Source organism: Aliterella atlantica CENA595 (assembly GCF_000952155.1).
In the GTDB taxonomy this organism is placed as follows: domain Bacteria; phylum Cyanobacteriota; class Cyanobacteriia; order Cyanobacteriales; family Chroococcidiopsidaceae; genus Aliterella; species Aliterella atlantica.
The window spans coordinates 1-54,525 of record NZ_JYON01000035.1; the positions used below are offsets into that span (position 1 = coordinate 1).

Genomic DNA, 54,525 nt, shown 5'->3' on the forward strand with positions numbered 1-54,525 from the left:
TACCTTGAGATGTTCGGAAATCCTTAATCTCCTGAAGGGATTGAATTAGGCTTGCCTCCATTTCTGTTCTCCAACTCTTTGGTCTCCATCATTCTAATATTTTTTTGAAAAATGAATTATCCCTGGGCTTAGGTATCAGTGCTATTTCCTGCTGGGAAGTTGCGAAATTGGTTGAACGCGGGCGCTTAGTTTTACCTAACCTTGTAGATGAGTGGCTAGATCGCGCTCTTGCTTATCCTGGTATGCGTCTTCTGGAGTTAACTCCCCGAATTTGTGTAGAGTCTACCCAACTACCTGGCAATTTCCATCGAGATCCGGCTGACCAAATTATTGTGGCAACGGCAATAGTTTATAATTGCCCACTTGTAACGATGGATAACAAAATTTTGAGCTATCAATATGTTCAGACGCTTCCTTAGCATTGCTTAACAAGTCGCTACACTGGGATGTAGCACCATTTGCTCTTATCCGTTATCTAATCGCTGGGCGAGGATAAATTCGGCGATCGCTAAATCTACTGGAGTGGTAATTTTGAGATTAGTCTCTTCACCCTCGACAATTTTCACTGGCAAGCCGCATTTCTCAAATAAAGCTGCATCGTCTGTCACTTCCCAACCTTGGCGCAAACCTTCGTCATGGCAGTTTTTCAATATCTTCACGTCAAAGGCTTGAGGCGTTTGTGCTGCCCATAGTTGGCTTCTATCGGGTGTATCTTGAATTAGTAAGTCTTTGTCCACTACTTTGATCGTATCTTTTACAGGTACAGCAGCAATTAACCCAGGGCAATGCATAATTGCTTCGGCACACCTATTTAGTAATTCTGGCGTAGCCAGACACCTTGCGCCGTCGTGAATTAATACTCGTTCTGCGGTATCTGGTAGCCTCTGTAAGCCGTTGTAAACTGACTCTTGGCGAGTTGAGCCGCCGTAAATTATTTGTACCTTCTTGGTTAGCGATAACGCCGCTAAAAGTTCTTGCAGGTAAGCTTCATCTGTAGGTTGAGCAATAATCCCAATCCAATTTATTTGACTTGCCGCTTCAGCAGCCAATAATGTCCAAGCAATTAGCGGTTTTGAGCGTAAGGTTAATAATAGTTTATTGCGATCGCTGCCCATCCGCCGCCCCATACCTGCAGCAGGTATCAATAAGTGCATTTTCCTCTTAATTTATGGTTAACAAAGCAAAAGTGTATGCTTTGGATGTTTCCAATAAGTATATGTTCTCCTAGAATGGGGAGCGTGTACGGATAAACAAATAATATGCGAGTAGTAGCCCTAGTTCCTGGCGGGATTGGCGAACAAATCTTATTTTTCCCCACCCTAGACGATCTAAAACGGTTGTATCCTAATGCTCAAATAGATGTCGCGGTAGAACCCCGCGCTAAAGCTGCTTACCGAGTATGTAAGTCTGTGGGAGATATTCTGCCTTTCGATTTTAAAGATCGTAACAGCTTGGCAGATTGGGGCAACTTTATCGGTGCATTGCGCGATCGCGAGTACGATGTTGCTATCTACCTCGGACAGCAAAAAGCGATCGCTTTACTGCTATGGCTAACTGGCATCCCTACCCGTGTAGGCTATAAAGATGCAGGCGCAATTTTTCTCACGGCTACTGTACCCCTAAAAACTGGGCAGTATGCAGCTTATATGTATCACGATTTACTTAAAGGCTTAGACAGCAATTTGCCGTGTCCTGAAATAACTATTAATGTACCTGCTTCAGATATTGCCTGGTCAGAAAACGAACAAAAACGTTTGGGTATTAATGAAAGCGGTTACATATTAATTCACGGCGGTTCTAGTCAGATTACCGAACCGAGAGGCTTTGAGAAGATTTATCCGCTCGAAAAGTGGCGGCAGATCGTGCAAAATATCCAACAGCGGCAGCCAAATTTACCTGTTGTAATTGTCAAAGAAGCAGAAGACGAGCAATTTGCCGATTCCTTATCAGAATCATGCCCAGGTATTAAGGTAACTTCTCCCAAAGATCCAGGCAAACTTGCAGCAACGATCGCAGCAGCAAATTTACTCATCTGCACCGATAGCCCAGCATTGCAGCTAGCAGTAGCAGTAAAAACTTATACTATTGCTCTATTCGGACTTACAGATCCAGACAAATTGCTGCCTAAGAGCGATCGCTTTTTTGCCCTACGATCCCCAAGTAAGAACATTGCTGATATTTCGCCGCAAACTGTTTTAGATCGAGTTTGGGGCTAAATACAGTGACCAGTGACCAGTAACCAGTGACCAGTTAGTAGTTAAATATTCTAAGAGGGTCTGATTTCTCAGGTTATCTAGGGAGCGATGCTTCAATTTGGAGTATCTAAGTTACTAGCTAATAATGCCATAAGTTCTGGAGCAGAAAAGTTAGGTATAACTAACTCTGCTCCAAATTGGTATAAATTATCGGGTTCTTGAGTAGAAGCAATCCCAACTGTAAAAATGCCTGCGCTTACAGCCGAACGAATTCCAGAAGGTGAATCTTCAAAAGCAATAGCTGCTGCTTTTGGTACTTCTAATTGAGCTAGGGCTACTTGGTAAGGAGTTGGATCGGGTTTGGCAACAGCGACATCTTCTCCTAACACTACTACAGAAAATGCGGTTTCTAAACCTAGTACCTTCAGCATAAACTGCGTATTTAAGCGCGGTGCGTTAGTTACTAAGGCTAATTTGAGCGATCGCGCGTTTGCCCACTCTAAAATGCTATTAAGCCCCTCTAATGGTTGAATTGTTGTCGCAGCTTGGCGATAACGTGCTTCTTTCTCCTCGATAAATTCTTGGGCTTGTGCAGGTGTAAGTTGAGGGAGTAAATCTTTAACAATATCTGGGTTTAGCCTTCCGGTAATCCGTTTTTTGTAAAATTCTTCGTCGATGTCTAGATTGTATGGGGTTAATATTTCCCGCCACGCCTGGAAATGAATCGGATCGTTGTTAACCAACGTGCCGTCTAGATCGAATAATAGCGCCTGAATCATAAATTTTCCTATAAATACGACAAACGGCAATTTTGTAGAGATGTTGCTGTGCAACGTCTCTACGGATATACCGCCAAACCGATAATGCCAATAATTTACAACATGGCAAATAACGCATCTTCTAATTCATAGCCCAACATTTGCGCCATTGATTTGAGCCGCGATTGACTAGCTATGCTGTATTGCGGTAGCCAATCGCTTAAGACAAATAGCTTGTGCATCAAAAAGATTTCTAACGCTTCTGGGTTGAATTGAATGCCTTCTTTAGAGCTAAATTGGTGCGGTACGAGCATAGCAGTGTATCGTGCTAATTCTCCAGCTTTCCAATCGAGCAAAAATGGCAGCCAGGGATAACGAGAATCTAGACGAATAAACCACATTCTGACTTCAGGAATTTCTGGCAATTCGCGCGGATCGCCTGGTTCTTGGGGATAGTCTATATTAAAGCTTAATTGCTGCTCGTAGGTAGCGATCGCTCCATCTTGGAGCATATTATCAACGATTCTAGAAACAGGTGCTAGATCTAAGTTATTGATAGATTCTGCATTTAAGGCGATCGCGATCGTCATAATTTTAATGTTCTAATCGATTTTTGCACCAAGTGTATCTAGTTCCAGGCGATCGCTTAAAGTTGCACCTCTAAGGTTAGCACCTCTAAAGTTAACATCTGTGAGATTTGCTTTATATAAATTAGCGCCTCTAAGATTAGCATTGCTAAGGTTAGCTCCTGCTAGATTTGCTTTACTCAAATTCGTCCATCTTAAGTCTGCTGCTATTAGTTGCGCGTTGCTAAGGTTTGCCCCCAACATATAAGCTTTGCTCAAGTGCGCCTCTTCTAAGTTGGCTTGAACTAATTGTGTTTTGTAAAGGTAAGCGCCATTTAGTTCAGCACCAAAGAGGTTAGCATAACTAAAATCGGCATAACAGAGATGAGCTTGAGTTAAATTGGCTTCTCTTAAGTTAACTTGTATGAGCTTGGCGGCGCTTAAATCAGCAGCTTTGAGAATTGCGGTACTCAAATCTGCCCCCATCAAGTTAGCATTTTCCAGATCGGCATCGATTAAATTAACTTCTCTCAAATCAGCGCCAATTAAATTAGCATCTTTTAGTATTGCCCCCTGGAGGTTAGCACCTCTAAGATTGGCTAGGCTGAGATTAGCAGAGCATAGATTGGCTGCAATTAAAAGAGCTAAAGTGAGATCGGCGGTACTTAAATTGGCTGATTCCAGATTAACTGCGATCGCTAAAACATCACTGAGATTTGCTCCACGCAAGTTAACTTTACTGAGATTTCTGCCTCTAAGGTTTGCCGATTGCAAGTTAGCAGCACTTAAATCTATTTCTAGATTAGGATGACTGTTTCTCCATTCAATCCATTTGATTGCACCTGACTTAAGTAGGGCAAGATGATCTGTGTTTGCCATAAATTATTAAAGTTCGCCTCTGCTTCCCCTGCTTCCCATCTCAGTAATTGCCATATTTCTACTCTGTACGCGCTTGGGGATTTTCCCGCCCAGAAATGTTTTCGATGGCGGCGATCGCAGCTTTAGAACCTGCTAATATATCTCTTTCTTGCCCGCCTAAATACAGTCTGCCAAAACTACCAACAGCACTCACATCAAGAATATTAATTAAAGCGGCTTTCTCAGCTTCATTGGCAGCCAAAGCAGCATAGGCGGCGGGCTGAACTTCTAACACGTAAAGCGTTTGCCCTGCTAAAATCATTTGCCCCCTACGAGTGCGGTTAATCATTTGCGAGTGATGGGGATCGAGATTGCGGATAATTTGACTAGAAATAATGCGCGGCTTGAGACAGTCTCTTTCTTTCGCTCCTAGCGCATCTAAAATTGCTCTACCTGCTGCCCGCGTCTCGCTTTGGCGGCTAGAATGAACTTCTAACAAACCATAAAGACGTTCGACAACTTGTACCCCAGGTTGTACCGCAGTAGACTTTACAGCAATATCAGTAATGCGGTTAATTTCAATTCCTGGTGAAATTTCAACCCACAGCGATGTATCTCCTGGTAAAGGCAAAAACCCCAACGCCACCGTTCCCATATAAGCCGCGTGTTGAGGCTGTAAGCTGTCTAGAAATACGTAACTGCGTAGTTCTATTCCCAATTTTTTTCTCCGTAACTAAGGCAACAATGCCGCACCACCTATGCAGTTTACCGCGCTACTAGGGACTTTGAGAGTGTTCTAGAGTTTGTTATATTAAAGAACTACTAGCGCTAGTTAAGCTTGCAGTATTTTGAGGAGAAAGGGCTTTGCTACCAATGAGGTTATTGGCTTCTTTAGCTAGCCATCTCAATCCAAGTCGTAGTTTGAGAACTCGCTTAGGACTTGCGATCGCTGGTACTGCCATAATTCTCTCTGTTGTTGCTAGTCTCATTGTCGGACATACAGCTAGCGAACAAGTCAAAGTTAATGTCGGTCAGTCTTTGACAGAATTAGCTTACCAAATGACTGATAAACTCGATCGCGGAATGTTCGAGCGCTACCGCGATTTGCAAATTATTAGTACGCTCAATGCTATTCGTTCGCCCGATACGCCAATTTTAGAACAGCGCAATCTTCTAGAAAAACTGCAAAGCACTTATCCTGACTATGCTTGGATTGGATTTACGGACACGCGCGGCGTTGTTCGTGCTAGCACTAGAAAATTGCTGGAAGGCAAAAATGTCAAAGCACGTCCTTGGTTTGTAGCTGGAAAAAAAGCCGCTTATGTAGGAGACGTGCATGAAGCGGTGAAACTTGCGAAGTTATTACCAAATCCTACTGGCGAACCTTTGCGTTTTGTAGATGTAGCTGTACCAGTAAGGGATTTGCAAGGTAGTTTTAGGGGGGTGTTGGGCGCTCATCTTAGTTGGACGTGGGCTAAAGAGGTAGAAAATTCGCTTCTATATCCTCTGCAAGAGCGCAATTTACAAATGTTTGTGTTTCGGCAAAATGGCGAATTGCTACTATCACCGTCAGGATTAACTACACAGCTTACAGCACGCAACTTACTAGCATCTCTAAGTTCTTATCCGCAAAAAACAAATGGTTATGCAGTTGAGACTTGGAGCGATGCAAATACTTATCTAACTGGGTTTGCTCGTAGTCAAGGCTACCGCGATTATCCTGGATTGGGTTGGATAGTTTTAGTCAGACAAAAAACTGAAACTGCTTTTACGCCAGTGCAACGATTGCAAAAACAGATTTTTAGCTGGAATTTGATATTTGGGGGATTATTTGCGGCGATCGCTTATTTAGCTGCCGATCGCATTACTAAACCTATACTAGCAATTGCCTCATCTGCGGAAACTATTCGTCAAGGCGATACAGCACTCAAAATTCCTATTGTACGGGGTAAAGATGAAACAGCAAGGCTTTCTCAATCCCTACATCGTCTAGTTTCTACTTTGACTCAGCAAGAAGGCGCTCTCAAAAATAGCAATCAACAACTACAACAGAAATTATCTGAAATCCAACAAGTAGAAGAACGTTACCGTCAATTAGCAGAAGCTTTACCCCAATTTATTTGGACGCTTGATGCTAGCGGGCAGGTAGAATATATAAATCAACAATGGACAGCGTACACAGGACTGACCTTAGCCCAAACAGTTTTACACGCTTGGGATGTGGTACATCCAGATGACTTTCACTATATCCGTCAAGTTTGGTTAGAAGCATACGCCAACAGTATTAGTTTTGAGTCTCAATATCGTTATAGAGGCGTAGATAACACCTACCGTTGGTATCTCGTGCGTGGTTTACCTTTAAAAGACGAGCAAGGAAAAGTAGTTAAATGGCTGGGTACTGCTACAGATATTGACAAACAAAAACAGTGGGAAGTAGAACGCGATCGCTTGCTTCAACAAGAAAAAGCAGCCCGCGCTAATGCTGAATCGGCAAATCGTGTCAAAGATGAATTTCTTACTATCCTTTCCCACGAACTCCGCACGCCTTTAAATCCAATTTTGGGCTGGGTAAAACTGCTGCAAAAAGGCAAACTAGACGAGTTTAAAACGGCTGAGGCGTTGGTAACTATCGAGCGCAACGCTAAGTTACAACTAGAATTAATCGAAGATTTACTTAGTGTCTCGCAAATTTTGCAAGGCAAACTCAATCTAAAAATTACCTCAGTCGATTTGCAATCAATAGTATTAGCGGCTATAGAAACGGTACGTTTAGCCGCCGAAGCCAAGCAAATTGAAATAGTCAAAGATTTTGTAGTAGCAAGCAAAGTAACAGGCGATCCAGCCCATTTGCAGCAAGTATTTTGGAACCTAATATCTAACGCTATTAAGTTTACTCCCGAAAATGGGCGTGTAGAGGTACAAATTGTTGAAGTCGGCGACTATGCCCAAATTCACATTAGCGATACTGGCAAGGGTATTAATCCAGATTTTATCCCATATATATTTGACTACTTCCGCCAAGAAGATAGTACGATAACGAGGAAATACGGTGGTTTGGGACTGGGGCTGGCGATCGCTCGCAATCTTGTAGAATTACACGGCGGAACAATCTCAGCTACAAGTTTGGGTGACGGGAAAGGAGCAACTTTTACGGTCAAATTGTTAGTAGAAGGAAACTCTAATAATTCGCGCATTCGTGCATTCGCGCATTCGTAATTACAAGAGGAACTACAGGGGGAGCGAATGTTAGACTACATAGTAGAGAGTTACTGAGTATGATGCTGTGTTAACTCAAGAGCAGAAATTACTGTTAATTGGTCAAGTAACGGCGTTAAGTCACGTACCAATTAGAACTATTCGTTACTACGAAAGTCTGGGCTTAATTAAGGCTGGCGATCGCACAGAAGGCGGTTATAGGCAGTTTGATGAGAGTGTTTTGGCGCGGTTGGCGTTTATTAAGCGATCGCAGAGTCTAGGACTTAGTTTGCAAGAAATTGGCGAACTATTACAAGTTTACGATCGCGGCGAACTTCCGTGTCATGACGTGCAAGCCAAACTAGAACATAAAATCGTAGAAATTGACGCGCAAATTGAGCAATTATTAACGCTGCGTTCTGAATTAGGTGGCATACTTTCTGGTTGGGAGAATTTCTCTAGCTTGCAAGCAGGAACTATTTGCCCAGTTATACAGAAAAACTGACGATATATTGGCGCATTCCTTTAGATAGTTTCAAAGATGGCTCAAGCATGATAAATTTTGGGCGATCGCGCAATTAGTGCAGTTTATTTATGCCTTTTCCCAGATCGAGCGGTATTTTGCTTCACCCTACTTCCTTCCCTAGTCGCTTTGGAGTTGGTGACTTGGGCTTAGAAGCTTATAAATTTATTGATTTTTTAGCCAAAAGCAATCAACAATATTGGCAAGTATTACCTGTAGGACCAACAGGATATGGTAATTCTCCTTATATGTCCTACTCAGCAATGGCGGGAAATCCATTAATAATTAGCCCCGAACGCCTGCAAGAACAAGGATTGCTATCCGAAGGGGATTTTGGCAATTTAGCAGATTTTCCGGCTGATAGAGTTGATTTTGACAAAGTAATTCAGACAAAAATACCTCTACTAGAAAAAGCTTGCGAACACTTTAAAAATCAAGCATCGCCAATCCAACAAAAAGAGTTTCAAGGTTTTTGCGAAACTAAGGCATATTGGCTAGATGACTACGCTCTATTTATGGCGATTAAAGATGCCAAAGATGGCGCAGGCTGGCATACTTGGGAAGTAGAACTTGCCAAAAAGCAACCAGAAGCAATTGAGCATTGGCGCAGGCGGTTGAGCGATCGCATTTTCTACTACAAATACACGCAATTTGAATTTTTCCGGCAGTGGGCAGAATTAAAGCAATATGCCAATATGCGGGGCATTCAAATTATCGGCGATATTCCGATTTATGTCGCCCACGATAGCGCTGATGTTTGGGGAAATCCCGAAAACTTTTGCTTAGATGAAGAAACAGGCGAAGCTGCTTTAATGGCAGGAGTACCACCAGATTACTTTAGCGCCACAGGTCAACTCTGGGGTAATCCTGTATATAACTGGGAAAATTTGCAAGCATCAAACTTTAAGTGGTGGGTGCAGCGCTTCCAGGCAATGTTGGACTACGTAGATATCATCCGGATCGACCATTTCCGAGGCTTTGAGGCATATTGGGCAGTGCCGCAGGGTGAAACTACGGCAATGGGCGGAGAGTGGGTAGAAGCCCCTGGATCTGCGCTGTTCCGAGTGCTAAATGAAAAATTAGGTCAGCTACCCGTTTTAGCCGAAGACTTAGGCGTAATTACTCCAGAAGTTGAAGCCCTGCGGGACGAATTTGAGTTTCCAGGCATGAAAATCTTACAATTTGCTTTTGGTGGCGATGCTGGCAATCCTTATTTGCCATTTAACTTTACCCGCAATTGCGTTGTTTATACTGGCACTCACGACAACGACACAACTGTAGGTTGGTTCAACGAACTATCCGAACAAGAAAAGGAAACAGTCAGCAGTTATTTAGGTTGTATTAGTCCTGACGGCATCCATTGGGATTTAGTTCGATTAGCTTTAAGTTCCATTGGCAATCAAGCAATAATACCCGTCCAAGACTTACTAGGCTTAGGTACAGAAGCCCGCATGAACGTACCAAGTAAAGGCGATGGCAATTGGGAATGGCGGTATAAATACAACGATCTTACAGATGAATTAAGCGATCGCCTCAAAACCCTAACTCAACTATACGGGCGATCTCCCGTTTACAGTGACCAGTGACCAGTGACCAGTGACCAGTGACCAGTGACCAATGACCAGTTATTGGTACTAGATGTAGTAAGCAATGAATAGTAAAGTTTATGATAAGGCATATCTATTTGCTATTAGAATTGTGAATGCTTATAGGTATTTATGTAACGATAAAAAGGAGTTTGTGCTTTCCAAACAATTGTTAAGAAGCGGAACTTCAATAGGAGCAAATATTGCTGAAGCGAACGGAGCCATCTCTTCAGCAGACTTTCAAGCCAAAATGTCAATAGCTTATAAGGAATGCTTGGAGACAAAATACTGGCTATCTTTACTAAAGGATACAGGTTACTTTGAAGCAAAAGCCTTTGACAGCATTCATCAAAATGCAGAAGAACTCAGCAAGATGTTGTGGCAAATTCTCAAAACCAGCAGACAAAATAGCAGTCAATAACTGGTAACTGGTCACTGATTAAAGCCTCGGTGCGGCGAAAGTTAATTCTTGAACTTCACCGAGGTTGCCCATTTGTTTTGATTTTTCTTGATTGATTGTCACCAGTACGCCGCCAGCGTTACCTGCTAATACAGTCACTTCCTCTTTTGCTACCCAAGTGCGCTGCGTACCTTGAGGCAAAAGTCCTTGAAATTGCATTTTGCCATCTGCGACAACCCTAATCCAAGATTGGGATTTTAGCGTGATGCCAATTTTAATTTGACGCTCTTTTTCGGGTGCAGATTTAGGAGTAGCACTTACTGTTTCTGCTTTTTTTTGGGCTTTGGGTGCTGCTGGTTCTATTTTTGCTGATAATGGTTCTTCTAAAAGCCGATCGCTAATTGGTAAATTTGCCCGATCGCTTAATGTCTGCGATAAAGCATTAACTGAACCTGCAATTACTACTATGTAAAGCACGTAAAGATGAATCGGGCGTAGTTGCGCTGCGGGTAAAACAAACCTCCAGCCTGGTTTATTGCTTTTACTTGTGCGATCGCTACTACCTCCAGGAAAACTATTTGCTACTTCATTGCCATCTAAACCTAAAGCGTCAGCATACTGTTTGAGCAAGCGTTGAATGTAAACTGGTTCTGGCAGTTCGTCTAAGTTGCCTTTTTCAATTGCTTGTAACAATGGTTGGCGAATGAGCGTTTTTGCTGCGGCTTTTTCTAATGATAAAGCTTGTTCTACCCGCCTTTGACGCAGGCGATCGCCTATTTCTAATAGCTTTTCTGTTTGCTGTTCTCTAATTGGACGAGTTGACGCACTCTTTTTCCTACACCACTTCATTTTGGACTGCACTCCTGAACCGCACCAGGCTCCTCAACCGATGCTATACTCGCTTGGCTTTGCAAAAAGCAAATTTCAAAATCTTTAAGGTAACGATAGCAACCTTTGAGCAATCCCGCCTCTGCTAAGGGTTGCAATTGAATTGCGCCTATAGCTGTGCGGTGCAGGTTGACAACTGGATACCCTAATTGTTCTGTAACTCGTCTAATTTGTCGATTTCTACCCTCTTTTAAAATTACTTCTAAACAAGTCTGCGAATCTAGACGCTTAACTACTTTTACTTGTGCTTTGCGGGTACGTTTACCGTCTAAGATAATGCCATCACGCCATTGTTTTAGCACTGATGGAGGCGGATTGCCTTGCACCCAAACTTGATAAGTTTTAGGTATGCTGTGGCGGGGATGAGTAAGTTTATGTGTTAGTTCGCCATCGTTGGTAAGAATTAATGCCCCTGTAGAATCTACATCTAAGCGTCCTACTGGATGAATGCCTTGACCAATTTGTAAGTTTTTGGGTAATAAGTCGATAACTGTTTTTCTGCCTTGGGGATCGTTGCAAGTAGCAACTATACCTTTGGGTTTGTTTAAAAGTATATAAACTAATTGGGGACGAGCTACAGGTCGAATCAGTTTACCATCTACAGCGATCGCATCTTTTTCTACATCTGCTTTTTCCCCAAGTCCTACTACTACGCCATTACGCTGCACTCGCCCAGCCAGAATTAGTTCTTCTGCATGACGGCGCGAAGCTACCCCCCACTGGGATAGTATTTTTTGTATCCTTTCCTCCATACGATTTACTTTTTACCAATGGCAGCTAGCCTCAGTGTGCTTTATTTCTAGCTATATATGTACAAATATTACGAGAAAGTATAAGAATAATTTAAATCCTACTGATTTATTTATCGATCTTTGAATACTGAAAATACTAATACCCAAAAAACCAGTCGTTTAATCGGCAAAGTGCTATCGCCTGCGGTCAGGTTATGGTTAAAATCGCAAGTTCAGCAGATATCTCAGTTAGAGGTACAAATAGCTGGCAGCGATCGCCAAATTTTGACAGGCAATATCCCGCGTGTATCTATTTTAGCTAGTAAAGCTGTATATCAAGGGCTGCACTTAACGCAAATTCAGCTAGAAGCAAAAGAAATTCACATCAATTTAGGTCAAGTTATTAAAGGTAAGCCGTTACGCCTGTTAGATAAAGTGCCTGTAAGTGGTGACTTATATTTGACGCAAGCCGATCTTAATGCATCTTTAGCCTCGCCCTTATTAGCAGATGCTTTGACTGACTTATTTTTCCAGCTATTTAAAGGTAGTTTGGGTAAGCAAGTTAGCTGGCAAAAAGTAACGATTGACAGCAATTTACTGAGCTTAGAGGGATTAATGGGCGATCGCGCTATACCAATTGTATTTCAAGCTGGCTTGCAACTAGCTAGCGATCGTGAATTACAAATTTTGCAGCCAATGGTGAAGATGGAAACAGGGGAAACAATAAGTATAGATAGCTTTACTGTCGATCTAGGTGCAGAAGTTAATATCGCAAAGCTCAATCTAGATCCTGGTCAAATTCTCTGTTCTGGGCGGCTAAATGTTCTACCTTAACTTGGTAACAACGGTAAAAACAGCGTGACAAAATAATAAACCAAAGGAGCCGTAAAAACATAGCTATCAGCGCGGTCTAAAATCCCTCCATGACCAGGGATCAATTGTCCTGAGTCTTTAACACCAGCATCTCGTTTCATCATCGACTCAGTTAAGTCGCCTAGCAAGCTAGCAATACCAATAATTAACCCTAATGCTAAACCAGTCCAAGTCCATCCAGACCAGTCTAAATACCATGCGCCAGCCATAGCTACAGCAATGCTACCAGCTACGCCAAAAGCCGCTCCTTCCACAGTCTTTTTGGGGCTAATATGCGAAAGGCGAGTTTTACCGAAAAATTTACCAATCGTATAAGCGCCAATATCGGCTGCCCAAATGCAGAAGAAAGTTAGTAGAGTAACTTTTAAGCCTTGAGGCAAAGTATTTAAATCTAGCCAATTATCAGACCAATAGCCACCCAAAGGCAAATTACCAACAGCGTCAAGACTTCGCATCCTTACCCAATAACTTGGCAAATAACCGCCGTAAAATAAGCCCAAAATAGAAGTAGAAATATCGGCAATTGTCGCCAGCTTCGGCTGAAATAACAGGTAAAAACAGATGAAAGTACCTGCTACGGGCATAACAGCATCAGCTAAGGTAGAGGAAAAAGTAGCAATAATCAGTAAAGTTTGACTGACAACTAAAGTAGTTTTAGCAGCAGGGGCGATCCCTGTAGCCCTGACTAAATCAAAATATTCTAATTGACCTAAGTAAACGATCGCGCAAAACATTAAGGTGAAATACCACCCGCCCAATAAACTAGCTGTTAAAGCTAGGGCGATCGCAATAATTCCGCTAATAATCCGATTCCAAGGCATAAGTAAAAGTCAAAAGTCAAGAGTCAAAACACTTAGCTGCTACTCTAAGGTAGAGTAATTGCACTTATAGCTGAGTTTTTAGTAAAACTCGAAATTATCTACTTAGACTTTTGCTGTTGTTATTCGCTTCAGTCTAACTTCTCGCCGCTAAGAATGAAAACAGGATTTACAGCGGCGAAGGTTTGTTGAGTTCCCCTTGTTTCTAAACGGTTGACAGCAGATTGGACTACCTCTATATTTCGGGCTTGGAGTTGGGCAAAGCTTTGAGAAACAGTATAGAGGCTTTCTAAGTTGCTAGCTGTAGCCACAACTCTCCCATGTAAAGGTAAATACTGCCAAACTGCTTTTAAGATATCTGCAATCGGACGACCGCCTTCAATACAAACTCGATCTGGAGGTTTAGTCAAACTTTGCAGACATTGGGGGGCGCTAGCTTCTACAACTTCAACATTTTTGACCTCAAAGCGATCGCAATTGCTCCGAATGAGGCTAGCCACATCTTCATCTCGTTCTACAGCAATAATATTGCCTTGAGGACACAATAAGCCAACTTCTACCGGAATTGTTCCCGTACCTGCGCCAATATCCCACAATACTGAATCTGCTTTGAGGCGTAGTTGGGCAATTAGTAACAGCCTTGTTTCTCTTTTGGTCAGGGGAATTCCTGGTAAGCGATCGAATAACTCATCGGGAATCCCAGATGTGATATAGGGCCAAATTTGGCTAGGCATAAAGTTTAAGAATATATAGTAGCAGCTTGTTGGCAGCTAAATCCTAAAGCTATAAATAAATCAAAGGCGTAGTAAAACAGCAATGGCTAGTCAAATATTAGGTGATTTCTACCAAGTCGAGCAGCAATTAGCAAAAAAGGCTGGACGAAAAACTTTGCTCTGCCGAGATTTGCGATCGCAAGATTTAGTGGTTGTCAAGTTGGTATCATTTAGTAGCGATTTTGAATGGGACGATCTCAAATTATTTGAACGCGAGGCTGAAACTTTAAAATCCCTATCTCATAGCGCTATTCCGCAGTATTTGGATTATTTCGAGGTAGAAAGCGATCGCAGCAAAAGTTTTGCCCTAGTTCAAACGTACATCCCAGCCAAATCCTTGCAAGCGTATTTGCACACTGGGCGGACTTTTAGCGAAGCTGAAGTGCAAGAGTTAGCCAAAGCACTTTTAGAAATACTCATTTATCTACACGATCGCCATCCAGCAGTAATTCACCGCGACATCAAGCCTAGTAATGTATTATTGAGTGATAGGTCGGGCAATAGTATCGGTCAAGTTTACCTAGTCGATTTTGGCTCAGTACAAACGCTAGCTGCCAAAGAAGATGGGACAATTACAGTAGTTGGAACCTACGGATATATGCCACCAGAACAATTTGGCGGGCGGACAGTTCCAGCATCGGATATTTATAGCTTGGGCGCGACTTTGATTGGTTTACTTACAGGTACTCATCCCGCCGATTTGCCGCAAAAAGATGGTTGCATTCAGTTTGCAGCGCTAGTTAATGTTAGTCGTAATTTTGCTAGCTGGTTAGAGCGGACAATCCAACCAAGTCTAGATAAGCGTTTTACTTCTGCTCGAAAAGCACTGCAAGTCTTGGAGAATCCACCGCAGCTACAATTGCAAGTTGCAGGCAAACCTTTAGGTAGTAAAGTCGTACTCAAAAAAGATATAGATTCCCTAGAAATTATTATTCCTGCCAAGGGATTTAATTTAGGAATAGTAATGACGATAGGTTTTGCGATCGCCTGGAATTCATTTATCTTGTTCTGGACATTCGGTATGTTGTTAGTACCTCTTCCTGCAAACTTGCTATTTTTATTATTTGCCCTACCTTTTTGGCTTGTCGGTTTTAGCATGGTAAAAGAGATTCTGTGGAGCTTATTTGGACAAGTACACCTAAGTCTCAATCGCCAGCAAATTTCATTAATATACAATCTGTTAGGCTTCAAATACAGTCGTTTGCACCCAGCACGAACAGCAGATATTACCAAGCTAGAATACGTAAAAAAAGACTTCAAATATAACTCAGAGAGCGTTTTAGTAGCTATTAAACCTAGAATTATTATTTGGGTAGGCACATACAAGTATGAATTAGGAAATAGCTCTAATTCCGACCAATCTGGACTCGACAGTATTCTCACCAAACCAGAACTCGAATGGCTTGTCAATGAACTAAGTGATTGGTTAGGAATACCGATTATCAAGGAATCTTAGCAAAAGTATAGGTCAAATTATATTCGACCTATACTGACACCAGTGCAATAACACATCGTTTTCATCTGCGTTTATCTGCGTGCATCTGCGTTCGCTCTATTAAATTCTATGTAAATAGTTCAATATCAATAAAAAAGCCTCCTAACTAGGAGGCTATATAATTAGCAAAGAAAACTTGAAACAATTACACAGCTAACGCTCCTGCAACAGCCGAACAGAAGGCAGAAACGATCGCCGTTCCAGCTAACCACCAAGCTGCGGTAGCTGCGGCTTTCTTAGTCTCTTCAGCTTGCTTTTGGGCTTGACGCTTCACTTCATCCAAACGTCTTTGAGCTTCATGCTGGATGCGTTCTGCACGTTGCAATACACTATTACGCGCTCCCTCAATTTGGTCGATAATCCGATTAGCATCAGCTTCAGAAATATCCTCGCGGGAACTCATCACCGCAACCAAAGTATTGCGGTCAAACGAACCCAAGCGATCGCGAATTGCATCAAATCCTGCTTGCGGATCGTCAAACAACTGCCGAACATCGCGTTTGATGCCATCGTAGTTAAGTTCGGGGCGATCTAACGAATTTAGGTAGTTGCGGATTCTCGCAAAAATGCCGTCAACAACGTCTTGAATCCGGCGCTGAATTGCCCGTACTTGTTCGACAAATTGTTCGCGCACAGAAATAAGTCGATCGACAATCCGACTAGCTTCTTCCTCAGACATATCGCCCCGCGCTTGCAATACAGTAATCATTGTCTCGCGGTCAATATGCGCCAATCTGTCGCTCAAACTTTCTACCCCAGCACGCGGATCGTTGAGTAGCAATTGTAAGTCGCGCTTAATGCCTTCAGGGTTCAATTCATCTTTGCCAGTATTACGCAAGTAATCTTCTAAATTAGCTTGGAAATTCTGCACCCTAGCTTGAGTTCTCGAAGCTAAACGTCTGGGCGAACGGATGATATTGCGAATCGAGCCTTGTACTTGATCGATAACTTGATTTACTTGCTCTTCGCTCAAATCTCGGCGTTGACTGAGCAATTGCACCAGGGTATCTCGATCTACGTGCGACAAGCGTCTTCTTAATGCCAAAGCACCTTCTTGGGGATTTTCAAATAGTCGGGCAAAGTCGCGCTGAATGCCTTCTGGGTTTAATTCGTCTTTGCCAGTATTACGCAAGTAGTCGGCGATTGTTGTAGTTACAGAATCGTATTGCTCTTTGGCTTTACCTGCAACAATTTGGGGTGCGTGGCGCACGTTATTCCAAGCTGAGTCTACTTGATCTAGGACTTGGTTAATTTGTGCTTCGCTCAAGTCTTGACGTTGATTTAATAGCTGTACTAGCGTATCTCTGTCAAAACGCGACAATCTAGCGGCGATCGCACCTGCTCCGGCTTGCGGATCGTCAAGCAAAGTTCTTAAGTCAGATTTAATCGCTTCAGGATTGAGTTCATCTTTACCTGTGTTACGCAGATAAGATTCTAAGTTCAACCACAAAGATTCAGCTTGAATTCTCGCTTGCTCGGCAACATTGTGCGATTCTAGCAATACGCGATCGCGCTCTTGTTCTAGCAAGTTCAAAATTGTCTCGGCTTCTTCTGGCACGATATCGTTGCGCTGTAGCAATACTTGACGCATTGACTCTCGATCTAACGCTGCTAATCGAATGCTCAAGGTTTCGTGGTTTGCTTCGCTATCTTCCAATAGCGGCTTAAAGTTGCGCTCGATGCCTTCTTCTGTCAACTCTGACTTACTTGTAACTAGCAAGTAGCTTTCTACTGCGCGTTGCAAGTCTTGGGTTGCTTCTCTTTCTTCCTGCGCTCTAACTGTCGTTAGTACGTCATTGCGGATCAGTTCCAAGCGATCGGCAATACTAGCAATTTGGGATTGAGTAAGAATCCCTCTTTGCTGCAACAATTGCACGAAATCGTTGCGCGAAATTTGCTCTAACTGGCGGCGTACTGCTCCAGGATCGGCAGCCGGATCGTACAATACATCGCGGAATTCTTCAGCAATTTTGTCTTGACTCATTTGCCAAGAATAAGTATTGAGCAAGTAGTTTTCTACATCTGCTCTAACTGTGCTGTAAGGCAAGTTAGGAGTTTTGATTCCTGTTTGAGTCGCAATTTTGTCTGCTTGGTCGGTTACTTTATCTTTAGCTGAAGACAGCGAACCCAAAATCTTTTCTACATCCAAATCAGAAAGATCGGTGCGTCCCATCACCAATCCCATCAGAGTATTCATGCCTGTTTGCAAAGTCCGCTGAACTGGTCCTGGGCTAGCTTCAGCCGTTGCTCTTTGGTCGGCTTCTTTAGACGATCGCATCTCTTCCATCAGCCGATCTACTTTGGCATTGAGTTCGTCTGTTTTTGTTTGTCCTGGCGCGACTGATTTGAGATAATCCATCAACTCGCCCATGCGATCGCTTTGGGGTGCTTGGCGACCTACTACTTGCTGCCAAACGCTTTCTAGCTGATCGACGATCCGATTCATATCTTTTTTAGACAAGTCGGAGCGGCTGCTAACTAATTCGACAAATTTTTGTCTGTCAATATTCCGCAAATCTCCGCTAGCTGCAACTTCTCTTAGCTGCGGATCGTTGACTAACTTTTCAAATTCGCCGCGAATTTTGTTGATATCCAATTCTGGCGGACGCAACATTTGCAAGTAGTCTTCAACATTTTCCCGAATACTTGTCGGATCTACTGCCGAACCTAATTCGCGGCGTACGGCGGCGGCGGCGGCTTCTGCTGTAGCCACTACTTGGTTATTTACTGCTTTTGCACCTATTGCTGCGGCTGCAGTTCCCATCAATGCTTGTACGCCAGAAGTTGCTGTATTGATTAAAGAACCAATCAGCGAACCGACACTACTTGAGCCTACCCAAACCAAGAGCAAGAAATAAGTTGCCCAAATTACTAAACCAACGATCGCCCCAAGTCCTGAACTTTCAATCAAACTGAGTTTTACAGCCAAGAAACAAGCGATCGCCAAAGCAATACTGACGCTAATTAAAGTTGCAAGTCCCAAAGCCGTACCAATTTTACGAATAGTACCGCCCAAACTACTTGCTTCGTCATCATGAGAATTATCGCTATCCGAGTCTGAGCTACGCCCTAACAGAAAGGCTACACCAACGTTGGCTAATAGTAACTGTACGGCAAAGGCAAGTACAACTCCGGCGACTAAGGCAACAAAAAACTTTGGTCCTGAAAACAGAAGTGCTGCATCTTCTGGAGTATCAACTCCGTCTTGGACTGGAATTTGCGCTATCCAAAATAGCGTTTTATACAGTCCCAGCGCGATCCCAATATTGTCAAACATGGTATATCCTTCGTCAAAGCTTAACTCGGCATTGATTATAAAGATCGTGTGAGGAACTTAAGTGTATCTCTTACAATACTCAACTATGAGGTCAGAATGGCTGCCGACAACAGTTTATAACATCCCCCCCAGGTTTGAAATATATATCTGTAGCGGGATGAGAGAGGAGTTTTGAGTTATTCGGTAGAGACGTAGCACTGCTACGTCTCCCTACAGACATTCGTATATCATTAATTGTCGCGTCTTACATTTCGACAAGTAAATTTTTCCCTATCCAATGATAGAATTGTTTACAAAAAAACAGCGTTTAAATCATCCTTTAGACTTGGCTCTATTTTGTATCTACAGACAGAAAGCAGCAAATAAATTGCTCGATACAGTAGAGACATGGCACACAAATCTTCACAAATCAAAACTATGGAAAGCAAAACTACTACTACAAATATTCCACCAGTTGCAACTGCATTTAACGGCAAAGATCGCAACGCTTTTCTATTCGGCTGGAATCCTCAAGCTGAACTTTGGAACGGACGTTTGGCGATGATCGGTTTCTTGGCTTATTTACTTTGGGATTTGGCTGGTTACAGTGTAGTCCGCGATGTATTGCACTTAGTAGGCTAGATAATAGCTTGATAGAAAGTGCTGGGGCAATTAATAAGTCTCACATAGCAATCAAATTGCTGCACTCGCAGATAGATTAGGAATTAAGCGCGATCGCTTGTTTGCTAATTTAGCTGCGAGTTTGCGTTTCCAAGCCTGGTTGAGGTAACCTAAACCAGAATTGAGAACCACCGCCAGCGCGAGGACTGTAGCCAATTCTACCCCCCCAACGCTCTACAGTAATGCGGCAAAAGTATAGTCCTAATCCAGCTTTCCCGACTTTGTTTCTACCTTGAGAAAACTTTTTAAATAAATTCTTGGACATCGCTGGCGGTACGCCAGGACCTTCATCATTGACAGAGATTAAAGTAAAATCTCCTTCGTGCTGCAGATCGATAGTTACGGTAGAATTTACCGGACTGTGGCGATAAGCATTTTCTACTAAATTAGTCAAAACTCGATCTAAACGCGACTTCTCGCCGACAACTTTCCAATCTAGTTCCAGATTGATGTTTGGATCTAATCGCAAATCCATCTGGCTGGCGGTAAAAGTAGGCAATAATGTTTCTACTACTTCGCTAGCACAAGCAAGTGCATCGGGTGCTTGCTCTGGATCGAGTGTAAAAGCTTCTAGAGACTCTACTTCTGCCGAGAAAGCATTTAGAATGTCTCTAATCAGCATTTCCTGCTTAATAGCTTGCTTTTTCCCCATATCTAGGTATTCTATGCCTTTGGGGGTCAAGTTTTGAAAACTGAGTAGATCGAAACAACACTTAATTGCTGTTAGTTGTCCAGCTAAGTCGTGAACGATACAATGAATCAAAATCTCTTTTTTCTGAGATTCCTTCACTAATTTGTCGTAATTTAGATTACTTTCTCGGCATTTTTGTAATAAAAATTGCTTTTCTTGGTAAGCGTCTTCAACTAAAGAAATTAGTAGTAACTTAGTATTGTTGAGGCGAAATGCCGATGCTTCAAAATGATACTCGTTGCCTGACGGATCTGTTTCCGTCCACATATTTGATTTTAAAGGCTGAGTTTGACTGCTGTGCCAAAATTCTTCAGCATCAATAATAAAGTTATCCAAGAAGGGAAACTTTTCTCCTGGCAGCAAGTTATTTTGATTTGCTGCTGCTTCTGGGTAAAATTCGATCAACCAATCTGGTAAGGCTCCTACCATTCTAAAACAGCAGTCGCTAGTATATTCCATAACTGCTATATCTAGAGCAGCAAAAAGATTGGCTTCAATCGATTGCATCATGATCTTACCCTATAGGAATAAGTTGTTATTGGTGTGGTACTTCCTGGTTGTACGAGTGTTTTAGCCGAAAAATGTGTTTGTAAATCTTGAATGCGCTCGAATGTCGTTTCATCGATTAAAATTTCTTTAGGGCTAAATTGGTTTTCTAAGTGTACTAGCAAATCCACGCGATCGCCGATAGTACATAATGTTTTATTAAATTTGTTGCCAACTAAGCCTAAAGCGACTGTACCAGATGTAATCCCAACTGCAATTTCTAGCGCCAGTTCTGGCTGTCGCCTTTGATTTAACTCTTGGACAGATTCCAGCATCAGGAATGCAGCTTTAAGAGCTTGAACGGGAGCATAGCCACTAGAAGGCAAAACACCGAATAAGCTGATTACAGTATCGCCCTTTATTTTATCGATCATGCCAGCTTCATCAAGAATTTTTTGAACTATGGTAGATAGGTAAAGATTTAGTGTTTTAAATATTGTTGTGGGCAAATTAGACTTGCTATAAGCGGTAAATCCACAAATTTTTACCATCAAAATAGTAACGTCGCGCCACTCTCCGTCTTCGTCTATAGACAGCAACCCTTGAGCTAAGTATCCCTTTTCTTTGCCAAAGTACCGATCTAATACTTTAGCTTGCTCAGATCGGAGCAAGCTTAACTCGTTACCTTTTTGTTGTATCAAGTGGTGTTGCTTGCGCTCTAAGCTAGCATCGAGCAATACCACCCAGTCGCCTTCATCGCCAGCAAAGATGTGTACGTCAGCGCAAAATCCTTGCTTTCCAGACTCCATATCAGTGCAAGGCAAAAATATAGGTGCATTATCTAAAGGCAAAAGTCCGGCTAGAAAAATTAAGCGATCGCTAGCATATTCTCCCGACTGTAAATTGTCGATGCCGTAAGCTGATAATTTACCCCCCCACCCTAACAATCGCCCATCTTTAGCAACTAACAGGTAAGCTAGAGAACGTTCTTCAACAATCAAGTTACAGGCATAATCGAGAACGGGAGTGGGGATATTTTGCATTTGGCGCTATTTTGCTAACATTTGCTCAGACAAATTTAAAAATGCTTTTTCTACACCTAATCCAGTTTTGGCACTACTTTTAATTATTGTCCAGCCTTGTTCTATAAGTTCGTTTAAGGTTGTTTCTTCTATTTCCCAGTCTTCTGTAAGATCGAACTTATTTAAAACTAAGATAAATGGCACTTTGCCGATGGCTGTTTCTACTTTCTTTTGCAAGCACAAAGCTTTTTCTAAAGTATAGTTGCGCGTACCATCTACTACCAAAAGATAGCCAGATGCGCCTCGCAAATAAGACATTTGCACTTTTTGAAACTCATCCTCGCCGTGAATGTCCCATAAAATTAAGTTTAATTCTTGCTCGCCTACTTTGACTGATTTTTTATCAATCTTTACTCCTACAGTAGAGTGATATATATCTGAATATATACTTTTAACAAATCTTGCTACTAAGCTAGTTTTCCCAGTAGCAAATGCACCTATCATACAAATTTTTTTTTGAATCATCGGTCGGTTTTTTGATTAATGCTATCTGTTAAAAATACTTTGAAAGTAACGCTACGATTTATTTCTTCTCGTTCGCGATCGTCTGTCGTGGGTAGAGGTTGTTTTGCACCTACTCCTATAGCAGCGATTTCAAGATTATTCAACCCTTGAGATTTTAAGATATCTAAAACTGCATAAGCTCTTGTTTGGCTCAATAGCAAATTCTCCTTTTCAGAGCCGCTGTTGTTGGTATGTCCTATAACTTGGATATTTACATTTTTGTTATGTAAAGGTGCAGCATCGTATAATTTATTAATTTCTCGAACCAAGGTGTGGATAATTTGCTCTTGGTTAGAAGCAATTTGGGTATCTCCTTCATCAAATTTTATTATCTGATTTTCTATTTTTGCTTTACTCAATTGCAACTGCTCAAAGTCTATTTGAATTAAGTCTTCATCGTTGTACTGAGTAACACCAGGAATAGTCTTTGCTACTCTTTGAGTATTGACAATCCACTGACGGTTAGCTGAACCCTTAGCAGATAGAATAGCATTTTTGTCTACTTGCAGATTAACAGTTTTTGGCGGCTGGAGTAATTGATTTGCTCTTGCTTCAATCAAACTAGGTTCAAATGATAAATAAGGCTCCCAATGACTGACAACTGCTTTGGGGTTGAGTTTTTCGGCTTGTAAAATTATGTTGGGATCGGTAGCTAAAGGATCGCGCATTCCGATAAGCTGATATTTGCCACTGCGTTTTTCAAAATCAGTGACTACCATTCCAGGTTGCTCGTTTAATTTATCAATAAAAGTTGCCCAGCGCTGCTTTTCTCGCCAAGCAATAAAGCCCCAAATACCTAATATTAATAAGATAGAACCAAAAATTATTGGGAGCAGAAGAGAACTTTTTTCTTTTTTAATTGCGTATTGAGATTGCAAACATTCTTGCAGGTAGTCGATAGTAGGCTCAAATGGTTGATTGTCGCCTTGAAATTCGGCAAGTTGAGTGCGAAAGTCGCTGTGGATTTTGGCGATCGCATCTTGAAAGTTTAATCTCAAATCTGTAGGCGCATTCCCCCTAATTACTCCTGCTAAAATTGCCTCATTACCTTCTTCGATCCAAATGGTTAGTTCGCCAAAACTGAGAGTTTGCAAAGCATCGCCATGAGGGACGTTAAAAGAGTCTTGAACGAAATCTTGAATTGCCCTTAACATTGCCGAAACTAAGTCTGCATCTTGAGCGGCGACTGATTCAGCGACGATATGCTGCAATACCAATCCTGTTGTTTTGTGGATCAAAAATACTTGCTCGACGCGATAAAGCAAAGTCCGCAGCAAAACAACTTCTGCAAAAGATTTGCCAGTTTGTTTGGCTTCTAGCCGCCATTTGAAGCTTTGCAACGATAGGCTATGCTCTAAAGTTTGATTGAGAGATTGAACTAGAGTGCTAATTGCTAATTGAATAGATTTACGAATCGCTGGACCCATTACAGGGAAAATAGCATTAGCAATTATATTTACGTCTTTTTTTACCGAAATTTGCAGAGCTTCTTCAATCGTCGGTAACAGCGCGTTGGTAAGCCTTTCATGTCTTTGCAGCGACAGCAGAATAATTGCTTCTGGTAATACTCGGCTCAAATCTTCGGCGTAGACTTTAGGATCGTCTAGTCGTTGCTGCAATTTGCCTAACTGTGTTTTTTCAGTATTAAAGAGCAAATTACGCAGTTCGGCTAATGCTACTTCAGTAGCGGATTCGTCGCTGGTATTTGGCGGTAGTGAATCGGGTTTTTGAGTGCTATCTGTTGGTGCTGGCGCGTCGCTAGCGGGATTTTGTTCGTTATTAAGTATTAATTGGCGCAACTCGGAAAGTGCTTGCTTCTCCTCCTCTGGTGCTGCTTCCTCTGGTTGTAATAAGTCCCGTAACTGAGCGATCGCTTCATCTTCACTGTTTTCGCTTGGTTGGGTAGAATCGCAATTGAGTAACAAATTGCGTAGTTGAGCGATCGCTTCTGCATCTGTAGCATGATGGCGATCGTCATTTTGAGCATTGTCAGCAGGTAGGGAAGAATCCTTATTCATTGCTCAATTTCTAATTCCCGATTGAACTGCATAGCTAAGTTAATTGAGCGCTGGAATAATACTGTAGATGTAGGAAATTGTAAGCCCAGGCTAGTTTAGCACTGGGCTTTAGTAACAAAAAACAAGATTTATCCGAATTTATTGATTTTTGGGCATATCGAACTCGTTGTTTAAGCGCATTGCTACTTGTGTAAATAAAGCCGCTAACGTCGAGCGATCTGTTTTGTCGCTGCGTAGTTCTTGTACTTCGCGTTCAATTACTGCAAGTATAGATTCATACTTCTGGCGTATATCTTCGTCCAAATTTTTGGACTGATCGAGAATTTGCTGCCGTAGTTCGCGCTGTTTTTGGCTAGTTTGCTCGTCTAGCTGTCCGATTTTTTTCTCTAAAGATTTGGTTGCATCTTTCAATTCTTGAGCAATTTCTTTAGTTGTGTCATCTCTATGAACCTGCTCTGCTTTCAATCCCTCATTTAATGCTTCCACTTCTTGCATTATGTATGTCTCTAGGGAATCTAAGCGTTTTTTGATATCTTCTCGGAGGTTGCTACATTCTTTAATCAAACGGTCTTCTAGACGGTTAAATCTTTTTTCATAATCGCGCATTTGTCCGCCAAATAAGATATCGCGGACTTTATCCAAATTTCCCCCACCTGATAAATCTGCTCCAGCAAGTTGAGAACTGTTTAAACCTTGGAGTAAGTTTGCTTTTGATGGTTCTACAGAGATGTAGCTAACGCGCTCTTCTTCTGGATTATTCATGATTTTAACTTTCTTTTCAATTGGTACTTGGTCGTTATTTTGTTGTTCTACCACCACATAAGTGATGTATTCATCTTCCGAGTTATTCATGTTCTTATGTCTCTATTAAAGATTCTTACTTTTATCTTTAACCTTTTTATTTTCTGCTCGTAATGTATTATTACCGATAGTTTCCATAATAATTTTCTATTCTAGAGTTGCTCAAAAAGGTATAAATACGTTGTCAACTAGAATAGCCTATTCTAATTGTTTAGTTGTATTTTGCTAAAGCAAAAAACCTATATAAATATGACAAAAATTAGTAACAATAAATTAAGTTTCTACATATAATTTCTACTCGCTCTCTGAGTAAATTACGCAATTGAATTAAAAAAACGTATCAATAATTACTTATCGTTTTAATTCGTAAGTAATTGGCATCGCATAAATATAAGCGTGGCAAACAATATATTTACCACGCATCAGTATTATTACTAGATATTTACTTTTTCAGGCTACAGCTTCAGCTTTGGGGAGCAAAAGATATCGGGGCAAAACTGCCATGCAAGCTATAGGGGATATGGTGTTTGAGGTGCAAACGAGCGATCGCGCCTTGGTTCAAATCGCGGGCATCTAAGATGACAACATCCGAGCGATGGCGATCGGAATCATAAACTACAGTCAATAACCAGCCATCATCCTCAGATTCACCACCAGGACGGGCGACAAAAACTGGTTCTGACACATAGCCGCGCGGTGCAGCAGTCCAAAGTTGCCGTTCCTGAGATTCTAGATCGATTTTCAAAATTGCTTGCAAAGGCGCGTTACCCGTTGCACCATCAGCCGCAGCCATATATAGATGACGATAAGGACGACCGACTTTTTCGGCATGAACGCTAGGAAACTCGCAGCAACGGCTCTCGATTAACTCCCGCGTTACTGTTTGCGCGGCTAAGTTAAGGTGAAAGCGCCACAATTGTCCAGGCTTAAGAGCATCAAAATCAACTTGGCGAAAATCGCTATTTGCTTCTACTTCAGGGAACGATTCGTAACAAATCGAATCTACGCAAATTTCCTCCCCTTGCTCGAAAGCATTGGCATGATGGAAGACAAAACCAGAATGAGTTTCGAGTATTTGCACCTGTTTACCAGCATGACGGGGAATGACAATAATCCGTGTCGGTTGGTTGGGTTGAAACTTAATGCATTCGCCTGCACCGCGCAAACCTAAGACAAAAGGTATGGGGTTAAAAGCGATCGGGTTTTGGAAGAATATGCAGTAATTAGGCGTGATGGCAAAGTCATGAATGAAGCAAAAACCAGGGACGCTATGAGCGTGTTTTCTAATTACTTCTCCAGCTGGATTTAGCTCGAAAATAGTGATAGTTGAGGATAGTCCAGGCTTAATTGAGAAGTTGACTAAGCAAGGAGCGCCGTTGTCTTGGTTGCAGCTATGGTCGAAGCGAGGATGGGCGGCGAAGGCTTCTTTGTCTGCTAGCACTCCATTTAAGGAGTCTTTGCCTAATGTTTCTAAAGTGTGGGGGTCGAGGCGATGGGGATCGGCGGCTTCCCAGAGGGCTAGTAGCTTGTCGCCCCAGTAGATAACGTTGGTATTGGCGATATTTTTGAGGCGCAGGTCAAAAGCGTTTGCTAGCCAGCCACCAGGTTTTTGCGTGCCAAATACGCCGCGATAAAGGATTTTTCCGGCTTTTTGTTCTTCTAGAAATGCTTGGGTGCGGATGAAGCGATTGCGAAAGTAGGCTTTACCGTTGTTAAATGCGATCGCACTTATCATTCCGTCGCCGTCGAAGGGATGGTGAATGCGGTGTCCTTTGATGTCTAGTAAGCCTGGTCCGTTGCGAAATAATGTGCCGACAAGTTCGGGGGGTATTTGCCCTTCGATGTTATCGATCCAGTATTCTTCTTCTTGTTGTACTGATTCGTAGCCTTTTTGCCAGTCTTGGCGATCGTAGGATTTGGGGGGGACGGTAGATGCTCTTTCTTGGAGTTGGATGCTTTGCATTGGTGGAACGGATTTTTAGGTGGATGTTATACGAACTGCGTTATCGCAGCGAAGCCGTTAGACGCGATCGCAGAGTGTAGCGAAGCGTTTTAGTGCGTGAGGAGTTAGAAGAGTATAGAGGTTAGTCTGCTGGTTCTTTGGCTGGTTCTGGAATTAGGGTTGCGGGTACTAGGTTAGGCATCCATTGAGGTGCTGTTTCTTGGGGTTGGGATGCTTTTGGTTCTTCTTTGGCTGGTAGCCAGTTGAGGAAGGGTAGGGGTAGTAAGGTGGATAAGTTGGCGATTACTACTAGGAGCCAGAGGTTGCTAAAGTTGTTCTGGGTTATTCCTAGTAAGTGCATTAATGCTGCTCCTAGTTGGTAGGACAATATTGAGGCTAGGTTAGAGACGGACATTAATACTGCAAATAATGTTGCTTCCACTCCTGGAGGACATAGTCTTGCTGCTAGGACTAAAACTGGCATATAGGCGATTTGTCCCATAACTGTGAGAACTAAGCTGTCTCCAAGGCTAAACCAGCGATCGTCTATGCCTAATGCTCTGTTGGTGTGGGTGACAAGTAGTAGCATCGTCATGCCTAAGACTGCTGATAGTACGGTACTCCAACCGAAAATAACTCGGAAGGATACTGTTTTGAGGAAGCGTTGGAATATCCATACTCCTACTAATGAAGCAATACTTGTGACTAGGCGCACTCTACCTAAAAACTCTGGCTGAAATCCTAGTTCGTTGGTGGTAAAGAAGAAGAATGCTGCGTCTGCTGTTGGCGTGGCTTGCCAAATGAAGACGAAGGCTGCTGGTAGCCAGATCGATTTTTGCGTTATGGCTTGACGTAATTGCTTTAGTTGATCTTTGACTGTTAACCAGTTGTTACTTAATGCCGATTTGGAGTCGTCAAGTTTGCTGACTGGTAATTCAGAAATGTACCAGGCTACTACTGAGACGATTAAGGGGAAGGATGCTGTGATCCAAAAAACTGTATGGGTGCTGAAATGCTGCAGGAGTAAGCCGCTAAAGTAGGCTGTGATTAATCCTCCGACTGATGACGCGCCCCAACATAGCGATTGCAATGAACCTGCTTCTGCTTGCGATTCTGCTCTTGCTCTTTCTACTACCAAGGAGTCAACTATGACATCGCTGATAGCGACGGAAAGCGACCCTAGTGCGATCGCGCAAGTAGCTCCCCATGCTGTATGTACGACTGTCGCTAAAGTTATCCAGGAAGTTGCGCCAAGTATTCCTGACAAGATTAAGTAAGGTCGCCGCCGATAGCCAAATATAGGCAATCCATCGGATATAAAGCCAAAAACTGGTTTGATAATCCAAGGTAAGGCAACTATCCCAAATAATGCAGATACGTCCGCAGGACTTAAGCCCAACTCGTCTTTGAGGAAGAAGCTTACGGCTAGCCGCGCTAATCCCAAAATACCTTGAACAAAATATACAGTAAGAATTGCGATTAACTCGGTGCTTGGTTCTTGACCGAAGAAAATTTTTTCTTTTACTGAGTCTTTGACCTTGGACAAGCCAGAGGAGGATATCAGCATCGATTAACAAATTTTAACAATAATTGACTTTTATATCATATCCAACCCTGCTAAAAACGACTGCCAAAAGAGCGATATCTGTTGTAGAGTTTGCGTTTTACACTATTTTTAGCCAATTAAATACTTGGGCAGTGGTAAGGTTGAGCGGAATATCGTTAGGTACGGGGAGACGATCGCGATCGCGGCACAATACGGGCGACTGGTTAGGTCGAAAAACTAAAATAGAGCGATCGCCTGGATCTATCAACCAGCCAAGCTTACGACCATGCTGGAGGCAGTGAAGAATGTTTCCGATAACGCGGTTTGAGCTTTGTTCTGGCGATAAAATCTCAATAGTCCAGTCGGGAGCAATTCTTACATCATCTATTGGCTCGCCATTTTCATCAAATTCAATATTTCGCCACAATAAAATCGCAACATCAGGAACAATTGAACGTCCGCCAAAGGTACAACGCAACTCTGGAAGAGCATAAGCAATCTTTGCTTTCGCCGTTACATCGTTAACTGCATTACAAACTTGTAGTTGTAACAAGCTATGTTTGCTTTTGGGCATAGGTTTTTGTAAAATCTGACCTTCGATATATTCGCTAGCAGGTTTGGTTTCTGGTAGCTGCAAAAATTCCTCAAGCGTAAGGGATTGAGTTGTCGTATTCATAGCGGTTTGGTGGGAAGTTGCTTGCTTTTAGCCTTAACTTACAATCGCTTGACGGTTATAAAACACCTTTAGAGCTAGGAATTGCGCCATTACGGCGGGGATCGATTTCTGTTGCCATGCGGAGGCTACGAGCAAAGGCTTTAAATGTTGCTTCAATAATATGATGCGAGTTGATCCCATCTAGTTGACGAATATGCAAGGTCATTTGACTGTGGTTGACTATTGCCACAAAAAACTCGCGCACTAATTGGGTATCGTAAGTTCCTACTCTTTGCGTCGGAATTTGCAAGCCGTAGCTGAGGTGAGGTCGTCCGGAAAAGTCTAAGCAAACTTGAATTAAAGCTTCATCTAAAGGTGCGAGAAAGTTGCCAAAACGAACAATACCTTGGCGATCGCCCAAAGCCTTCCCTAAAGCTTGCCCTAGTGTAATGCCAACGTCTTCATTGGTATGGTGATCGTCTATTTCTAGGTCGCCTGTCGCTTGCACTTCTAAGTCAATTAGTCCATGAGAAGCGATTTGGTGCAACATATGGTCTAGAAAAGGAATGCCTGTTGCCGCCTGGCATTTGCCCGTACCATCTACATTGACGCTAACTTCGATATCGGTTTCTTTGGTTGTCCGGTGGATAGTAGCAGTGCGTGTAGGAATGCTGGCTAAGGATGATAGGATTTGGCGATCGCTTGTTTGCATGAAATTAATTTAAAAATATCTGCTATTCAATTTTGCCACCTTTGACGGGAATTTAGAGACGTAGCATTGCTACGTCTCTACACCACGCGATCGCCTCATAATTGAAATCTGCAATTACGAATTACGAATTACGAATTATCTTCACATTCCCATAATTTCGTAACCTGCATCTACATACAGAATTTGTCCTGTAATCCCACTAGCTAAATCGCTACACAAAAAGGCAGCAGCATTGCCTACTTCTAACTGCGTTACTGTCCGGCGTAAGGGAGCAATTTCTTCCACATGATGAATCATATCTAAAATGCCACCAACTGCGGAGGATGCTAATGTCCGAATGGGACCTGCAGAAATGGCGTTAACGCGAATATTTTGCCCGCCCATTTCTGACGCTAAATAACGGACGCTCATTTCCAAACCTGCTTTAGCAATGCCCATAACGTTGTAATTTGGTACTACGCGATCGCCTCCCAAATAAGTCAGAGTCACAATACTACCGCCATCTCTCATTAACGGTTTAGCTGCGCCGCTTAACTGGACTAACGAATAGGTACTAATTTCTAAAGCTTGGTTAAAACCAGGGCGTGAGGTGCTGCTGAAGTCGCCGCTGAGGTCGTCTTTGTTAGCAAAAGCAAGGCAATGAATGAGAATATCTAACTTGCCCCATTTATCCTTAATCGTGTCAAAAGTAGCTTGAATTTGCTCGTCGTTTTGCACGTTACAAGGTACAAATAAGCTGGGATTAAGGGGTTCTACAAGTTCTGCTACCTTCTTTTCCATCTTGCCGCGATCGTCTGGTAGATAGGTAATACCTAAATTAGCTCCAGCTTTGTGCAACTGCTGGGCAATACCCCAAGCGATCGAGCGATTGTTGGCAATACCAGTAACAAGGGCGTTTTTTCCAGTTAAATCTAGCATAACGAGATAATGGGGCGAGGGGAGCTTTAACAGTTATCAGTTATGCAGTTATCAGCAGCTACTAGGCAAGGTAGGGTTCTAATGTTTTACTCTCACTTGGTCACTGGTCACTGGTCACTGGTCACTGTATTTAGGAGCATACTTGAAGTTGTACATATTCTCAGCCCCTTGTATTTATCTCTTACTTGTGCTGGGTAAACTTTAAATAACTAAATTTTTGGCAGAAATCCGATCGTCATTTAAAATTTATGTAGCTGACGATACAAAAAAACAAGTTAAAGTCAGATTTAGTGATGTAAAGTACAAATCTGCTGACTTTTCTTTATAAGCTGTGGGACATCCGTTGGGGGAAAAAATATGGTCGTGATGCAAGATAGACCTTTAGCGACGGTTTTCCGTCAAATAGGAGCAGGTTCGTTTCCCCCAGTAGTTGAAGTGTTTGAACGGGGCAAAACGATATTTTTTCCTGGCGATCCAGCAGAACGAGTTTATTTTCTGCTTAAAGGCGCTGTCAAACTGTCTAGAGTTTACGAAGCTGGTGAAGAAATAACCGTAGCACTGCTAAGAGAAAACAGCGTTTTTGGGGTGCTGTCGCTGCTTACAGGGCAAAGGTCTGATAGATTCTATCATGCAGTAGCTTTTACGCCTGTAGAGTTGCTGTCAGCCCCAATAGAGCAAGTAGAGCAAGCCCTAAAAGATAACCCAGAATTGTCGATGTTAATGCTTAAAGGATTGTCATCGCGGATTTTGCAAACAGAAATGATGATTGAAACTTTAGCGCACCGCGATATGGGTTCGAGACTTGTAAGTTTTCTGTTAATTTTGTGCCGGGATTTTGGCGTACCCAGCACTGACGGCATCACTATCGATCTCAAACTATCCCATCAAGCGATCGCCGAAGCAATAGGATCTACCCGCGTAACTGTAACTCGCTTATTAGGCGACTTACGCCAAGAAAAAATGATTTCAATTCACAAGAAAAAAATCACACTCCATAACCCAGTAGCTTTAAGTCAGCAATTTACTTAAGACAAGGAGACAAGGGGACAAGGAGACAAGGAGGATAGTATGTAATTTTTTCTTATCTTCCCCTGCTCCCCCTGCTCCCCTGCTTTCCCATAAAGGAAACTACCAAAACCTATGCCATTGCAGTAGGCTGTATCTGAGTGGGTAGTGAGACGGTGTAGATGACCACTGGGATAATTTTAATTGCAGCAATATTAATTTTAGGGGGGGTAATTGCCACAGTAGGCGATCGCATTGGTACGCGCGTTGGTAAGGCTCGACTGAGTTTATTTAAGCTCCGCCCGCGCAAAACTGCTGTTTTAGTTACTATATTGACAGGAAGCATTATTTCTGCATCGACTTTAGCGATTTTGTTTGCTGCCGATGAAAGATTGCGTACAGGTGTATTTGAATTAGAGAGAATTCAAAGAGACTTAGATAATAGACGCAAGCAAGTTGAAACGACAACGCAACAACTAGAAGCAACAAGACAACAAAAAGAGCGAGCAGAAACAGAACTCCAGCAAGCTAGAGCCGAACAAAAAGAGCAACAAAGACAAGCACAAATTAGACAAGCTCAAGCTCAAAAACGTTTACAAGCTATCAATCGCTCTTTGCAAGCTGTTATTACTAAACAAACACAAACTCAGGCGCAACTTAGTCGCACTCAAATCAAACAAACGCAAACAAACGCTCAATTAAACCGTACTCAAGAGCGCTTGAGTGAAATTGCATCTCAGTTTGAAAAAGCGCAAAATTTATTGAAAACAGTTTCCCAGCAAGCAAAAACACTCAGAGCGGAAATTCAGAAACTACAAGACGAACGCCAACAACTGAGCGTAGAACTAGAAACAGTTAGAAGTCAGATTGCCCAACGCGATCGCTCAATTGCTAAACTTGACAGTGAGATCGAACAACGCGATCGCGAACTTATCCAGCGCGATAAAGTAATTGCTCAAAGAGCAACTCGACTTAAAGCCCTAGAAACCCAACAAAAATTTCTCGAACAGGAAGTCGCCAAGCTAGAAGGGTACTACGAAGATTTTCAAGTTTTGCGTCAAGGAAACGTTGCCTTAGAGCGCGGTAGAGTGCTTGCTGCTGGTGTAGTACGCATTCAGCAACCAAAAGCTGCACGTCAAGCAGTTGAGCAACTATTGCGAGAAGCAAATCGCAATGCGATCGAGCTAACTCAACCTGGGACAAATCCTGGCGATGAGTTAGTAGTACAAGTAGCTAAATCTAGCGTAGAGCAAGTAATATCTCAGATTGATGATGGTCGTGATTATGTAGTACGGATTGTTTCTGCGGGAAATTACCTTTTAGGGGAAAGAATTGTTCAAGCTTTTATTGATGTAACGCTCAATCAAGTAGTGTTTCCTACAGGAGACGTATTAGCAGCTATTCCTGCCGATCCTGCTACTATGTCGCCAGAAGAAATGCGTCAACGAGTAGAGTTACTACTAAATGCAGCAAGGTTTCGCGCTCGTCGTGCCGGAATAATAGGCGATACAATTTTGATTAGCGATGGTCGAGTTGAAACTTTACTGAGCTTTATCGAGCAACTGAGAGAGTATAACCAAGCAGTAGAGATTAAAGCTGTTGCTGCCCAAAATATATATACTGCTGGACCACCGCAAGTAGAATTAGTAGCAGTCAGAAACGGACAAGTTGTGTTTGGGACAAAAAGACTGGTGGGCGAACAACTGAGAGATGCAGTTAAGCCTATGCCTTCTTTGGGTGGACAAGGGGGATTAGGGGGATCGAAATAAGATGCAATCAACAATATTGGGGTTCGATCCTGGGCGCGATAAGTGTGGATTGGCGGTGATGGGGGAAGATCTACAACTGTACTATCATCAAACCGTACCAGCCCAAAGCGCGATCGCAAATATTCAATCTTTACTGCAAAAATTGCCAATTTCTGTAATTGTAATGGGCGATCGCACTACAGCCAAACAATGGCGATCGCAACTAGAATCAACGTGCAACAGCCTACCAATTGTCATGGTAGACGAGCATAACAGTACCTTAGAGGCACGCGATCGTTACTGGCAGATGTATCCACCCAAAGGGCTAGCAAAACTCGTTCCCCAAGGCTTAAGAGAGCCACCAGCGCCAATAGACGATATAGTTGCCATTCTCCTAATCGAGAGATACCTAAAAATAACAGTGACCAGTGACCAGTGACCAGTTAAATACTTCCCCTGCTCTCTTACTCCCCCTTGTCCCCTATAACTGCGCTCGGATGGTAAAGTCATAATCTCCGCCTGGCTCAAGTTGATAGTCTTTTTGCTCTAAAAAGCGACCGAGGGGTTCTTTAATTAACGCACGACCTTGAGAGGGTTTAACGGAAAGTTCGCCGCGACGAAAACACCATTGAAAATTCCACTCAAATTCCCCAGCCCTTACTTCCCCTTCAAGTAAGCCTTGTTGCCAAGATTGACGGGTAATCCTGACATAGGCAGTTGTTTCTGGCAAACGCTTACCACTCACAATTGATTACTACTGATACTAATTGCTACTTATTAACCAATCCTAATAGCTACTGCAGTTTATAGCCAAACCCAAAAGAGTAAATTAACTCTTATTTTGTTAAGGTAGAGCTTCTTAACCCGCAAAAATTCAGACCAGCGATAGAAATTGAACGATCCCCCTGTAGTCCCCCTTATCCCCTTGTAATTACGAATTACGAATTACGAATTACTAAAATTCCCCCTATCCGTCCTTGTCTACAAAGCACTCACTTCGGAGATTTAACCTTGAGCTACAATTTGCCTGAACCGACCTCTAATCATCATGATGTAGACTCTGAACTAGACAGCGCGATCTGGAGTTTTGACGACATTCAGGCACAGTTAAACTACAGACAAGCTCAAACAGCTTTGCGCGATTTGATTGCCAAACTCGATCTTACGCCCCAAGAACGCAAGGGATTAGAAACCGAAATTGCTCAGTTAGAAACAATGTTAGATAACTTAGAGCGGCAAGTAGTCCAAATTGCAGTATTTGGTATGGTAGGGCGCGGTAAATCTTCTCTGCTTAATGCTTTGTTAGGGCAAAAAGTGTTTGCCACAGGTCCTTTGCATGGCGTTACCCTTAGCTCGGAACGTGCTGCTTGGCGGATAGAAGAACAAGTTGTCGGCGATAGCGAATCGCGAACGGTGATGGTTACTCTACCTGGTGCTGGTAATTCTCAGGTGGAATTGATTGATACGCCTGGATTAGACGAAGTAGACGGCGAAACTCGTGCTTTGTTGGCGACAGAGATTGCTAGATCGGCAGATTTAATTTTATTTGTCATTGCTGGCGACATGACTAAAGTAGAACACGCAGCTTTGTCTCAACTGCGCGATGCTGGCAAGCCAATATTGCTAGTATTTAATAAAATTGACCAGTATCCGCAAGCAGATCGTCTAGCAATTTACCAAAAAATTCGAGACGAACGGGTAAAAGAGCTACTATCGCCAGATGAAATTGTGATGGCTGCGGGTTCTCCCTTAATTGCCAAAGCGATCGCTCGTCCTGATGGCAGTCGTATGGTACAACGCAGCCCTGGCATACCGCAAATTGACGAACTAAAACTCAAAATATTAGAGATATTGCATCGAGAAGGCAAAGCTTTAGTTGCCCTCAATACCATGCTATTTGCAGACGAAGTTAACGATCGCTTAGTAGGGCGCAAACTAGAAATTCGGGAAAATAGTGCTAATAAATTAATTTGGCGGGCGGTAATGACTAAAGCTTTAGCGATCGCCCTTAACCCCGTTACTGTAGTCGATCTCTTTAGCGGTGCAGTAATTGACGTAACTTTAATCTTGACTTTATCTAAACTCTACGGCATAGAGATGACACAAGCTGGAGCCGTATCGCTACTGCAAAGAATTGCCCTCAGCATGGGCGGTATAAGTGCTAGCGAACTTCTGGCAAACTTAGGTTTAAGTTCCCTCAAAGGCTTGCTAGGTTTATCTGCTCCAGCTACAGGCGGCATTACTCTCGGCGCTTATTTTTCCGTAGCAGTAACTCAAGCAGCAGTAGCGGGGGTATCTTCCTACGGAATTGGGCAAGTAGCTAAAGTTTACCTAGCCAACGGGGCATCCTGGGGTCCAGACGGTCCTAAAGCAGTCGTCAGAAGCATTCTAGATTCCTTAGACGAAACATCCATCCTCAACCGCATCAAAGACGAACTTACTGTCAAAATAGGCAGACGAAAAGAGGCGAGAGGTTAATCAGTGACCAGTTATGCAGTTACCAGTTACCAGTTAAGAAACAGTGACATATTTAGTGTTAACTACCTTAACTCATCTAATAGTTTAGAGACGTTTAGAAAAGTGGCAATTAAACCCACAGATATATCAACTGGTCACTGGTCACTGGTCACTGGTCACTGTTAAACTCGCGGTGGTTGGTTGCGTTGTTGCTTGAATGATTCTAGTAACTCTCTAGTTTGCTCTTTGGCAATATCGCGTCCGCCTAAACCAAAGGCAAGCGCCAGCGCGACTGCTAAAGCACCTAATAGCAAGCCAAAGGCTAAATTCACGATATCGCTAGCAATACCCATTTGATTTAGGGCTAAGGCAGATACAAAGGCAATAATTGCAATTCGAGCAACTTGTCCTAAAATTTGCGCTTGGCGATCGCCTGAACTGGTAATAAGGTTGAACACTAAGTTTGCTAGGAATAATCCAATCGCAAATACAACCAATCCAGCTAAGATTCGCCCTAATATAACTACAATGCCGCCTACTAACAATGTTAGTGCCGGAATATTGAGGATATTTACTGCTGCTAAGGTAGCAAACAGCATAATTCCTACTAAGGTAATGATGCCAACAAGTTCTGATGGCGTTCTAGTTGCTAGCGGTTGGGATGTTGTATCAGATTGCAAGACTGTACGTTGCTCAGTTGGTGATGTAACAACAACCTGCGGCGATGGCGGTGATGGTGGGGGTACAACCCTTCGTCTGGTGGGTGAGGGTAGACCTAAGATTGAGAAAATATTGTTGAAGCCTAAGCTTGTGAGAATACTTGTAACTAAATCGGCTAAAAAGCGCCCGATAAAGTAAGCCGCAATCAAAATCAATGCTGCGGTAAATATTCCTGGTAACGCATTGAGGATTTGCTGCAACATGGCGATCGCTGGTACAGAGATCGCGGCAATTTGCAGGGCATTGAGGGCGGCGATCGCTACAGGAATTAAAATCAACACATACACAATTGTGCCAATAATTCCCGATAGAGTTTGTCCTCCTGCTGTGCGGCGCAAACCAAATCTTTCTCCGGCGCTATCTACGCCTGTCCCTGCTAGCAAGTTGGTAACAATCCGGCGTACTACTTGCGCTAACACCCAACCTGCACCAGCAATTAAGATTGCAGCTAGAATATTGGGCAAAATTGACAGTATTTCACTAACTAGATTCTCAACTGGTTGCAAAGCTTGTTGCAGACCTAATGTATCTAGAATCGGAATTAGAAACAGTAAAAAAATGAACCAATACAAGGCATTGCCAATTGTATCGCTTAAAGATAACTGATTTGGTTCTGGAGGCTCGCCAGCAGGTCGCTGATTTAAACGCTCGTCCAACCTAGCCGCTTGCAAGCCGCGTGTTGTTATCAACTTGACAATGGTAGCAATGACCCACGCCACCCCTAAAAATATCAAAGCGCCTAATAGCCTGGGTAAAAAGCCAATTAGTTGATTCAAAAAAGTACCTAGCGGTCTAGATACTACTTCTAATTGCAGCGTTTGTAAGACGGCTACTGCTGTAAATAAGATAACTATCCAGTACGCAATACTACCGATTAAATCTTCTACTTTCGGTAAATCTGCGCGATCGCTTCGCCCCATGACTCCAGCAGCAATTCGGTTATCTATATTAGTCCGATTGAGGATGCCCTTAATTATCGCTTTCACAATTGAGGCAATAATCAAACCTACTAACAAAATTACTACCGCAGCTAGCAAGTTAGGAATAAATGCCAGTAGGTTTTGCACAATTCCTTGAAAATAGTCAACGCTTTGATTGACTACTTCTCCTGGTCTAGCAGGATCGATTCCAGGTGCAGGTGTAATTTGCCCTATTATTTGTTGGGTTCTCATTGATACATCATTACTCGTAAATAGAGTAATCCCTTGCCAATTCACATTCATAAGTTTTTGTCAGTTTAGGTTAGATGACGGTAGGAAAAAATCCCAGCAACTTTTCTGCAAATAACTCCTATTTCAAGCACAATCCCACATCAAACTTATTTAATCTACTTTCTTTAGATAAGTAAATTAGCTAGCAATGCAGAATAATATTTCTCTATACAGAGTGATGCTGAATTTTATACTTACGCATCTACCTTTATGGATAAATAACAGGAAAAATTAAGCTATTCGTTATATTTTGGTAGCTCAGAATACTTACGATCGGGTTTAGAACCTAGATATATTAAGTTAAGTTATATTGAAGAACCGTCTAATTTTGGCGATCGCGTTCCAAAATTTCAGCATTATATGGCAAATCAGCAATTTAAAAACTCAATAGAAATTAATGCTAGCCCGACAATAGTAGAACATTGTATTAGCGATCGCACTCTCATGCATAAATGGCTCAACCCAGCTTTGCGTTGCGAACCTGTAGGCGAGTGGAGTACAGAGGTAGGTAGTCGCAGCCGCTTTATAATTCTTATTCCTCTAGTTAAGCCAACTTTAGAAGCTGTAATCTTAGAAAGAAAACCAGGCTTAATTGTCTGGGGATTTGCGGGCTTTTTTCAAGGCAGCGATCGTTGGGAATGTCAGGAAGTATCCCAAGGCACTAGGCTAGTTAATTGCTTTACATTTGAAATATCTAACCCTGTAATTCGCACTGGTTTCAATATATTTGCTTCCTACTTAACCAAAACCGATATGCGATCGCAATTGCATCGTCTCAAGCGTGTCGCCGAAGCCATTCAAGTAGAGGAGAAGGCGAGAAACATTGAGAAATCAAAACCCAAAATAACTTAAAACTCGCTGGTTCAAAACTATTTACCCCAGTTGGGATCGAAGTGAAACTTCTCATATTCGCTTTAACGCTGTCGCTGACTGCAAATAAACAAGGCTATGCAGCAATTGATATCGGTTTGCAAATAGTGAAAGCAAGTGCAGCTCGTGCAATTGACAGCAAACAAAAAAGCACTTTGTTCAAAGTGCTTTTTGTATTTTATTTGACAATAAATTACTTTTTAGTAGTTAGCTCTTGGTTTACGCGCACCAGCCGCCGCTCCAATCATTGATGCTGCCAAACCTAACAAAGAACCAAAGAAGAACGACCACAGCGCATTAGTTGCGCCTTGAGCGATGTTACGAGTGTCTTGAGCAGTAACATTGGGTGCATTAGGTACGTTTACGCCACCTTGCTGCTGTACTTGGTCTGTAATTGCTCCTGCAGCGTTAGAAAGTGCGTTAGTTGCTAGTCCAAAAGCACCGCTAACTCCACTTGCCAATAACCAAGAACTTAGAGCTAAAGTTGTTGCCCACAAAATTGTGCCATTTAGTAAAGCTGTACTGCGATTCATCGGACCGCAAGCGCGGCTTGTAAACCAACCGCCGATAAACAGCGATATTAATAAACTAATTATCGACCAAATGCCAACGCCAGTACCGACATCACCTGCATTGGATCTTGGTGCGCCTGAATCAGAAAGAAAGCCTGTACCGATCGCTGCGCCAAGTGCGCTTAAAACAAGTTGAGATGCTAGGGCGACTACTAAACCTGAAAAGATAGGACCCCATCTAACGCGATCGTGATAATCTACAACTTTACTTGTAGCTCCCGGTTCTGTAATTACATCGTCGATTGGTCTATTAACGTATGACATATTCAACTTACCCTGTTCGTTAGCTTATTTAGAATTAATTAATGCTTCCAGTTCGAGCTTTAGTCTAAATAAAAAATGTTAATTTAACTATCTGTCAGTAGAAATATTTCGTTCGTCTACCTTTAGGAATAAGTTTATTATTTGATTGTGATTAATTCATCCAAAACAGTAACTAAATACTCATAATCTTAAGAATTGAAAGTTGATAAAGGCGAGCTTAATGAGAGAAAAACTGTAGGCAAAACAAAATAACCTAACTCTTGCAAGTCCTGTCGAATATACTCTTTTATTCATTGCGAGTGGAGGTAATAAGCTCAATAAATTCTTACAAGCAATGCAGAATATCGATTAAATAACAGAATGTTAACAACGTTAGCGATCGCTACAACTAATTTGTTCCTAGTTTCCTCACAAAGTTACCCTGAGACAATCCCTGCCTGTTTCCAAAATTGCTGCTTTCTGATTTAATGTAAATGAAATTGTTTAATTCGTAACTTTTTGTAAAGTTAAGAGAATACTACTCGTGCAAAGACAAACATTATTAGTAACTATTTTCATGCTGCTAGGAGGATTTGCTGTTGTCATGCCGAGTGAGGTTCAAGCAGAGGTAGTAGTAGCACAAACAAATAGTCAACAGTTAAATAAATTACTAGAGCAAGGGCGGAAGTTAGTAGAACAAGGAAACCTATCAGGAGCGATCGCCCTATATCAAAAAGCTGCAGCCATAGAAAAAAGTAACCCCCGCATTTACTCTGGGATCGGCTATTTACAAGCACGTCAAGGCAATTATTGGGCGGCAGCACTAGCATACCGCGAAGCAGTAAAGCTAGAGCCAAATAACGCAGATTTTCAATATGCCTTGGGTTATAGTTTGGGAAAATTGGGAGAAAATGCAGGCGCAGCAGCAGCATATCAGCGCACTACCGAGTTAGATAGCGATAATGCTAATGCTCATCTAGGATTAGGCGTAATTCTATTACGTCAAGGAAATTACAGTGGTGCAATCTCCGCCTACAAACAAGCTTTAGCGCTAGACCCTGAAAATGCTAGTGCTTACGGTTTATTGGGCGAAATATTACTCCAACAAGGACGCATCCAAGAAGCAACAGCCGTTTTACAAAAGTCAGCAACTATAGATCCTAAAAACAGCAGCACGCTCCTAGCTTTAGCCAATGCTTGGTTGAAGCAAAACAACACAACGGCGGGATTATTAACTCTACAACAAGTAGCTCTTCTAGAACCAGACAATGCCAAAGTTCATTTAGCCATTGCCAATATACTGAAAGAGCAAAACAATCTAGACGGCGCTTTGCAAGAATATAGTAGAGCGCTGGCGGTAGAACCAAATTTAGTTACAGCACAAGAAGCGATCGGCAATATTTTGTTATCTAGGGGAGAATTAAAGCCAGCAATTGCAGCATACAAACGGCTGATAATTTTATCTCCTGAAAACGGCAACGCTTACTACAACTTAGGATTGGCGCTGCAACAGCAAGGGCAAAGCACTGATGCGATCGCAGCCTTCACCCGCGCCCACGAACTATACAAGCAAAGAGGGCAATTAGAAGGCTTAACACGAGTAGAAGCTGCACTACGAAAATTGCAGCAATCTTAATCTAGTTGTCTACCTGTAAGTTCGACAAAAATATCTTCTAAGTTAGAAGGACGTACCATCATTCCTGTTTTATCGCTTTGGCGATCGAGATAAGCGTTGGCTTGGGGTAAATCGGGGAAAAAGAGATATTTCCAGCGATCTCCTACTTGTTTCATTACTAGCCCTTCTCCATACTGAGATTTTAGCTGTGCTAGCGTTCCCAAGGAAATTAATTTGCCGCCATCCATAATGCCAATGCGATCGCAGAGATACTCGACTTCATCCATATAATGAGTTGTGAGCAGCATTGTCATACCCTGCTTATTCAAATCTAAGATAATTTCCCACAGTCGCCTTCTAGTTTGCGGATCTAGCCCGACAGTAGGTTCATCTAAAAATAAGATTTGTGGTTGATGCAATAGCGCCCTAGCAATTTGCAAGCGTCGTTTCATTCCACCAGACAACGTTTTAACTAAATCGCCTTGTCTATCTGCAAGTTCTACATATTCCAGCCATTGATTAATTAATTGTTGGCGCTGCGGGTTGCGGATATGATGCAAGCGCCCGTGTAACTCCATATTTTCCCAAACCGATAGATCGCCATCTACGCTAGTTTGCTGCAACACTACACCGATATTTTGTTTTGCTTGCAATGGTTGCCGCACTATATCAAACCCAGCTACCTCGATTTGTCCCTGGGTAGGTTTGGTAAGCGTTGTCAGCATCCGAATTGTAGTAGATTTTCCTGCCCCGTTAGGTCCAAGTAAACCAAACATTTCCCCAGCTTGAATCTCAAATGATAAATCGTTGACTACAGTGAGGTTGTTATATACCTTGTGGACGTTTTGCAGGGAGACAGCAGCAGTCATGAATGTAGCGCTTTGTGCGTGTTTTCCTTACACTAGCATTGCTGAAGCGCGATCGCCTGAGCAACTAAATATCTAGTTTGACAGAGCGATCGCTATTTCTACTTTATTCAATTACTTAGTTATATAGATTAAAGGTTATTTATTGAAGTTTTCAAAATAGCAACTCTAAATTTTGTAAAGATTTTCAAATTTACTATTTTGCTTGCCTAAAAATCTGTAAATACTTGCAGTGCAAGGATTAAACTAGAATTTTTTTTGTTTTTATTAAATAAAATTTACTTAGCAATTAAAGCCTACCTGTAGTGATTTAAATATTAAGTAGAAATTGCTTTATAGTCATCAAATTATGTTTATTGAATTAAAGATTGAGACAGGAATTAAGTCTACCCATTCCAAGTATTCTCAGCTAAGTTCAATAAAAATGTGTTGGCATTAATACATTGGTATTAAGTACAATCTCTAAATCATTAAGAGAAAGCATTGCCACAAAATTAATATTTATGAAATTTATTTATTCAAAGTTAAAAAATACTTTATTACCGATAAGAGTATAGTTAAAACCAGGGAATCCTCAGCATCTACTGTCTAGATCGTCTAGCTCAATACAAAATTATCTATGTAGACTTTCTTAGCATTTAGAACATACTCTTGATGCAAAGATGTTGCTTGAAAATAGCAATAATCTATGTAAATAGCATAATTTTTAAAAATTGAGCCTGAAGTAAATCCATGCAAAATTTTTGAATTCATACTTAGAAAAGATGAGCAAGGGGAATAACAGTAGTCACAAGGATCTACATCAGGAACAGGGGGGTAAAGACACCAATTTAGTTTTAGGCAAGAAAAAAAACGACCGAATTAATGCCGCAAAAACACGGCTATTGAAGCTATTTGAGAGGATTAACTTGGTAGCAACAATAGCTGCTCAGATCGCGACATTAAGACAGTTATTATCTAACTGGTCAAATAAAGTAAAAAGGTACAGTGCGATCGCGGCGCTGGTAGTGGCGACTATTCTGGCAGGACATACAGTGTCAGCACAGATAATAGATCCAGGACCTTCTCAACCTTTAGCCTCGCTCAAAACAGTATCAATTCCAGAGCCAGATAACCTCAAAGACTTCGTACAAAACAAAACAGCAGCGATCGCGCTGGGAAAATCTTTGTTTTGGGATATGCAGCTTGGTAGCGATGGCATCCAGTCTTGTGCTAGCTGTCACTTTCATGCTGGCGCAGACAATAGATCCAAAAATCAACTCAATCCAGGAGCGGGAAATGTGTTTGACATTGGAGGCAATCCAAATTACCAACTAACAGCAGCAGATTATCCATTCCACAAGCTATCAGATTCCAACAACCGTTCTTCAACAGTTATAGCTGATAGTAACGATATTACTGGCGATCAAGGAGTCTTTAAGGCAAAGTATGTGGATGTAAATCCTGGCAGCGCTCAAGATATTGTTACGCCACTCAAAGATGATGTCTTCAATGTCAATAGTACCAACGTTCGTCAAGTAACGGGTCGCAACTCCCCAAGCACAATCAACGCCGTTTTCAACTTCCGCAACTTCTGGGATGGACGCGCTCAGAATATTTTTAATGGTGTAAACGAGTTCGGCTCGAGAGATCCTAATGCTTTTGTTTTAAAAGCGACTAACCCCAATCGAATATTGGATGTGCGTGTTAATTTAAAAAATTCGTCTCTAGCTTCCCAAGCAGTCGGTCCACCACTTAGCGCCTTCGAGACGGCGGCTGAAAGTTTGCCGATCGCACCTCTTAGAGCTACTTTGTCTGAAACTACAGGTGAAGTTACAGTAATCGAAGCTACTACCCAAGAGGTGATTAAAGACTCTTCTGGAGTAGTCAATGTAGATAGCCTATCTGGTGTTAGTAGCGACGTAGCCAAACAAGCCAAACCACCTAAGTCTCCCAAGCCTTCCAAGCCTCTTCGACCTCTCAAAAGAGTAGGGAGAAAGTTAGGTAAAAAGCTAACTGTGCTAAGACCGCTCGGCAAACAGCTTGTTGCTACAGACGATAGCGTGCTTGGTAGTTACAGTCGAGCCTCTCAACTAGGGTTGAATGTGGCAACGTATGCAACGCTAATCCAACAGGCATTTAAGCCGGAGTGGTGGCGTTCTAATTTGATCGTCCAAGTAGATCCTACTACTGGCGATCGCACAATTCTCCGCAAGCCAGCAGGGGCATTGAGTACCATTCAGTACACGCTGATGGAGTACAATTTTTCGCTGTTTTTTGGGCTAGCAGTTCAAGCTTATGAGTCTACATTAGTTTCAAACAATTCACCCTTTGACCAGTATTTTGATGGCAATGCTTCGGCTTTGAGCGATCGCCAAAAGCGAGGTCTAGAAGTCTTCCAAAATCAGGGTAAGTGTATCAACTGTCATGGTGGAGCAGAATTTACCAATGCTTCAGTGAAAAATGTCAAGGACGAACGACTCGAACGCATGATTATGGGCGATAGTGAAGAAGCAATTTATGACAATGGTTTCTACAACATCGCCGTTAGACCTACTTCTGAGGATTTAGGTGTAGGTGGTAACGACCCCTTCGGCAACCCACTTTCCGAGTCTCGGCTAGCTCAAAAAGGGCTGTTTGAGAAACTTCTAGGCGAAAAACCCAACATCAAGGTGAGTGCTACCCAACGAATAGCCGCAGATGGAGCCTTCAAAACTCCTGGACTGCGGAATGTAGAGCTTACTGCTCCTTATTTTCACAATGGCGGGCAGTTAACTCTAGAGCAAGTAGTTGAGTTTTACAATCGAGGCGGAGATTTTCACGAGCAAAACATTGATAACTTGGATGCAGATATTCAGAACTTGAATTTGAGTGCTGAAAATAAAGCGGATCTTGTAGATTTCCTCAAATCTCTAACTGACGATCGCGTGCGTTATCAAAGAGCGCCTTTCGATCATCCGCAGCTATTTGTCCCTAACGGACACCCTGGAGATCGAAACTCTAATACAGATAGCGGTAACGCACAAGCTACAGACCAATTACTAGAGATTCCGGCTGTTGGACGCAATGGCGGAAATAGCATCATAAATTTCCTTGCTAGCTCACAATAAGTTGAGCCAATTTACAGCAATTTAGGCACGTTTCCAGCATAAATTGCTGCCGGAAACTATGAAAAGCCCGTACAATCGGGCTTTTTTCTTTATGGATTAATTGGCACAGGTAGAGATAGTTTTAGCTGATGCGTACTTGCATCTATCCACTTATTAGCAATTGGCATTCGCCAGCCCGTGCCAAATGCGCGATCGGTAATTTTTAGTCCTGGTGGTGCTTGTCTGCGCTTAAATTCTGACTTTGCTACCAATTTTAAAACCCGATCGACAATAGCAGGATTATGTCCAGCAGCAACAATTTGTGAGGCTGATTGATAGTTGTGAATTAAGCGTTGCAAAATATCATCCAAAACATCGTAAGGCGGCAATGAATCAGCGTCTACTTGTCCAGGTTTGAGTTCGGCGCTAGGAGGCTTAATTAGGATGTTGGTTGGGATAGTTTCAGTAATGCGGTTTAACCAGTTACAGATAGAGTAGACGCGAGTTTTGGGAACATCAGCGATCGCAGCTAATCCCCCATTCATATCGCCGTACAAGGTACAATAGCCCACAGCCATTTCTGACTTATTACCAGTAGACAGTAGCAGATAGCCAAACTTATTAGCGATCGCCATTAACAAGTTACCCCGAATCCGCGATTGAATATTCTCTTCTGCCAAGCTAAATTCTGTACCAGCAAATAGAGGTGCTAATGTTGTGTCGTAACCTTGCATCAATTCGCCAATTGGCAAAGTTTGAGTTGTTATGCCCAAGTTTTTAGCTACTTGCAGCGCATCGCTAATAGAATGATCCGAACTATAAGGAGAAGGCATCAATACGCCTAAGACATTTTCCTTACCTAAAGCTGAAGTTGCGATCGCAGCTACTAATGCTGAATCAATTCCACCACTTAAACCAATAACTACTTTAGTAAAACCACATTTGCGGCTATAGTCGCGTACGCCCAAAACTAAAGCTTGCCAGATTTCTTCGTCTTCTGTTTCTGGCATAGGCGCAACTAGACTAGGCTGTAAATCTTGCGTTGCCTCATCAAATTCTACTACGACCAAATCGGCTGCAAATGCACTAGCGCGATAGATCACTTCGCCTTGGCGGTTAAAGCCGACACTACAACCATCAAAAATTAAGTCGTCATTTGCCCCTACTTGGTTGGCATAGAGAATTGGTTTTTGATAGCGAGTAGCAGAATGTCGCAGCATTGCTTCGCGTAAGTGAGGCTTTGCCGCACTATAAGGAGACGCTGACAAATTAACAATCAAATCTACATTTAAAGCTGCTAAATCGGCAATTGGATTAATTGCATAACTGCGTTTGCCCCAAAAATCCTCATCGTTCCAAAAATCTTCGCAAATAGTCACGCCGATTTTCAATGAGGAGAAAGCAAACGAGTTAACTTGCAAACCAGGCTCAAAGTAGCGATATTCGTCAAAGACATCGTAGTTAGGTAAAAGCCGCTTGTGAAAAACCTGCTCGATTTTGCCTTGGTAGAGTAAAGCAGCACTATTAAATAATGGTTTACCGCCATAGGTATGCGACTTTTCATTTACTTGCACGCAACCTACTAATACAGCCACTTCTGGCGGCAAATCTACTGCTAATTGTTGCAAAGTTGCTGTCATTAGCTCCACAAAACTAGGATTGAGCAACAAATCTCTAGGTGGATAGCCGCATAAGGATAGTTCTGGGGTTAGTAGTAAACTGACATTTTGGCTTGCAGCTTGACGTGCAGCTTCAAGAATTTGGGCTGCATTGCCTGATAAATCGCCAATAGTTGGATTGAGTTGAGCGATCGCAATTTTCATAACAAAAAGCTAAATAAACACCAAAGGCTTATCTTTAAACGGCGCAAACGCTTCCGCATCAAAACGATACAAAGTAGCTGGACGACCTGCACCCCGCGATACCTTAACTTTGGTATCAGACAAAAAACCTAACTTGAGTAGCCGCGCCCTAAAATTGGAATAATCGGCAAAATTATCTCCTAGCACCGTCGCATAAAGTTGATAAAGGTCGCTCAAAGTAAACAACTCAGGCAACACTTCAAAAGCGACAGGACTATACTCCAACTTATTTTTTAGCCGCCGATGACCGTAAGCCAAAATATCGCTATGGTCAAAAGCCAACTGCGGCAAATCCTTCACCGGATACCAAGCAATTCCGCTTACGCCATCAGCAATCAACTCGGCTTCCTCAAACCGCACCAAAGCAAAATAGCTTACAGACAGATAGCGAACGCCAAAAGAGTCTACAGACTCACGCGGATCGCGATTTGGTCCGCCAAAAGTATATAACTGCTCCAAATACAGATTTTTTACCTTAATTTTCTCAGCCAAAATCCGATAAGCAGCATCTTCTAGCGACTCACCTTGACGCACCAGAGTACCAGGAAGCCCCCAATAATTCAAAAAAGGCTCTTGATGGCGCATCACCAACAAAACCAACAATCGATTTTGCGAAGTATCGACAGAAAAGATCGCATTATCAACCCCCACCTTAAAATCAGCTAAAGGTTGCTTGCCTAGCGAATCGGTAAACTTTCTTTGGGTACGTCCTGGCATTCGTACAAATGCTCTTGATGAATATAATCTTTAATTGGAGGAGTTACAGCCTGAGTATCGCCACGATCGCGAAAAGCAGTAGAAGATACATCTAAGCCAATTAGGTCAGCGATCGCCACATCTGCCCCCAACTGTCGTAATTGCTGCAAAACCCCCTCATCCAGCATATATCCTGGTCGCGGCACAATCAAAAGCCGCACTTGCTTTAACAAATCTTCAACCTTATACCATTTAGGTAATTGCTGCGCCAAATCCGAGCCAATTACTAAAGTAAACTCAATATCATTATCCCAAATTTCCCTAGCCTTCCGTACAGTTTCCCAAGTTCGATAGCTACTCAACTCTGGGTGAAAACCAATATTATGGCGAGGCGGCTGCATTCCCTCAATCAACAACCTCAGCATCATCCCGCGATGTTCTAGCGCAGTTTGATGAGACTTAAATGGATTATCAGCAGCCCAAACAGCTACCCAATCATAACGCTCCGCCAACCAACCTAAAATAGCCTGATGCCCAGAAGTAGGCGGATCGGCACTCGTACCAAACAAAGCAACCCTCATCATCCTATCTCCCTTTGCCTGCGGCTTCGCTGCGCTGACGCGGTTCGTTCCTCAACTCCACCTGCCGCCGCAACCCCTGCAACCTTGGTGAAACCTCCACCTCAAACCCCCCAGGCACACTTATATCTCTAACCTCCGCAGGCAAACTAGCCACACTAGCCGCCGTACGCGAGCGAATTTCTGCTAAACCTTCCGGCAATTGCATCCTCTGCCCCTCCTTAACTACTAACTGCAACAAAGGCAACCCGTCTCTTTCCTCTTCAACCAAACCCAATTCATCTTTTTGCACCAAACCTCCTACAAGACTTCGCCAAACCTGCTTGCGCCCTGGATAACTTACCTTTCCCCTAGAACCCTTCATCACCGGAATGCCATCAATCTCCACCAACTTATAAACCCCATTAACAGGCGCACCCGTAACCAGCTTAGTACCTACCCCATAACCATCAATACAAGCTCCATTCGCTTGCAAACGGCTAATTTCCCACTCATCTAGATCGCCACTAGCAAAAATAGAAGTACCAGGAAGAAGACGTTGCACTTTTTGGGATAACTCCACCAAATCGCCTGAATCTAGACGCACGCCAGGAACCTCAATTTCCCCAGCCTTTACCCTTTCTGCCAATAGTTCAGCCGCTTCCAAAGTATCGTAAGTATCGATCAACAAACTAGCACCAGGGAAATAGCGATGAAAAGCCGTGAACGCCTGTTCCTCACTTCCCTCCATCGCACTTAGCGCCATTACCAAAGCATGAGCCATAGTCCCCTTGGGCTGCTGACCCAATTTCAGTGCTGCAAGGACATTCGATGTCGCATTCAAACCACCCGCCAAAGCTGCCCGCGCCGCCCACAAGGACGCTTGCGGACTAAAAGCGCGGCGCGTACCAAATTCAAGTATAGTAGCCTCTGCGCCTGCTACATCGCGCAAACGCGCCGCTTTGGTAGCAATCAAAGTTTGGTAATTAATAGTATTTAATAGATAAGTTTCGACCAATTGAGCTTGCCATAATGGCGCTTCTACCCGCAAAATTGGCTCGTTGGCAAATACAGCCGTACCCTCTGGTACAGCCCAGACATTGCCTGTAAACTTTGCTTCAGCCAAAATAGACCAAAATCTTTCTGGTGCGCGAGCGAAAATTCCCGTCGCCTGCAAAGCCGCTATTCCAGATGGGCTAAAACAGAACTTTTCTAAATATTCTATAGCTTGCGCCAAGCCCATTGCGATCGCATAACCAAATCCTTTGGGCAATTGTCGTGCAAATAATTCAAAACTTGCTTGTTTTTGTTCTACACCTTCACCCACATAGCAAGCTGCCATTGTTAACTGATATAAGTCAGTCAGTAAGCTGTAGTCTTGCCCTTGGGTTAGCGTTAATTCTGGCGGTGATAATAATTGATGCTGGTTTTCGTGCAGACATTCCCAGGCTGGGGAAGTTGTCATAGTGCAGCGACCTCTATCAAGATGGTTTCTCTAATTATAGTGCATTTCACCATAATACTGTCAACTTTTTCTGTATCTGGTATGACAAATAGACTAATTCAGGCAATTGTAAAGTTTGATTTATGGTGACTATACTAATAACTCGGCAAACTTGGCGCTTGTCGATATACTTTTAGATGCGGCGTTATTTAGCTAAATGGCAAATATAAAGTATTGCAAAAACTAGCGAACAAATTATGCGAATATTTGCGAATGATTGAGAGTTAAACCTGAGATTAAAATTCAACCTTACAATACTGATTAAGTAACTATTACTACAGATTGGGGGGATGGTTTTATGAGTATTTCCCAAACGCTCGCTGGCATTCTTCAGTATCTTTCGGAAGGAGTAGCAAGAATTTTTAGTCCTACTGATGATGAATATCCAATTATTGGCGTACAACCATTTGCTGGCGAACCATACAAGCAGGGTGCAGATTGGTAGCAAATCGCTACTAAGTTTAAATAATAACAAATGAGGTGAAGAGTAAGACTCTTCACCTCATAATATTTTTTAGGCATAGTGTTAGTTACTTTGGGCTGTTCTGGTGGACGATTTAACATCCCCTCAGTAACTATAAAGTAGGGGAAAGCGGTAAAAACCCTACAACACTTTTAGTTAAACAGGACCATGACTTACCAAAATTGTAGCTTGGTATGTGCGATCGCCTGCTGCTCGGACACCGTTCTCCTTAGAGCAGCAACAAGCAGGACAAACAGCAAAACTCCTGCGCCGATATGGTAATGTAGAACAGGTTCATTCTATACCATTCATCTTAATTATCTATATAACCTTAGATATATGCAGCAGTCTTACACAAAAGTTTAAACACTGCGTAATTGTTGCTGTTGGCGGTTAAATTCTCTTTGCTCTAAAGTTAGTAATTTATATTCAATTGGCGATCGCATATCCCACTGCAATTGAGCGAGTATTAGCAAGCTAAAACCCATAACTATACCAGTTGCCAGAAATTGCCAAGAGCTAATATAAGGTAAAAGTGCGATCGCTCCTAAATGCACTAAGCTATTCAAAACTAGGGTGCGCGACTTTAATCCCAAGCCTGTATAAAAATATCCAATTGCACTTAATCCTAACCATAAAGGACATAAGCGCATCAATACTTCTCCCCACCCTAAAAATATTCCCAAATCGGTCATAGTTATACCTATTAGCACTAGCAACACCCAACAACCAACAACCCAGCGCAAACGTTCTACGCTCACCCAAAACCAAGTAAAAACAACCATAATAGCTGTAGCAATTAAGCTCAGTGTAGACCAGCAAATTGCTTGAGTAGTCCAGCTTATAGACAGAAATTGAGCAGTAGTAAAGATAATTGCAGCTAGCAAGCCCCAGATGATGAAAACTTGGTCTATCCGCGTGTAAGAGCCTGAAAATAGCGTTTTATTCCAAATCTTCCACTTGATATTTAAAATTCCCTGCAAATCTTGAACGTCTAAGGCTGTTTGTTTGTCGCGTAATAAGGGACTTGAGAAATTAAACGAACTCATCTAAGGCTTATATTGCTAGTAAATCAGAAAGAGCGATAACTCTATCTCAGGTCTTATTGTTACACAAATTTAAGAAGTGTTGACAATTATCGCGCACTAACCTAGATAACGTGGCAGAATCTCAATTAGAAAAAAGCCTAAAGCAGCGCTACCTATAGGTACAGTTAAATTATCAATGCCATATAAACTATAAGCTTCCAAAGTTGTAGCCGCCAAAGCTATAGGCACAGAAACAACCCAAGTTTGCCAAATATTGCCTTGTACGCCTAGAAAAACCAAACTACTGACAATGTAGCTAACAATTGCCATAGCGCTAGAACCTTCCCAGCTTTTCTGTGCGCCCCAAATTTTGTAGGGATGTTTACCTAACTTTTGTCCAACTAAAGCCGCTAAACCGTCACCCCACGTCATAACTAATATACCTAAAACCGCATACTGGGGTTGTTCGATAGTCCAAAACCAAGCAACCAATAAGCCAATACTCACAGCATAGAAAAACGTGCCTAAACTTTTGCGTCCGACACTATTGATTCCAGGTAGGATAGGAAAGCGGTAAGACAACAAAGTAACTATACTCGCTACAATTGAAGCACCAATACTTACACTCGCGGGAATATGCAGCCACCAAGCTAGCAAGATAATATTACCCGTACCAATATGGACAACTTTACGCACAGCTTCAGAATTACCACTTTTACTAAAGCGGTTAAGTATAGAAGCGATAAGTAAAAGTACGCCAATCCAGGCTGCTACTAGGGAAATTTGCAGCCATAAAGGTGAGATTGAATCCAAAATAGGCAAAGAAGTAATCAAAGCGATCGCTCAAAATAATTAAGCTCCTGATACTAAATGTAGTAGATTCTCGCAGCACGAAGATGGGAAAATTATGAAAATATTGCTACTATGGCTAATTCGTGCCTATCGCGCTTTTATTTCACCGTTATTTTTGCCTACTTGCCGTTTTCATCCCACTTGTTCTATGTATGCAATAGAAGCAATTGAAAGATTTGGGGCGTTAAAAGGTAGTAGGCTTGCCTTGCAGCGGATTTTGCGCTGTCATCCTTTGCATCCTGGTGGATACGATCCCGTTCCACCTTTACCTGAAAAAGTTAGCAAGTAAGCGATGAAACCATATCAGCAAGTTGCAATTGTCGAGTGCGGCGAACCGCTTGTACCAATACCTTTAGACTTATTTGCCGTAGAATCGCCGCATCCATACCAATTATTAGGTGCAACTTATAACGGGAAAACGCCTTATCATTTGCGTCAAGGCGTTTTAAACAGTTTAATTCAAGCCCAAACGCAATTACAGCTAAAACATCCAGGTTGGCGCATCCAAATTTTTGATGCTTATCGCCCAGTTGCAGTGCAACAATTTATGGTGGATTATACTTTTGCCCAAGTAGTTGCAGCGCAGATGTTAAATGCTAATAGTTTAATAGCACCGCAGCAGCAAGATATTTGGCAACAAGTTTATCAGATTTGGGCTTTACCTAGTTTAGATCCTCTAACTCCTCCGCCTCATAGTACGGGCGGGGCGGTAGATATTACTTTGGTAGATGATACAGGGAAAATAGTAAATATGGGTTCGGCGATTGATGAATTATCGCCAGCATCGCATCCCGATTATTTTGCTAATAGCAGCTTACTCACACAGCAGCAGTATCATAACAATCGTCAGCTATTATGCGATGTCATGCATTTTGCTGGCTTTGCGCGTCATCCTGGCGAATGGTGGCATTTCTGTAAAGGCGATCAAATGTGGGCTTGGTTGAGTAATAATGTTAATCCTGCGAGTTCTGTTGTCGCGCGTTACGGACGAGTAGAGTAGATATCCTACACGTCTTGAGGGTTTAGTTTCATCATCTGCCAAGTAGTATATGTACCAATTGGACTCCAAATTATATATGGTAATAGCAATACAGCCGCCCAAATAGAAATAGATAATACTGACAAGGCTAATAAAATACCTAATACAGCACCAGTTCCGCCGATAATCGTACCAATTTTGAGGCTGCGCGATCTAAACATTACTGGCGTATAAGCAATGGTGATGATTTCTAACAGTAAGTAAAACCCCATCCATACCCAGCTATTAGTTGCTTCCCAAACTATATATGCTGACCATGCACCGCAAATAAAAACCACAGTCCAAATTACGGGGATAGCAGCTTCAAACGTCAGCCAATTGGGGCGGCGCAAGCGCTTAAACCACTTGCGATCGCCTGGAGTGAAGAAATTAGCCGCCAGCGCTACCAATAGCGTCACGCCCCCGATAACCATCCAAGATTTAATCATTCCCTGGGCTACTTTTCGTTCAAGGTATCTATTGTAATCTTGGCAGTTTAGGCTAATAACAGCCATCAGCCATTGGTTTGAACGTATGTATTATTCCGCACCAGGATTGAGTTGAATCATTTCTTCTGTTGTATAAGTACCTACTGGACTCCAAATAATGTAAGGAAGCAATAACCCAGCAGCAAGACGAGAAATTGGGAAAACAGCTAGGGCAAGTATAATGCTCAAAACTGCACCGCTTCCACCCAAAATTGTGCCAACTTGCAAGCTGCGTAACCTTAGAGTTACCGATGTGTACGAAACAGTGACAATCTCAAGTAGCAAATATAAGCTCATCAACAGCCAAATTTTCGTGCTACCTGGATTTTGCTGCCAAACAATATTAGCCGACCAAGCACCACAAATAAAGATTGCAGTCCAAATTACTGGGATCAAAGGCTCAAAAGTTAGCCATTTTGGGCGACGTAACCCGATAGCCCATTTTAGATCGCGGGGTTTAAATAACACTCCACCTACTGCAACTAGCGCCGTTACAGCAGCAATTACCATCCATGATTGAATCATATTGACTATATCTGCTTACCATACATAACTATGGTGTCAATTTTTGCGGGTAGGAGTAATCAACCATAGGTTGGAATTGATACCAATTTAATGTAAAAAGTAGCTTAATAAAGTAAGTTGAGTGAGCCTAATGCATTAAGCTAGTCAAAAATAGCAAATAAGCTCAGATCAAAAGATGGCTCGTCCTCTACAAGTGACAATTGTTG

General features: G+C 42.4%; 51 protein-coding genes. 19 read left to right on the plus strand and 32 right to left on the minus strand.

The window, feature by feature from the left end; all coding sequences use genetic code 11:
* The first annotated feature begins 104 nt into the window (after positions 1 to 104).
* Positions 105 to 419 (plus strand): type II toxin-antitoxin system VapC family toxin, encoded by a 315-nt coding sequence (locus UH38_RS22105; protein ID WP_235355375.1) that lies wholly within the window; start codon positions 105 to 107, stop codon positions 417 to 419.
* 45 nt (positions 420 to 464) lie between these two features.
* Here UH38_RS22105 and ispD read toward each other — a convergent pair whose 3' ends face one another.
* Positions 465 to 1,154, minus strand: a complete 690-nt coding sequence (gene ispD / locus UH38_RS22110) for a 2-C-methyl-D-erythritol 4-phosphate cytidylyltransferase (protein WP_045056871.1) — start codon at positions 1,152 to 1,154, stop codon at positions 465 to 467.
* Positions 1,155 to 1,259: 105 nt separating this feature from the next.
* On the opposite strand from ispD, the gene UH38_RS22115 reads away from it, so the two are divergent.
* Positions 1,260 to 2,216, plus strand: a complete 957-nt coding sequence (locus UH38_RS22115; protein WP_045056872.1) for a glycosyltransferase family 9 protein — start codon at positions 1,260 to 1,262, stop codon at positions 2,214 to 2,216.
* A 92-nt stretch (positions 2,217 to 2,308) separates the two neighbouring features.
* Here the strand turns inward: UH38_RS22115 and UH38_RS22120 are convergent, their stop codons facing one another.
* The 4 genes from UH38_RS22120 to UH38_RS22135 all read right to left on the minus strand — a co-directional run bounded on the left by UH38_RS22120 (position 2,309) and on the right by UH38_RS22135 (position 5,095).
* The gene (locus UH38_RS22120) at positions 2,309 to 2,974 is read right to left on the minus strand and encodes an HAD family hydrolase (protein ID WP_045056873.1); all 666 of its coding nucleotides are present in this window, start codon (positions 2,972 to 2,974) and stop codon (positions 2,309 to 2,311) included.
* Positions 2,975 to 3,069: 95 nt separating this feature from the next.
* A complete protein-coding gene (locus UH38_RS22125) occupies positions 3,070 to 3,543 on the minus strand; it encodes a CRR6 family NdhI maturation factor (RefSeq protein ID WP_045056874.1) in 474 nt (157 codons plus the stop codon).
* A gap of 12 nt (positions 3,544 to 3,555) precedes the next feature.
* Positions 3,556 to 4,398, minus strand: a complete 843-nt coding sequence (locus UH38_RS22130; RefSeq protein WP_045056875.1) for a pentapeptide repeat-containing protein — start codon at positions 4,396 to 4,398, stop codon at positions 3,556 to 3,558.
* Positions 4,399 to 4,456: 58 nt separating this feature from the next.
* Positions 4,457 to 5,095, minus strand: coding sequence for a hypothetical protein (locus UH38_RS22135; RefSeq protein ID WP_045056876.1), 639 nt, complete (start codon positions 5,093 to 5,095; stop codon positions 4,457 to 4,459).
* Positions 5,096 to 5,250: 155 nt separating this feature from the next.
* On the opposite strand from UH38_RS22135, the gene UH38_RS22140 reads away from it, so the two are divergent.
* From UH38_RS22140 to UH38_RS22155, 4 genes are all read left to right on the plus strand, one after another.
* Entirely contained in the window at positions 5,251 to 7,593 is a 2,343-nt protein-coding gene (locus UH38_RS22140; RefSeq protein ID WP_045056877.1) for a sensor histidine kinase, read from the plus strand.
* A 67-nt stretch (positions 7,594 to 7,660) separates the two neighbouring features.
* A complete protein-coding gene (locus UH38_RS22145) occupies positions 7,661 to 8,077 on the plus strand; it encodes a heavy metal-responsive transcriptional regulator (protein ID WP_045056878.1) in 417 nt (138 codons plus the stop codon).
* Positions 8,078 to 8,166: 89 nt separating this feature from the next.
* Entirely contained in the window at positions 8,167 to 9,681 is a 1,515-nt protein-coding gene (gene malQ, locus UH38_RS22150; RefSeq protein WP_045056879.1) for a 4-alpha-glucanotransferase, read from the plus strand.
* A gap of 64 nt (positions 9,682 to 9,745) precedes the next feature.
* On the plus strand, positions 9,746 to 10,102 hold the full coding sequence (locus tag UH38_RS22155; protein WP_045056880.1) for a four helix bundle protein: 357 nt from the start codon (positions 9,746 to 9,748) through the stop codon (positions 10,100 to 10,102).
* An 18-nt stretch (positions 10,103 to 10,120) separates the two neighbouring features.
* Here the strand turns inward: UH38_RS22155 and UH38_RS22160 are convergent, their stop codons facing one another.
* Together UH38_RS22160 and UH38_RS22165 are read right to left on the minus strand one after the other, a co-directional pair.
* Complete coding sequence (locus UH38_RS22160; protein WP_045056881.1) at positions 10,121 to 10,930, minus strand: helix-turn-helix domain-containing protein; 810 nt, start codon at positions 10,928 to 10,930, stop codon at positions 10,121 to 10,123.
* Entirely contained in the window at positions 10,927 to 11,721 is a 795-nt protein-coding gene (locus UH38_RS22165; protein WP_045056882.1) for a pseudouridine synthase, read from the minus strand. Before UH38_RS22165 ends, UH38_RS22160 begins: the two co-directional genes overlap by 4 nt.
* Before the next feature lie 120 nt (positions 11,722 to 11,841).
* On the opposite strand from UH38_RS22165, the gene UH38_RS22170 reads away from it, so the two are divergent.
* Positions 11,842 to 12,534, plus strand: a complete 693-nt coding sequence (locus tag UH38_RS22170; protein WP_045056883.1) for an LmeA family phospholipid-binding protein — start codon at positions 11,842 to 11,844, stop codon at positions 12,532 to 12,534.
* Here the strand turns inward: UH38_RS22170 and UH38_RS22175 are convergent.
* Positions 12,531 to 13,394 carry a phosphatidate cytidylyltransferase gene (locus UH38_RS22175; RefSeq protein WP_045056884.1) on the minus strand — a complete coding sequence of 288 codons (864 nt, stop codon included), beginning with the start codon at positions 13,392 to 13,394 and terminating at the stop codon, positions 12,531 to 12,533. The two genes, UH38_RS22170 and UH38_RS22175, sit on opposite strands and share 4 nt — an antisense overlap.
* Positions 13,395 to 13,522: 128 nt before the next feature.
* On the minus strand, positions 13,523 to 14,125 hold the full coding sequence (cbiT, locus tag UH38_RS22180) for a precorrin-6Y C5,15-methyltransferase subunit CbiT (protein ID WP_045056885.1): 603 nt from the start codon (positions 14,123 to 14,125) through the stop codon (positions 13,523 to 13,525).
* A gap of 82 nt (positions 14,126 to 14,207) precedes the next feature.
* Between cbiT and UH38_RS22185 the strand changes: the two genes are divergently transcribed.
* Complete coding sequence (locus UH38_RS22185) at positions 14,208 to 15,620, plus strand: serine/threonine protein kinase (protein WP_045056886.1); 1,413 nt, start codon at positions 14,208 to 14,210, stop codon at positions 15,618 to 15,620.
* Positions 15,621 to 15,804: 184 nt separating this feature from the next.
* Here the strand turns inward: UH38_RS22185 and UH38_RS22190 are convergent, their stop codons facing one another.
* Positions 15,805 to 18,936 (minus strand): hypothetical protein, encoded by a 3,132-nt coding sequence (locus tag UH38_RS22190; RefSeq protein WP_045056887.1) that lies wholly within the window; start codon positions 18,934 to 18,936, stop codon positions 15,805 to 15,807.
* 417 nt (positions 18,937 to 19,353) lie between these two features.
* On the opposite strand from UH38_RS22190, the gene UH38_RS22195 reads away from it, so the two are divergent.
* A complete protein-coding gene (locus tag UH38_RS22195; RefSeq protein ID WP_045056914.1) occupies positions 19,354 to 19,557 on the plus strand; it encodes a chlorophyll a/b-binding protein in 204 nt (67 codons plus the stop codon).
* Positions 19,558 to 19,666: 109 nt separating this feature from the next.
* Here UH38_RS22195 and UH38_RS22200 read toward each other — a convergent pair whose 3' ends face one another.
* The 10 genes from UH38_RS22200 to fabI form a co-directional block, all read right to left on the minus strand.
* Entirely contained in the window at positions 19,667 to 20,797 is a 1,131-nt protein-coding gene (locus UH38_RS22200; protein WP_045056888.1) for a sensor histidine kinase, read from the minus strand.
* Positions 20,794 to 21,816: an adenylate/guanylate cyclase domain-containing protein gene (locus tag UH38_RS25690; RefSeq protein ID WP_072044977.1), complete on the minus strand. Its 1,023-nt coding sequence runs from the start codon at positions 21,814 to 21,816 to the stop codon at positions 20,794 to 20,796. Before UH38_RS25690 ends, UH38_RS22200 begins: the two co-directional genes overlap by 4 nt.
* 6 nt (positions 21,817 to 21,822) lie before the next feature.
* A complete protein-coding gene (locus UH38_RS22210) occupies positions 21,823 to 22,320 on the minus strand; it encodes a Rab family GTPase (RefSeq protein WP_045056889.1) in 498 nt (165 codons plus the stop codon).
* Positions 22,317 to 24,377, minus strand: a complete 2,061-nt coding sequence (locus tag UH38_RS22215; RefSeq protein ID WP_045056890.1) for an OmpA family protein — start codon at positions 24,375 to 24,377, stop codon at positions 22,317 to 22,319. Before UH38_RS22215 ends, UH38_RS22210 begins: the two co-directional genes overlap by 4 nt.
* A 138-nt stretch (positions 24,378 to 24,515) precedes the next feature.
* Positions 24,516 to 25,139 (minus strand): hypothetical protein, encoded by a 624-nt coding sequence (locus tag UH38_RS22220; protein WP_045056916.1) that lies wholly within the window; start codon positions 25,137 to 25,139, stop codon positions 24,516 to 24,518.
* 502 nt (positions 25,140 to 25,641) lie between these two features.
* A complete protein-coding gene (locus tag UH38_RS22225) occupies positions 25,642 to 27,141 on the minus strand; it encodes a carotenoid oxygenase family protein (protein WP_045056891.1) in 1,500 nt (499 codons plus the stop codon).
* A 121-nt stretch (positions 27,142 to 27,262) separates the two neighbouring features.
* On the minus strand, positions 27,263 to 28,687 hold the full coding sequence (locus tag UH38_RS22230) for a folate/biopterin family MFS transporter (RefSeq protein WP_045056892.1): 1,425 nt from the start codon (positions 28,685 to 28,687) through the stop codon (positions 27,263 to 27,265).
* 97 nt (positions 28,688 to 28,784) lie between these two features.
* On the minus strand, positions 28,785 to 29,342 hold the full coding sequence (locus UH38_RS22235) for a Uma2 family endonuclease (RefSeq protein WP_045056893.1): 558 nt from the start codon (positions 29,340 to 29,342) through the stop codon (positions 28,785 to 28,787).
* Between the two features lie 55 nt (positions 29,343 to 29,397).
* Complete coding sequence (gene hisB, locus UH38_RS22240; RefSeq protein ID WP_045056894.1) at positions 29,398 to 30,033, minus strand: imidazoleglycerol-phosphate dehydratase HisB; 636 nt, start codon at positions 30,031 to 30,033, stop codon at positions 29,398 to 29,400.
* A gap of 141 nt (positions 30,034 to 30,174) precedes the next feature.
* The gene (gene fabI / locus UH38_RS22245; protein ID WP_045056895.1) at positions 30,175 to 30,951 is read right to left on the minus strand and encodes an enoyl-ACP reductase FabI; all 777 of its coding nucleotides are present in this window, start codon (positions 30,949 to 30,951) and stop codon (positions 30,175 to 30,177) included.
* Positions 30,952 to 31,308: 357 nt separating this feature from the next.
* Here fabI and ntcA point away from each other — a divergent pair, with 357 nt between their 5' ends.
* The 3 genes from ntcA to ruvX all read left to right on the plus strand — a co-directional run bounded on the left by ntcA (position 31,309) and on the right by ruvX (position 34,143).
* Positions 31,309 to 31,980: a global nitrogen regulator NtcA gene (gene ntcA, locus UH38_RS22250; RefSeq protein WP_045056896.1), complete on the plus strand. Its 672-nt coding sequence runs from the start codon at positions 31,309 to 31,311 to the stop codon at positions 31,978 to 31,980.
* A gap of 158 nt (positions 31,981 to 32,138) precedes the next feature.
* The gene (locus UH38_RS22255) at positions 32,139 to 33,725 is read left to right on the plus strand and encodes a DUF3084 domain-containing protein (protein ID WP_072044978.1); all 1,587 of its coding nucleotides are present in this window, start codon (positions 32,139 to 32,141) and stop codon (positions 33,723 to 33,725) included.
* A gap of 1 nt (position 33,726) precedes the next feature.
* On the plus strand, positions 33,727 to 34,143 hold the full coding sequence (ruvX, locus tag UH38_RS22260; protein WP_045056897.1) for a Holliday junction resolvase RuvX: 417 nt from the start codon (positions 33,727 to 33,729) through the stop codon (positions 34,141 to 34,143).
* Between the two features lie 42 nt (positions 34,144 to 34,185).
* On the opposite strand, the gene UH38_RS22265 is transcribed toward ruvX, so the two are convergent.
* Positions 34,186 to 34,449 carry a DUF3146 family protein gene (locus UH38_RS22265; protein ID WP_045056898.1) on the minus strand — a complete coding sequence of 88 codons (264 nt, stop codon included), beginning with the start codon at positions 34,447 to 34,449 and terminating at the stop codon, positions 34,186 to 34,188.
* A gap of 266 nt (positions 34,450 to 34,715) precedes the next feature.
* On the opposite strand from UH38_RS22265, the gene UH38_RS22270 reads away from it, so the two are divergent.
* Positions 34,716 to 36,182 (plus strand): GTP-binding protein, encoded by a 1,467-nt coding sequence (locus tag UH38_RS22270; protein WP_045056899.1) that lies wholly within the window; start codon positions 34,716 to 34,718, stop codon positions 36,180 to 36,182.
* Between the two features lie 161 nt (positions 36,183 to 36,343).
* On the opposite strand, the gene UH38_RS22275 is transcribed toward UH38_RS22270, so the two are convergent.
* Positions 36,344 to 38,104 carry a mechanosensitive ion channel gene (locus tag UH38_RS22275; RefSeq protein WP_045056900.1) on the minus strand — a complete coding sequence of 587 codons (1,761 nt, stop codon included), beginning with the start codon at positions 38,102 to 38,104 and terminating at the stop codon, positions 36,344 to 36,346.
* A 348-nt stretch (positions 38,105 to 38,452) separates the two neighbouring features.
* Between UH38_RS22275 and UH38_RS22280 the strand changes: the two genes are divergently transcribed.
* A complete protein-coding gene (locus tag UH38_RS22280; RefSeq protein WP_045056901.1) occupies positions 38,453 to 38,944 on the plus strand; it encodes an SRPBCC family protein in 492 nt (163 codons plus the stop codon).
* A gap of 218 nt (positions 38,945 to 39,162) precedes the next feature.
* Here the strand turns inward: UH38_RS22280 and UH38_RS22285 are convergent, their stop codons facing one another.
* A complete protein-coding gene (locus UH38_RS22285; RefSeq protein WP_045056902.1) occupies positions 39,163 to 39,798 on the minus strand; it encodes a hypothetical protein in 636 nt (211 codons plus the stop codon).
* Between the two features lie 523 nt (positions 39,799 to 40,321).
* Here UH38_RS22285 and UH38_RS22290 point away from each other — a divergent pair.
* Entirely contained in the window at positions 40,322 to 41,413 is a 1,092-nt protein-coding gene (locus tag UH38_RS22290; RefSeq protein ID WP_082065490.1) for a tetratricopeptide repeat protein, read from the plus strand.
* On the opposite strand, the gene UH38_RS22295 is transcribed toward UH38_RS22290, so the two are convergent.
* A complete protein-coding gene (locus UH38_RS22295; protein WP_045056904.1) occupies positions 41,410 to 42,261 on the minus strand; it encodes an ABC transporter ATP-binding protein in 852 nt (283 codons plus the stop codon). The genes UH38_RS22290 and UH38_RS22295 overlap by 4 nt on opposite strands.
* Before the next feature lie 761 nt (positions 42,262 to 43,022).
* On the opposite strand from UH38_RS22295, the gene UH38_RS22300 reads away from it, so the two are divergent.
* On the plus strand, positions 43,023 to 45,347 hold the full coding sequence (locus UH38_RS22300) for a cytochrome c peroxidase (RefSeq protein ID WP_082065493.1): 2,325 nt from the start codon (positions 43,023 to 43,025) through the stop codon (positions 45,345 to 45,347).
* 89 nt (positions 45,348 to 45,436) lie between these two features.
* Here the strand turns inward: UH38_RS22300 and UH38_RS22305 are convergent, their stop codons facing one another.
* The 4 genes from UH38_RS22305 to UH38_RS22320 are packed head-to-tail and all read right to left on the minus strand — an operon-like array spanning position 45,437 to position 49,906.
* Positions 45,437 to 47,149, minus strand: coding sequence for an NAD+ synthase (locus UH38_RS22305; RefSeq protein ID WP_045056905.1), 1,713 nt, complete (start codon positions 47,147 to 47,149; stop codon positions 45,437 to 45,439).
* 9 nt (positions 47,150 to 47,158) lie between these two features.
* Positions 47,159 to 47,905, minus strand: coding sequence for an NUDIX hydrolase (locus UH38_RS22310; RefSeq protein ID WP_045056906.1), 747 nt, complete (start codon positions 47,903 to 47,905; stop codon positions 47,159 to 47,161).
* Positions 47,866 to 48,465 (minus strand): nicotinate-nucleotide adenylyltransferase, encoded by a 600-nt coding sequence (locus UH38_RS22315; RefSeq protein WP_082065497.1) that lies wholly within the window; start codon positions 48,463 to 48,465, stop codon positions 47,866 to 47,868. The genes UH38_RS22310 and UH38_RS22315 overlap by 40 nt, the downstream gene beginning before the upstream one ends.
* Positions 48,466 to 48,469: 4 nt before the next feature.
* The gene (locus UH38_RS22320; protein ID WP_045056908.1) at positions 48,470 to 49,906 is read right to left on the minus strand and encodes a nicotinate phosphoribosyltransferase; all 1,437 of its coding nucleotides are present in this window, start codon (positions 49,904 to 49,906) and stop codon (positions 48,470 to 48,472) included.
* A 337-nt stretch (positions 49,907 to 50,243) separates the two neighbouring features.
* Between UH38_RS22320 and UH38_RS25185 the strand changes: the two genes are divergently transcribed.
* Positions 50,244 to 50,390 (plus strand): hypothetical protein, encoded by a 147-nt coding sequence (locus tag UH38_RS25185; protein WP_063124297.1) that lies wholly within the window; start codon positions 50,244 to 50,246, stop codon positions 50,388 to 50,390.
* 380 nt (positions 50,391 to 50,770) lie between these two features.
* On the opposite strand, the gene UH38_RS22325 is transcribed toward UH38_RS25185, so the two are convergent.
* Both UH38_RS22325 and UH38_RS22330 read right to left on the minus strand, forming a co-directional pair.
* Entirely contained in the window at positions 50,771 to 51,457 is a 687-nt protein-coding gene (locus tag UH38_RS22325; protein ID WP_045056909.1) for a hypothetical protein, read from the minus strand.
* A 96-nt stretch (positions 51,458 to 51,553) separates the two neighbouring features.
* Positions 51,554 to 52,270, minus strand: a complete 717-nt coding sequence (locus tag UH38_RS22330; protein WP_045056910.1) for a diacylglycerol/polyprenol kinase family protein — start codon at positions 52,268 to 52,270, stop codon at positions 51,554 to 51,556.
* A gap of 73 nt (positions 52,271 to 52,343) precedes the next feature.
* On the opposite strand from UH38_RS22330, the gene yidD reads away from it, so the two are divergent.
* Complete coding sequence (yidD, locus tag UH38_RS22335; protein ID WP_045056911.1) at positions 52,344 to 52,577, plus strand: membrane protein insertion efficiency factor YidD; 234 nt, start codon at positions 52,344 to 52,346, stop codon at positions 52,575 to 52,577.
* A 3-nt stretch (positions 52,578 to 52,580) separates the two neighbouring features.
* A complete protein-coding gene (locus UH38_RS22340) occupies positions 52,581 to 53,288 on the plus strand; it encodes a M15 family metallopeptidase (RefSeq protein ID WP_045056912.1) in 708 nt (235 codons plus the stop codon).
* Positions 53,289 to 53,293: 5 nt separating this feature from the next.
* Here UH38_RS22340 and UH38_RS22345 read toward each other — a convergent pair whose 3' ends face one another.
* Entirely contained in the window at positions 53,294 to 53,755 is a 462-nt protein-coding gene (locus tag UH38_RS22345) for a TspO/MBR family protein (RefSeq protein ID WP_045056919.1), read from the minus strand.
* Between the two features lie 90 nt (positions 53,756 to 53,845).
* A complete protein-coding gene (locus tag UH38_RS22350; RefSeq protein WP_045056913.1) occupies positions 53,846 to 54,319 on the minus strand; it encodes a TspO/MBR family protein in 474 nt (157 codons plus the stop codon).
* Positions 54,320 to 54,525 lie beyond the last annotated feature (206 nt).

Coding starts and splice junctions, on each gene's coding strand:
- UH38_RS22350 (WP_045056913.1), bottom strand. CDS start 54,319: ATGATTCAATCATGGATGGTAATTGCTGCTGTAACGGCGCTAGTTGCA.
- UH38_RS25185 (WP_063124297.1), top strand. CDS start 50,244: ATGAGTATTTCCCAAACGCTCGCTGGCATTCTTCAGTATCTTTCGGAA.
- UH38_RS22175 (WP_045056884.1), bottom strand. CDS start 13,394: ATGCCTTGGAATCGGATTATTAGCGGAATTATTGCGATCGCCCTAGCT.
- fabI (WP_045056895.1), bottom strand. CDS start 30,951: ATGCTAGATTTAACTGGAAAAAACGCCCTTGTTACTGGTATTGCCAAC.
- UH38_RS22230 (WP_045056892.1), bottom strand. CDS start 28,687: ATGCTGATATCCTCCTCTGGCTTGTCCAAGGTCAAAGACTCAGTAAAA.
- UH38_RS22325 (WP_045056909.1), bottom strand. CDS start 51,457: ATGAGTTCGTTTAATTTCTCAAGTCCCTTATTACGCGACAAACAAACA.
- UH38_RS22255 (WP_072044978.1), top strand. CDS start 32,139: ATGACCACTGGGATAATTTTAATTGCAGCAATATTAATTTTAGGGGGG.
- malQ (WP_045056879.1), top strand. CDS start 8,167: ATGCCTTTTCCCAGATCGAGCGGTATTTTGCTTCACCCTACTTCCTTC.
- UH38_RS22115 (WP_045056872.1), top strand. CDS start 1,260: ATGCGAGTAGTAGCCCTAGTTCCTGGCGGGATTGGCGAACAAATCTTA.
- UH38_RS22295 (WP_045056904.1), bottom strand. CDS start 42,261: ATGACTGCTGCTGTCTCCCTGCAAAACGTCCACAAGGTATATAACAAC.
- UH38_RS22315 (WP_082065497.1), bottom strand. CDS start 48,465: ATGAGGGTTGCTTTGTTTGGTACGAGTGCCGATCCGCCTACTTCTGGG.
- UH38_RS22225 (WP_045056891.1), bottom strand. CDS start 27,141: ATGCAAAGCATCCAACTCCAAGAAAGAGCATCTACCGTCCCCCCCAAA.
- cbiT (WP_045056885.1), bottom strand. CDS start 14,125: ATGCCTAGCCAAATTTGGCCCTATATCACATCTGGGATTCCCGATGAG.
- UH38_RS22195 (WP_045056914.1), top strand. CDS start 19,354: ATGGAAAGCAAAACTACTACTACAAATATTCCACCAGTTGCAACTGCA.
- UH38_RS22320 (WP_045056908.1), bottom strand. CDS start 49,906: ATGACAACTTCCCCAGCCTGGGAATGTCTGCACGAAAACCAGCATCAA.
- UH38_RS22155 (WP_045056880.1), top strand. CDS start 9,746: ATGAATAGTAAAGTTTATGATAAGGCATATCTATTTGCTATTAGAATT.
- UH38_RS22220 (WP_045056916.1), bottom strand. CDS start 25,139: ATGAATAATCCAGAAGAAGAGCGCGTTAGCTACATCTCTGTAGAACCA.
- UH38_RS22125 (WP_045056874.1), bottom strand. CDS start 3,543: ATGACGATCGCGATCGCCTTAAATGCAGAATCTATCAATAACTTAGAT.
- UH38_RS22130 (WP_045056875.1), bottom strand. CDS start 4,398: ATGGCAAACACAGATCATCTTGCCCTACTTAAGTCAGGTGCAATCAAA.
- UH38_RS22200 (WP_045056888.1), bottom strand. CDS start 20,797: ATGATGCAATCGATTGAAGCCAATCTTTTTGCTGCTCTAGATATAGCA.
- UH38_RS22340 (WP_045056912.1), top strand. CDS start 52,581: ATGAAACCATATCAGCAAGTTGCAATTGTCGAGTGCGGCGAACCGCTT.
- UH38_RS22140 (WP_045056877.1), top strand. CDS start 5,251: ATGAGGTTATTGGCTTCTTTAGCTAGCCATCTCAATCCAAGTCGTAGT.
- UH38_RS22305 (WP_045056905.1), bottom strand. CDS start 47,149: ATGAAAATTGCGATCGCTCAACTCAATCCAACTATTGGCGATTTATCA.
- UH38_RS22120 (WP_045056873.1), bottom strand. CDS start 2,974: ATGATTCAGGCGCTATTATTCGATCTAGACGGCACGTTGGTTAACAAC.
- UH38_RS25690 (WP_072044977.1), bottom strand. CDS start 21,816: ATGCAAAATATCCCCACTCCCGTTCTCGATTATGCCTGTAACTTGATT.
- UH38_RS22215 (WP_045056890.1), bottom strand. CDS start 24,377: ATGAATAAGGATTCTTCCCTACCTGCTGACAATGCTCAAAATGACGAT.
- hisB (WP_045056894.1), bottom strand. CDS start 30,033: ATGCAAACAAGCGATCGCCAAATCCTATCATCCTTAGCCAGCATTCCT.
- UH38_RS22345 (WP_045056919.1), bottom strand. CDS start 53,755: ATGATTAAATCTTGGATGGTTATCGGGGGCGTGACGCTATTGGTAGCG.
- UH38_RS22190 (WP_045056887.1), bottom strand. CDS start 18,936: ATGTTTGACAATATTGGGATCGCGCTGGGACTGTATAAAACGCTATTT.
- UH38_RS22280 (WP_045056901.1), top strand. CDS start 38,453: ATGGCAAATCAGCAATTTAAAAACTCAATAGAAATTAATGCTAGCCCG.
- ruvX (WP_045056897.1), top strand. CDS start 33,727: ATGCAATCAACAATATTGGGGTTCGATCCTGGGCGCGATAAGTGTGGA.
- yidD (WP_045056911.1), top strand. CDS start 52,344: ATGAAAATATTGCTACTATGGCTAATTCGTGCCTATCGCGCTTTTATT.
- UH38_RS22310 (WP_045056906.1), bottom strand. CDS start 47,905: ATGCCAGGACGTACCCAAAGAAAGTTTACCGATTCGCTAGGCAAGCAA.
- UH38_RS22165 (WP_045056882.1), bottom strand. CDS start 11,721: ATGGAGGAAAGGATACAAAAAATACTATCCCAGTGGGGGGTAGCTTCG.
- UH38_RS22235 (WP_045056893.1), bottom strand. CDS start 29,342: ATGAATACGACAACTCAATCCCTTACGCTTGAGGAATTTTTGCAGCTA.
- ispD (WP_045056871.1), bottom strand. CDS start 1,154: ATGCACTTATTGATACCTGCTGCAGGTATGGGGCGGCGGATGGGCAGC.
- ntcA (WP_045056896.1), top strand. CDS start 31,309: ATGGTCGTGATGCAAGATAGACCTTTAGCGACGGTTTTCCGTCAAATA.
- UH38_RS22300 (WP_082065493.1), top strand. CDS start 43,023: ATGAGCAAGGGGAATAACAGTAGTCACAAGGATCTACATCAGGAACAG.
- UH38_RS22160 (WP_045056881.1), bottom strand. CDS start 10,930: ATGAAGTGGTGTAGGAAAAAGAGTGCGTCAACTCGTCCAATTAGAGAA.
- UH38_RS22210 (WP_045056889.1), bottom strand. CDS start 22,320: ATGATTCAAAAAAAAATTTGTATGATAGGTGCATTTGCTACTGGGAAA.
- UH38_RS22185 (WP_045056886.1), top strand. CDS start 14,208: ATGGCTAGTCAAATATTAGGTGATTTCTACCAAGTCGAGCAGCAATTA.
- UH38_RS22275 (WP_045056900.1), bottom strand. CDS start 38,104: ATGAATGTGAATTGGCAAGGGATTACTCTATTTACGAGTAATGATGTA.
- UH38_RS22285 (WP_045056902.1), bottom strand. CDS start 39,798: ATGTCATACGTTAATAGACCAATCGACGATGTAATTACAGAACCGGGA.